Origin of the sequence: Veillonella parvula (assembly GCF_024461875.1) — a bacterium.
Taxonomy (GTDB): domain Bacteria; phylum Bacillota; class Negativicutes; order Veillonellales; family Veillonellaceae; genus Veillonella; species Veillonella parvula_I.
On record NZ_JANGAL010000003.1, the window covers coordinates 115,344 to 173,014 of the forward strand.

56 protein-coding genes and 2 pseudogenes (2 of these 58 cut by a window edge) are annotated in these 57,671 nt (G+C 39.8%); 51 read left to right on the forward strand and 7 right to left on the reverse strand.

Going from position 1 to position 57,671, the window contains the following annotated elements:
• The 4 genes in view from NE668_RS06370 to NE668_RS06385 are tightly spaced (at most 49 nt apart) and all read left to right on the forward strand, a layout consistent with a single transcriptional unit that may run on beyond the window.
• Window positions 1-736, forward strand: the 3' portion of a protein-coding gene (locus tag NE668_RS06370; RefSeq protein ID WP_227037251.1) for a hypothetical protein. The gene continues 71 nt to the left of window position 1, outside the view; only the last 736 of its 807 coding nucleotides appear in the window; the start codon falls outside the window, past its left edge; its stop codon occupies window positions 734-736.
• A gap of 30 nt (window positions 737-766) precedes the next feature.
• Window positions 767-1,360, forward strand: coding sequence for a hypothetical protein (locus tag NE668_RS06375; protein WP_227037252.1), 594 nt, complete (start codon window positions 767-769; stop codon window positions 1,358-1,360).
• A 49-nt stretch (window positions 1,361-1,409) separates the two neighbouring features.
• Window positions 1,410-1,916: a YfbM family protein gene (locus NE668_RS06380; RefSeq protein WP_004698303.1), complete on the forward strand. Its 507-nt coding sequence runs from the start codon at window positions 1,410-1,412 to the stop codon at window positions 1,914-1,916.
• A gap of 23 nt (window positions 1,917-1,939) precedes the next feature.
• Window positions 1,940-2,227 (forward strand): DUF2695 domain-containing protein, encoded by a 288-nt coding sequence (locus NE668_RS06385; protein ID WP_227037253.1) that lies wholly within the window; start codon window positions 1,940-1,942, stop codon window positions 2,225-2,227.
• 137 nt (window positions 2,228-2,364) lie between these two features.
• On the opposite strand, the gene NE668_RS06390 is transcribed toward NE668_RS06385, so the two are convergent.
• The gene (locus NE668_RS06390; RefSeq protein WP_227037254.1) at window positions 2,365-2,931 is read right to left on the reverse strand and encodes an NAD(P)H-dependent oxidoreductase; all 567 of its coding nucleotides are present in this window, start codon (window positions 2,929-2,931) and stop codon (window positions 2,365-2,367) included.
• 232 nt (window positions 2,932-3,163) lie between these two features.
• Between NE668_RS06390 and NE668_RS06395 the strand changes: the two genes are divergently transcribed.
• Both NE668_RS06395 and NE668_RS06400 read left to right on the forward strand, forming a co-directional pair.
• Window positions 3,164-3,661: an ECF transporter S component gene (locus tag NE668_RS06395; RefSeq protein WP_227037255.1), complete on the forward strand. Its 498-nt coding sequence runs from the start codon at window positions 3,164-3,166 to the stop codon at window positions 3,659-3,661.
• A 243-nt stretch (window positions 3,662-3,904) separates the two neighbouring features.
• Window positions 3,905-4,291: a succinylarginine dihydrolase gene (locus tag NE668_RS06400; protein ID WP_227037256.1), complete on the forward strand. Its 387-nt coding sequence runs from the start codon at window positions 3,905-3,907 to the stop codon at window positions 4,289-4,291.
• 167 nt (window positions 4,292-4,458) lie between these two features.
• Here NE668_RS06400 and NE668_RS10410 read toward each other — a convergent pair whose 3' ends face one another.
• Window positions 4,459-4,530, reverse strand: coding sequence for a putative holin-like toxin (locus tag NE668_RS10410; protein WP_219565824.1), 72 nt, complete (start codon window positions 4,528-4,530; stop codon window positions 4,459-4,461).
• Window positions 4,531-5,167: 637 nt separating this feature from the next.
• Between NE668_RS10410 and NE668_RS06405 the strand changes: the two genes are divergently transcribed.
• The 6 genes from NE668_RS06405 (at window position 5,168) to NE668_RS06430 (ending at window position 10,272) form a co-directional block, all read left to right on the forward strand.
• Window positions 5,168-5,512 (forward strand): zinc ribbon domain-containing protein YjdM, encoded by a 345-nt coding sequence (locus tag NE668_RS06405; RefSeq protein ID WP_004698208.1) that lies wholly within the window; start codon window positions 5,168-5,170, stop codon window positions 5,510-5,512.
• Window positions 5,513-5,612: 100 nt separating this feature from the next.
• Complete coding sequence (locus tag NE668_RS06410) at window positions 5,613-6,005, forward strand: hypothetical protein (protein WP_004698148.1); 393 nt, start codon at window positions 5,613-5,615, stop codon at window positions 6,003-6,005.
• A 13-nt stretch (window positions 6,006-6,018) separates the two neighbouring features.
• Window positions 6,019-6,531 carry a phosphatidylglycerophosphatase A family protein gene (locus tag NE668_RS06415; protein WP_120055037.1) on the forward strand — a complete coding sequence of 171 codons (513 nt, stop codon included), beginning with the start codon at window positions 6,019-6,021 and terminating at the stop codon, window positions 6,529-6,531.
• Between the two features lie 213 nt (window positions 6,532-6,744).
• Window positions 6,745-7,284: a cysteine hydrolase family protein gene (locus NE668_RS06420; RefSeq protein WP_227037257.1), complete on the forward strand. Its 540-nt coding sequence runs from the start codon at window positions 6,745-6,747 to the stop codon at window positions 7,282-7,284.
• 359 nt (window positions 7,285-7,643) lie between these two features.
• On the forward strand, window positions 7,644-8,273 hold the full coding sequence (locus NE668_RS06425) for a superoxide dismutase (protein ID WP_058948276.1): 630 nt from the start codon (window positions 7,644-7,646) through the stop codon (window positions 8,271-8,273).
• A 352-nt stretch (window positions 8,274-8,625) separates the two neighbouring features.
• On the forward strand, window positions 8,626-10,272 hold the full coding sequence (locus tag NE668_RS06430) for a DUF438 domain-containing protein (protein ID WP_227037258.1): 1,647 nt from the start codon (window positions 8,626-8,628) through the stop codon (window positions 10,270-10,272).
• Window positions 10,273-10,487: 215 nt separating this feature from the next.
• Here the strand turns inward: NE668_RS06430 and NE668_RS06435 are convergent, their stop codons facing one another.
• Complete coding sequence (locus NE668_RS06435) at window positions 10,488-11,675, reverse strand: MalY/PatB family protein (RefSeq protein ID WP_227037259.1); 1,188 nt, start codon at window positions 11,673-11,675, stop codon at window positions 10,488-10,490.
• A 433-nt stretch (window positions 11,676-12,108) separates the two neighbouring features.
• Here NE668_RS06435 and NE668_RS06440 point away from each other — a divergent pair, with 433 nt between their 5' ends.
• Window positions 12,109-13,461 carry an NAD(P)-dependent oxidoreductase gene (locus NE668_RS06440; protein ID WP_004694624.1) on the forward strand — a complete coding sequence of 451 codons (1,353 nt, stop codon included), beginning with the start codon at window positions 12,109-12,111 and terminating at the stop codon, window positions 13,459-13,461.
• Window positions 13,462-13,939: 478 nt separating this feature from the next.
• Complete coding sequence (locus NE668_RS06445; RefSeq protein ID WP_227037261.1) at window positions 13,940-14,215, forward strand: helix-turn-helix domain-containing protein; 276 nt, start codon at window positions 13,940-13,942, stop codon at window positions 14,213-14,215.
• On the opposite strand, the gene NE668_RS06450 is transcribed toward NE668_RS06445, so the two are convergent.
• Window positions 14,193-14,870, reverse strand: coding sequence for a lactate utilization protein (locus NE668_RS06450; RefSeq protein ID WP_227037262.1), 678 nt, complete (start codon window positions 14,868-14,870; stop codon window positions 14,193-14,195). The genes NE668_RS06445 and NE668_RS06450 overlap by 23 nt on opposite strands.
• Before the next feature lie 381 nt (window positions 14,871-15,251).
• On the opposite strand from NE668_RS06450, the gene pta reads away from it, so the two are divergent.
• The 4 genes from pta to NE668_RS06470 all read left to right on the forward strand — a co-directional run bounded on the left by pta (window position 15,252) and on the right by NE668_RS06470 (window position 18,817).
• Complete coding sequence (pta, locus tag NE668_RS06455) at window positions 15,252-16,250, forward strand: phosphate acetyltransferase (RefSeq protein ID WP_012864922.1); 999 nt, start codon at window positions 15,252-15,254, stop codon at window positions 16,248-16,250.
• A 263-nt stretch (window positions 16,251-16,513) separates the two neighbouring features.
• Window positions 16,514-17,173 (forward strand): DUF542 domain-containing protein, encoded by a 660-nt coding sequence (locus NE668_RS06460; protein WP_004694630.1) that lies wholly within the window; start codon window positions 16,514-16,516, stop codon window positions 17,171-17,173.
• A gap of 275 nt (window positions 17,174-17,448) precedes the next feature.
• Window positions 17,449-18,243: a hypothetical protein gene (locus NE668_RS06465; RefSeq protein WP_120055019.1), complete on the forward strand. Its 795-nt coding sequence runs from the start codon at window positions 17,449-17,451 to the stop codon at window positions 18,241-18,243.
• Between the two features lie 31 nt (window positions 18,244-18,274).
• Window positions 18,275-18,817, forward strand: a complete 543-nt coding sequence (locus tag NE668_RS06470; RefSeq protein ID WP_227037263.1) for a glutathione peroxidase — start codon at window positions 18,275-18,277, stop codon at window positions 18,815-18,817.
• A 184-nt stretch (window positions 18,818-19,001) separates the two neighbouring features.
• Here the strand turns inward: NE668_RS06470 and ygiD are convergent, their stop codons facing one another.
• A complete protein-coding gene (gene ygiD, locus NE668_RS06475; RefSeq protein ID WP_120055017.1) occupies window positions 19,002-19,796 on the reverse strand; it encodes a 4,5-DOPA-extradiol-dioxygenase in 795 nt (264 codons plus the stop codon).
• Window positions 19,797-20,236: 440 nt separating this feature from the next.
• Between ygiD and NE668_RS06480 the strand changes: the two genes are divergently transcribed.
• From NE668_RS06480 to NE668_RS06495, 4 genes are all read left to right on the forward strand, one after another.
• Window positions 20,237-20,593 (forward strand): winged helix-turn-helix transcriptional regulator, encoded by a 357-nt coding sequence (locus NE668_RS06480; protein ID WP_004694640.1) that lies wholly within the window; start codon window positions 20,237-20,239, stop codon window positions 20,591-20,593.
• A 188-nt stretch (window positions 20,594-20,781) separates the two neighbouring features.
• Window positions 20,782-21,483 (forward strand): MBL fold metallo-hydrolase, encoded by a 702-nt coding sequence (locus NE668_RS06485; protein ID WP_060918950.1) that lies wholly within the window; start codon window positions 20,782-20,784, stop codon window positions 21,481-21,483.
• 95 nt (window positions 21,484-21,578) lie between these two features.
• On the forward strand, window positions 21,579-22,814 hold the full coding sequence (locus NE668_RS06490; RefSeq protein WP_004694645.1) for a DUF445 family protein: 1,236 nt from the start codon (window positions 21,579-21,581) through the stop codon (window positions 22,812-22,814).
• Window positions 22,811-24,124 carry a DUF445 domain-containing protein gene (locus tag NE668_RS06495; protein WP_227037264.1) on the forward strand — a complete coding sequence of 438 codons (1,314 nt, stop codon included), beginning with the start codon at window positions 22,811-22,813 and terminating at the stop codon, window positions 24,122-24,124. Before NE668_RS06490 ends, NE668_RS06495 begins: the two co-directional genes overlap by 4 nt.
• 168 nt (window positions 24,125-24,292) lie before the next feature.
• Here the strand turns inward: NE668_RS06495 and NE668_RS06500 are convergent, their stop codons facing one another.
• Both NE668_RS06500 and NE668_RS06505 read right to left on the reverse strand, forming a co-directional pair.
• Complete coding sequence (locus NE668_RS06500; protein WP_038150483.1) at window positions 24,293-25,708, reverse strand: sensor histidine kinase; 1,416 nt, start codon at window positions 25,706-25,708, stop codon at window positions 24,293-24,295.
• Complete coding sequence (locus NE668_RS06505) at window positions 25,686-26,360, reverse strand: response regulator transcription factor (RefSeq protein ID WP_004698139.1); 675 nt, start codon at window positions 26,358-26,360, stop codon at window positions 25,686-25,688. Before NE668_RS06505 ends, NE668_RS06500 begins: the two co-directional genes overlap by 23 nt.
• An 884-nt stretch (window positions 26,361-27,244) precedes the next feature.
• Here NE668_RS06505 and NE668_RS06510 point away from each other — a divergent pair.
• The 29 genes and pseudogenes from NE668_RS06510 to NE668_RS06645 form a co-directional block, all read left to right on the forward strand.
• Window positions 27,245-28,963, forward strand: a complete 1,719-nt coding sequence (locus NE668_RS06510; protein WP_105087227.1) for an FAD-binding protein — start codon at window positions 27,245-27,247, stop codon at window positions 28,961-28,963.
• Between the two features lies 1 nt (window position 28,964).
• Complete coding sequence (locus tag NE668_RS06515; protein WP_004698188.1) at window positions 28,965-29,927, forward strand: succinate dehydrogenase/fumarate reductase iron-sulfur subunit; 963 nt, start codon at window positions 28,965-28,967, stop codon at window positions 29,925-29,927.
• Window positions 29,927-30,802 carry a CoB--CoM heterodisulfide reductase iron-sulfur subunit B family protein gene (locus NE668_RS06520; RefSeq protein ID WP_058948263.1) on the forward strand — a complete coding sequence of 292 codons (876 nt, stop codon included), beginning with the start codon at window positions 29,927-29,929 and terminating at the stop codon, window positions 30,800-30,802. Before NE668_RS06515 ends, NE668_RS06520 begins: the two co-directional genes overlap by 1 nt.
• A gap of 462 nt (window positions 30,803-31,264) precedes the next feature.
• Window positions 31,265-32,011: a BUD32 family EKC/KEOPS complex subunit gene (locus NE668_RS06525; RefSeq protein ID WP_021148714.1), complete on the forward strand. Its 747-nt coding sequence runs from the start codon at window positions 31,265-31,267 to the stop codon at window positions 32,009-32,011.
• 225 nt (window positions 32,012-32,236) lie between these two features.
• Window positions 32,237-32,443 (forward strand): DUF1659 domain-containing protein, encoded by a 207-nt coding sequence (locus NE668_RS06530; protein WP_009352393.1) that lies wholly within the window; start codon window positions 32,237-32,239, stop codon window positions 32,441-32,443.
• 221 nt (window positions 32,444-32,664) lie between these two features.
• Window positions 32,665-32,886 (forward strand): annotated as a pseudogene (locus tag NE668_RS10345) (DUF2922 domain-containing protein).
• Between the two features lie 313 nt (window positions 32,887-33,199).
• The gene (locus NE668_RS06540) at window positions 33,200-33,811 is read left to right on the forward strand and encodes a MotA/TolQ/ExbB proton channel family protein (protein WP_008602145.1); all 612 of its coding nucleotides are present in this window, start codon (window positions 33,200-33,202) and stop codon (window positions 33,809-33,811) included.
• A complete protein-coding gene (locus tag NE668_RS06545) occupies window positions 33,808-34,212 on the forward strand; it encodes an ExbD/TolR family protein (RefSeq protein WP_227037265.1) in 405 nt (134 codons plus the stop codon). The genes NE668_RS06540 and NE668_RS06545 overlap by 4 nt, the downstream gene beginning before the upstream one ends.
• An 8-nt stretch (window positions 34,213-34,220) precedes the next feature.
• Window positions 34,221-35,024, forward strand: a complete 804-nt coding sequence (tolA, locus tag NE668_RS06550; protein WP_008714762.1) for a cell envelope integrity protein TolA — start codon at window positions 34,221-34,223, stop codon at window positions 35,022-35,024.
• 166 nt (window positions 35,025-35,190) lie between these two features.
• Complete coding sequence (locus NE668_RS06555; RefSeq protein ID WP_227037266.1) at window positions 35,191-37,254, forward strand: TonB-dependent receptor plug domain-containing protein; 2,064 nt, start codon at window positions 35,191-35,193, stop codon at window positions 37,252-37,254.
• 123 nt (window positions 37,255-37,377) lie between these two features.
• Window positions 37,378-38,361 (forward strand): ABC transporter substrate-binding protein, encoded by a 984-nt coding sequence (locus tag NE668_RS06560; RefSeq protein WP_227037267.1) that lies wholly within the window; start codon window positions 37,378-37,380, stop codon window positions 38,359-38,361.
• Window positions 38,345-39,346 (forward strand): FecCD family ABC transporter permease, encoded by a 1,002-nt coding sequence (locus NE668_RS06565; RefSeq protein WP_105087221.1) that lies wholly within the window; start codon window positions 38,345-38,347, stop codon window positions 39,344-39,346. Before NE668_RS06560 ends, NE668_RS06565 begins: the two co-directional genes overlap by 17 nt.
• Complete coding sequence (locus tag NE668_RS06570) at window positions 39,343-40,131, forward strand: ABC transporter ATP-binding protein (RefSeq protein ID WP_227037268.1); 789 nt, start codon at window positions 39,343-39,345, stop codon at window positions 40,129-40,131. Before NE668_RS06565 ends, NE668_RS06570 begins: the two co-directional genes overlap by 4 nt.
• Window positions 40,132-40,383: 252 nt before the next feature.
• Complete coding sequence (locus tag NE668_RS06575) at window positions 40,384-40,971, forward strand: DedA family protein (RefSeq protein ID WP_008602158.1); 588 nt, start codon at window positions 40,384-40,386, stop codon at window positions 40,969-40,971.
• 10 nt (window positions 40,972-40,981) lie between these two features.
• A complete protein-coding gene (locus NE668_RS06580; protein ID WP_227037269.1) occupies window positions 40,982-42,613 on the forward strand; it encodes an ArnT family glycosyltransferase in 1,632 nt (543 codons plus the stop codon).
• Between the two features lie 437 nt (window positions 42,614-43,050).
• Window positions 43,051-44,004, forward strand: coding sequence for an ABC transporter substrate-binding protein (locus tag NE668_RS06585; protein ID WP_187002402.1), 954 nt, complete (start codon window positions 43,051-43,053; stop codon window positions 44,002-44,004).
• Window positions 44,005-44,014: 10 nt separating this feature from the next.
• Window positions 44,015-44,767 (forward strand): ABC transporter permease, encoded by a 753-nt coding sequence (locus tag NE668_RS06590; protein ID WP_008602165.1) that lies wholly within the window; start codon window positions 44,015-44,017, stop codon window positions 44,765-44,767.
• A gap of 11 nt (window positions 44,768-44,778) precedes the next feature.
• Entirely contained in the window at window positions 44,779-45,552 is a 774-nt protein-coding gene (locus NE668_RS06595) for an ABC transporter ATP-binding protein (RefSeq protein WP_227037270.1), read from the forward strand.
• 266 nt (window positions 45,553-45,818) lie between these two features.
• Window positions 45,819-46,616, forward strand: coding sequence for a uracil-DNA glycosylase (locus NE668_RS06600; RefSeq protein WP_227037271.1), 798 nt, complete (start codon window positions 45,819-45,821; stop codon window positions 46,614-46,616).
• Window positions 46,600-46,725: pseudogene (locus NE668_RS10350) on the forward strand (DUF805 domain-containing protein); the annotation flags it as partial. The gene NE668_RS06600 and the pseudogene NE668_RS10350, both read left to right, overlap by 17 nt.
• Before the next feature lie 435 nt (window positions 46,726-47,160).
• Complete coding sequence (locus tag NE668_RS06605; protein ID WP_264467100.1) at window positions 47,161-49,323, forward strand: ribonuclease J; 2,163 nt, start codon at window positions 47,161-47,163, stop codon at window positions 49,321-49,323.
• Window positions 49,324-49,516: 193 nt separating this feature from the next.
• The gene (locus tag NE668_RS06610) at window positions 49,517-50,476 is read left to right on the forward strand and encodes a DUF2232 domain-containing protein (protein WP_227037273.1); all 960 of its coding nucleotides are present in this window, start codon (window positions 49,517-49,519) and stop codon (window positions 50,474-50,476) included.
• A gap of 16 nt (window positions 50,477-50,492) precedes the next feature.
• Window positions 50,493-52,520, forward strand: a complete 2,028-nt coding sequence (locus NE668_RS06615) for a DHH family phosphoesterase (RefSeq protein ID WP_227037274.1) — start codon at window positions 50,493-50,495, stop codon at window positions 52,518-52,520.
• Window positions 52,517-52,963, forward strand: coding sequence for a 50S ribosomal protein L9 (rplI, locus tag NE668_RS06620; protein ID WP_004694699.1), 447 nt, complete (start codon window positions 52,517-52,519; stop codon window positions 52,961-52,963). The genes NE668_RS06615 and rplI overlap by 4 nt, the downstream gene beginning before the upstream one ends.
• A gap of 69 nt (window positions 52,964-53,032) precedes the next feature.
• Complete coding sequence (dnaB, locus tag NE668_RS06625) at window positions 53,033-54,391, forward strand: replicative DNA helicase (RefSeq protein ID WP_008714774.1); 1,359 nt, start codon at window positions 53,033-53,035, stop codon at window positions 54,389-54,391.
• A 208-nt stretch (window positions 54,392-54,599) separates the two neighbouring features.
• Window positions 54,600-55,019, forward strand: coding sequence for a hypothetical protein (locus NE668_RS06630; protein ID WP_227037275.1), 420 nt, complete (start codon window positions 54,600-54,602; stop codon window positions 55,017-55,019).
• A 223-nt stretch (window positions 55,020-55,242) separates the two neighbouring features.
• A complete protein-coding gene (locus tag NE668_RS06635; protein ID WP_227037276.1) occupies window positions 55,243-56,526 on the forward strand; it encodes a Y-family DNA polymerase in 1,284 nt (427 codons plus the stop codon).
• A gap of 56 nt (window positions 56,527-56,582) precedes the next feature.
• On the forward strand, window positions 56,583-56,909 hold the full coding sequence (locus NE668_RS06640) for a YolD-like family protein (protein ID WP_012864895.1): 327 nt from the start codon (window positions 56,583-56,585) through the stop codon (window positions 56,907-56,909).
• Between the two features lie 173 nt (window positions 56,910-57,082).
• Window positions 57,083-57,671 carry the 5' portion of an ABC transporter permease/substrate-binding protein gene (locus NE668_RS06645; RefSeq protein WP_227037277.1) on the forward strand. Its footprint extends 944 nt past the window's final position, so only the first 589 of its 1,533 coding nucleotides appear in the window; it begins with the start codon at window positions 57,083-57,085; the stop codon falls past the right edge of the window.

A 57,671-nucleotide genomic window follows, 5' to 3' on the forward strand; every position in this document is an offset into this window, starting at 1 on the left:
GTACAAGGATGGTATCAGTGTCGATACTATAATTTCTGAAATCTTAGGTGAGGAACAAAATTTTTGTACTGATGAGTTTTACACAGAAATTTATTGGACTGCTGTGGCCTATTCGCTGTGGAAGATAGGGCATCTGCCAGATGACGTTAAAGAGAAGGCATTAAACGTAATTGCTAAGGACCCTCATGAGTTTTGGCTAGACATCGATAGTAAGGCCCTTAAACAGCGCCAAAAGGTATTAGATAAGTTAGCCCTGCAGCTACAGAGCGAAAATCCAAAGCCGCTTAAGGTTCGTAAATCTAAAACAAAGAGAGAACCTTATTTTAAGGTGGGCGACGTATTAGCTGTTAAATTTGAAAACGAGTATGGTACTATTTTTGTTTCTGAGGTGGATCAATCACCGCGGAAAATTGAGTACCATTTAGCTTGTTCGCGGCTTTTACAAAAAGAAAAACCTACAATGGAACAGTTTCTAAACAGCAAAATTGCCTGCCGGAAAGATAATACAAATTTCGGTATCGATACAGATTGCTGGTTTAACCATAAGGATTTAGGTTTGTTACTGAATAATTTGGAAATTATTGGGACCGTTGAACTATATCCGTGTAAATTGTGGAAACTAGCACCAGCAGGCACGTTGGAAGATATCTATGAGGAGATTACAGATGAGCCAAGAATAGGTAGACTTCGCCTTATAGAAACGTATGAATTGGTGAAAGACATTGTTCATCAATAATTACTGTGTCAATAAGAGGGAGTAGATGTGATGGATGTAGCCACTCAAATATATATAGAAACTGTACAAGTCAGTGATATACCGTGGCACCGGTTAACCACAACCTATGGCCGTGCTACAGACTTTCCTACAGAGCTTGATGTATTGTGGAATATGGAAAGTATAGAAACTATTAATGCGGCTGGTGAAGAGCTAGCACAGAATATTGAGCATCAATCGACGTTGTGGCATGCTACACCATTTGCCATGATTTTCTTGTTTCGTATTTTTAAGAAAGCCCAGGAAGAGAGAACTCAGAATAAAGTAGCTCAGTATTTAGCAGAACAATTGGTAGACCTATTTTCTGTGATTGCTGAGTGTATCCGAGATGGTCTTCTACTGGAACATGCTGATCCTCTACCGTGTTTTGAGGATATGCTCAACGAAGAATATCTTTGGTCTGAAGAATACGATGAAGACGAAGATGTTCTTAGATATGAGGAAGAAGACGTATTCCCTGATGATTTATTCTTTAGCTTTTATTACTACTCACTGCAAGTGCTTTTACTAGGTAGGCTATTATTAGATAAAAATAACGAGCAAGAGGCTATTTTGCTAGAATTATTGACAGAGATAGAGTCATAAATATCTAAGGGAATTATAGATTGTTAAGTGTTTATGGAGATTTTAGATTATGGGACTAATTGCAAATTATAGCTGTTTAAGCGATGCGAATTTAAAAGAAATTAAAGCCATGGGCTCAGAAGAAGAGGAAATTCTTGAAAGCGTTGAAGAGTGGAATGACGATGATGAATTATTGCTTGATATCGATAAGATGTGGGATGTACTTCACTTTGTGCTAACTGGCGTAGGCACTGACCATAAGGACGATAAGAATCCTCTTAGCCAAGCTGTGCTTGGCATAACAGCTGTTGAAGAACTATCGGATTACTTAGCGTATACGGAACACGATAAGTTAGCAGATATCGTGGCGGCTCTAGAGCAGTTTGATATGGAAGAGGCTCTTGAATCTTTTGATATGGCAGCTTGCAAAGAGGCTGAGCTATATCCAGATATTTGGGATTACGATGAGGAAGAGGAGGAAATCAAAGACGAACTTCTTCATGATTTCGAGCAAATGAAACGTTTCTACAAACAAGTACTAGACGCTAATGGGAACGTGCTTGTATCGATTTGCTAAGTTCATAAAAGGAAATTATTATCATGGATAAAGCACGTAAAAAGGAATTGTTAAAATCATATGCAGATAAGCAGAGACAATCGTTTAAAGATAGTTTACCTATGGATGAAGAGTTGTTTTGGAATCTCTTTGATTATGTAGACGAGAAATTAGAGGAAAATGACGGTTGCGATCATAGTTTGACTTTCACTAGAGAATTCTTGGAAAAACAAAAGGTAGATGTAGAAATCGTATTAGACTGGATCGTCAACGAAGGTGGCGGTTGTGACTGCGAGGTTCTCTACAATGTAGAAGAGAGATTTGAAGAGTAATATCTATGTAATTGGGAAGGTTTTCGTATACAGCTTGTTTTTGACTTAGAGCAAACTGTAAGCAGTCTAATGTAAATTTATTTGTGGTTTTGGCAATCAAGTAATCTTTGGTAAAAAATCATAGTATACTAGAAATGTTAAATACTGCCGGCGATATTAGCGATTTTGTCTAAGAAACGCCGGCGTTTTTCGTCCGAGCTGTTTTCTGTGCCCGCCAACTGGGTATGTGTAACAGGTTTAATGCCGCAGGATTTCAGAACTTGATTTTTTAACACCTTGCCATAGTCCTGGATAAACGGCGTCAAAAAGGCGGGAGTGTTGTGGGTTGTGATAATCCAGGCCGATTTCCCCTGTAAATGACCTATAAGGCCTCTTTTACCGTATGAATAGGCAAAGCCCGCTGTAAATACGCGATCGATAAAGCCTTTGAGCATTGCGGGCATACCGCTCCACCAAATTGGGTAGATAAAGATGATATGGTCCGCCCAAGTAATCATATTGCGATACTTTTCCATGTCCGGCACAGTGCTTAAATCTCGACGTTTGTGCGTATCATCAAATCGCAATACAGGATCGAACTGCTCCTCATATAAATCCAAGGTGTTCACATTGTGATCCTTTGAAAGATTCTGTTGCACTACTTTCAGAATAGCGCTATTAAAACTTTGATGATTAGGATAGGTGTAAATGATTAAAATATTCATGGCTAGTTCCTTTCTATTTAATCATCGTCAGGTTGAAGCAATTTGTATAGTAAAATGGTATCTATATTAAGTTAAAGCCTAGTGAAGAGTATTTATTCTAAAAGTAAATGATGATAGAATTTGCTAAGGATATATTGTTAATTTCTTTTATTTGCAGGTGTTACTATAAAGGTATATAGTATAGACATGTGATGGATATAGTCACATGTCTATTTTTTATAAGGAGGACGCTATGCAACACGTTCAAACCCGCAGTACTACGTCCGCGTTAGTACTCACAGCCGTATTGATTGCCCTCGCAACATTGTTTACCATGTACACGAAAATCCCAGTACCTGGCATTCGCGGCTATTTCAATGTAGGAGATGTCGTTATTATGACGTCAGCTTTATTATTAGGTCGAAAATATGGCGCCTATATTGGTGCTATCGGCCCGGCGCTAGCTGATTTATTCCTCGGCTATGCAGTCTTTGTACCCATCACCTTCGTGGTGAAAGGCATTGAAGGCTATCTTGTCGGTACTGTCTATAACAATAAGACAACTACCTCTGCCTTGGTAGCAACTATCGTAGGCGGTATTGTTATCGTAGCTGGCTACTTTATCGCCGAATACTTTGTATTTGATCCAGGCGTAGCCATTGTAAGTATTTTAACTAATACTATTCAAGCTGTTATGAGCGTTATTATTAGTATGATTTTATATGCTATATTACGGAGACGACTTGCGTAATAGTATACTTATTGGTATACGATGTAGAAAAAGATGTTAGTATAGTTAATGATGACACTCAAGAAAGTACAGCGCTAGTAGCGCTGTGCTTTCTTTGTTTTTATTATAATTATCCATGAACTTTTAATTGTCATTATTTTCCTTAAAGTATTGATGCTTAGATAAATGGACATATTTTATTTGTTTTGTTAATATAAAACTCAATAATAATTTTATGTTGTGTGTTATGATTGGTGAAATTTTATGGTTAGAGTTTTATATTTATTTTTATTGCTAGTTGTTTTGAGTCCTATTAATGCTTTTGCTGATTATCAGAGGGACACGCTTGATATAGAACTCTCTCTTAATGAGCAGATACAGTCTCAGTTAAAGATTCCGGCTGAAGTCCTTAGAACGAAGAATGATAAAGATTATAGTTTTGCATTACAGGTAAGAACGGATTCTCAAGGACGTATTACTTCTGTTGAGTTAGATCCAAATGAGTATATATCTAATGATGAGATATATTCAAAATTAGTACAGTCTGCAAAAGATACAGTTTGGAATATAGGGGATATTGATGTTAAAGAAGAGCTTGTTATTTATATTCCATTTAATTTTATAATCTCCTCTAAGGATGATGTAAATTGACAGTCTTTAGAATTCAGACTATACTATAAGTACAAAAGAGCCAGTTAACGTGTTCTTGGCGTTAGGCTCATCAAACAAATTGGAATTTGATAAACCTAACGTGTCTAAGTATTGCCGTACTTAGTCTTAAACGTTAGGTTTATCTTATTTTATAATCAATATATTGATTATTTTTTAAGAATTAACACTACGAGGGTAGCGAATAAAATCATTAATGATAATGCTTCGTATACAGTCATAATGTCACCTCCCTCAAAAGACGGAGATGAACCCAACTCACGTTAATGGCTCTTTCGTTATTAGTATATAGCAGAAATTATTGATTGAAAAATATGGATTAATTTCGTACAACTTGTACACGAATAAAAGGGAGACTCTATGAAGAGTCTCCCTTTGTTAGTTATAAATAGACTAATATTTATTAATAGATTTTTTATTGCATAGAACATAAGTTCGGTTTATAATGAAGTAGATAGCCGACGAGGTTGGGCCTCTCTTCGTTTATAAAGGGAGGGATGCTTATGAGTGAATTTGAGATCTTTTCGACTGTTCTTGGCTTTTTGACAGTTGGTATTTCCTTCGGGACACTTATTGTTCGTATTTGCTCCAGAAAAAGCAAATAGCCCTTCGTTACCGCTGGGTAGCTAGGTAAAACAAAAGGCCATTTCCTGAGTTTTCAGTTTTTGAGATGAGCCTGACGTGACTACTCGCTCGGCTATCATTTATATTATAGGTTGTATCTCATATATCGTCAAATTAGAATAGATATCCCTGAACAGTTCGAACAATATCCAATAGAACGGGCATCATTGTAGAGCTTTTGCTTTTAATAATATGGTATAATACTTTCATTATGTAGTGAAAAAGGAGATTTAAATGGCAAATTTACCTAATTGCCCTAAGTGTGGCGATGAGTACACATACGAAGACGGTCATATGTTTATCTGCCCTATGTGTGGCAACGAATGGACGGCGGCTGACGCACAAGCTGCAGCTGAAGCGGGTATCATTCGCGATGCTAACGGCAACGAGCTTGCTGATGGCGATACAGTCGTTGTTGTAAAAGACCTCAAAGTAAAAGGTGCGGGCGTATTAAAACAAGGTACGCGTGTAAAAAATATTCGCCTTATCACCGATGCAAGCGATGGTCACGATATCGATTGTAAAATTGATGGCTTCGGTGCGATGGCATTGAAATCTGAAATGGTTAAGAAAATCTAATCTAAGGAATCCCTACCGATAAAAATTCGGTAGGGATTTTTTCGTGGTATAATCAACTTATAATGCATATAGTAAGAGAGTTTTTAGATGAGAGGAAACTATGTTTAACCGTGTTATTTTATTGGCCTTATTAGTATCTATGATGAGTCCTATTAGTTCTCTAGCTGCAGATGTAAAGCCTGCGGACAAGCGTAATTATGAATTGCAACAACAGATTTCTTATAACGTAATCATTCCACCAGAGGCTTTTGAAACGAGTGCAGACGGAACATTAATTGTTCCTATAGAGATAAAGACGGACGATAAGGGCAATATTGTAGCTGTTGAAGCGGGTCCTAATAATTGGAAGCTAGATCGTGAAGCGTATCCAATTTTTGAGGAGGCTGCTAAAGAGGCGGCTTGGAATACTAAGCATGTTGATACTGATGAAGCGCTCGTTGTAACGATTCCCGTTAGTATTGTCATGTTATCTGATAACAATCTAAAGAAATGATAAAGGAGGACTTATGGAGGCTACAAAAGATTTAGAGAGATATACTTACGAGCTTCTCGCTGAACGGGGTGTCACAATAGAGGACATTGCAGAGCTTGTTTTTTATGTACAAAAACCATATATGCCGAATTTAAAACTTGAAGAGTGTAGAGATAGCGTGGCGTCTGTACTATCTAAACGGGAGGTACATAATGCAATTATTACGGGCATAGAGCTTGATAAGTTGACAGAGCAGAATAAATTATCTCAGCCATTGCAACGCATTGTTGCTAATGATGAAAGCCTATATGGTATTGATGAAATTTTGGCTTTTTCCATCGTTAATTTGTATGGATCCATTGGTTTTACAAATTATGGATATTTAGATAAGGTGAAGCCAGGTATTATCAGAAAATTAGATAGTGAAGAGGGCGGGCATTGTAATACATTTCTCGATGATTTGGTAGGTGCCGTAGCGGCAGCAGCGGCAGGGAAACTAGCACATAATGAACCAAATCGCGTGCAACATGCTATAGTAGAAGAATAGAAGTCCGTCATATATCTACTTGTCGATAAAGTATGAGGTGGGCTTCGATGACTAATTGATAACACTTTCACAACAATTTGATGACACTTTCACAACAACTTGATAACAATTTATAGAGTTGGTAGATACTATTGATGTTATAAAGAATAAAGAGTATAAATAATATTGATTGGAAATAAGTACTTGGTTTTGTAGCTATATACAGGAGGAGCTATGCAAAAGGTTCTGGTAGTAATCGATATGCAAAATGATTTTGTAGATGGTGCACTTGGCTCATCGCAAGCACAGTTAATCGTAGATAATGTGCGTAAGAAAATTGAAAGCTTTGATGGTCCTATTATTTTTACTCGCGATACGCATGATAGGGATTACTTGGAACGTCAAGAAGGAAAGCTTTTACCAGTGTCTCACTGCGTGAAAAATACCGAGGGCTGGCATATTGTGGAGGGATTGATCGAGGCTGCAGAAGGTCGTTCAATCATGAGCCCCGTATCCTTTGTAGATAAGCCAAACTTTGCCTCTTTTGAGCTAGTAAGTCGCTTAGAGGGCATGGATAGGGTAAATCCTATTGAGTCTATTACGCTCATCGGCTTATGCACAGATATTTGCGTTGTGTCCAATGCGATCCTGTTGAAAGCAGGCTTGCCAGAGATTCCTATTCACATTGATTCGAGCTGTTGTGCTGGCGTAACAGAGGAGTCTCATCAAGCGGCATTAACAACGATGAAAATGTGTCAGTGCATCATTGACTAACTTGTGGATCAAATTTATATAAAGTTATGTGATATTGTTGATCAAAAGTCACATAATAATTAACTAATTAAAGGCTGTAGGAGTTCCTATGGCCTTTTATGTTCGTCTTTTATATTGACGTTTTTCTATATAATGTGTACAATTAGATAAAGAATGATAATTCATATCAATTTGTTAGCTAAAAGATTATATCCTAACTTCTGGTTACGTTAGGATAATCAGTCTCTTCTTAAAGTATATATGCTATGCTAGTAGATTGATTCTATATTACCGATGCAGGTGCATCGAATCGCTTTCACAAGAACGATGATACGAAACAGTTAGAATTGTTCTATGCCCTAAATTTAAGGAGGACTACTATGAAACCTTTCGAACTCGCACCATTACCGTATGCGTATGATTACCTTGAACCTGTTATCGATGCTGAAACAATGAAATTGCATCATGACAAGCATCATCAAGCCTATGTTAATAATTTGAACGCTGCTATCGCGAAATATCCTGATCTTCCGTATGGTTGTGTAGACTGTATTCTCGGCGATATTGCTAATGTGCCTGAAGATATCCGTCAAGCAGTTATCAACAATGGTGGCGGTCACAAGAACCATACCATGTTCTGGGACATCATGACAAAACCAGATACTTCTAAATTGCAAGGTTCTTTGAAAGAGGCTATCGATGCTGAACTTGGTGGATACGATGCTTTTGTTGAAAGCTTCTCTACTGCGGCAGCTACACGTTTTGGCTCCGGTTGGGCTTGGCTTGTAGTTAACAAAGATGGCAAGCTAGAAGTGACATCCTCTGCGAACCAAGACAACCCTCTATTGGAAGGTAAAAAAGCAATTTTATGTTTGGACGTTTGGGAACATGCATACTATTTGCACTACCAAAACCGTCGCCCAGACTATATCAAGGAATTCTTCCGCGTTATTAACTGGGACAAAGTTTCTGAAAACTACGAAAAAGCATTGAAACCACATCATGATTAAGTGGTATACTTGTTAGAAACAGAAACAGAAACAGAAACAGAAACAGAAACAGAAACAGAAACAGAAACAGAAACGAGAATAATAATATAATGTAACGTAAATACCGGATAGTTGGTCTACATGATCGATTATCCGGTGTTTTATTACTGTTATTTCATCTTATAAATAACTTTCAAAAGTATAGCCACGGATACAGATTTTCTAATCGATATCGTTTATCATAGAACCATAGGTCATTACATATAGACCTTTTACCGTAAATAAATAGCTTCATATGTGTAATATACGCATATAGAGGAATGATACTATTTTATAAGTATAGTATAGAAATTTTTGACACGAGGGGAACAAAATGGAAAAGAAATTAGATTTATCCAAATCTGTATATGATTTGGTAAAAGAATATCCTGAAGTAACAGATATTATGAAGGAATTAGGATTCAGCGAAATCACAAATAAGGTGATGTTGAATTCTGTTGGCAAAATCATGACTATCCCAAAAGGGGCTAAGATGAAAGGTGTATCCATGATTGATATCGTGGGTGCTTTTATGAAAGCTGGTTTTACCTTAGAAGGTGACATGCCAAACCTATCGGGTGATGATGCGGAATCTGCGGGTCATTCTGGCGTGGAACCTACTGAAGTGGCTACAAAGTCTAATGTTACGGATGTATCTGCTAAGGTAGCTTCTAGTACAGTTGCAGCAAATGCAGTAGAAACAAATGCAGCAGCATCTACTACAGCGAAAGCTAACACGGAAGAAAATTCCGAAGCTAAGGCTGAAGATGCTGTTCAAGATAGCGAACGTGTAGAGCAACTTAAAGGATTCCTGAAACGGTTAGGTACAGGCGAAGAGCTTGGTGCCGTTCGTGAAGATTTTGCTAGTCAATTTGCCCATGTTGAGGCTAGTGAAATTATGAAAGCTGAGCAAGGTCTTATGCGTGAAGGTACACCATTAGCTGAGGTGCAACAATTATGTGACCTTCACTCTGCCTTGTTCCACGGTTCTACTATTCATGAACAAATGGAGTCGGAACATGCTAAGGTTGAGGCTGTGTTAGAGGCTCAAGAGAAGAGCAAAAGTGTGGTGTCCTTGATTGAAACTGTAGGACATCCACTCCATCAATTAACAGAAGAAAACAAGGCTCTTGATGCGTTAATTGAATCCATTCGACCTAAGGTGGCAGATAAAACGGCAACCGTTGATGATGTAAATGCAGTGCGTCAAGTATCTGTTCACTATGCTAAGAAGGGTGACCTTTTGTATCCGCATTTGAAAGTAGCCTATGATATTTCTGGTCCATCTATGGTTATGTGGACTGTTGATGGTGATATTCGGGACCAACTAGGTGATTTAGCTAAGTCTAGCCAAAGCGTAGATGATTGGTATAGACGTTTTGATGAGCTTCTTACACGTGCACAAGAAATGATCTATAAAGAACAAAATATTTTGTTCCCAATCTGTGCAGAAAACTTCAGCACTGAAGAGTGGTACCAAATCTACAAAGATACAGCACAGTATGAAGAAATCTTTGGGGTAAAACGCACTGCTTGGACAGAGGCTGAAACCGCATTAGCAACACAAACAACAAAAGCAAGTGGCGATGATAATACCATTGCTCTAATTGGTGGTAGCTTGACTGTGGATCAATTAAATGCCATGCTTAATACAATGCCAATGGAAGTCACCTTCGTTGATCACGAAGACATTAACCGTTACTTCAACGATGGTGAAAAGGTCTTTAAACGCCCTACTACAGCTATCGGTCGCGATGTGTATTCCTGCCATCCACCAAAGGTAGAACCAATCGTACGTGGTATTATTGATTCCTTCCGTAAAGGTGATCGCGATAATGTAGCAGTATGGCTTGAAAAACAAGGTCGTCCGTTCTATGTCAATTACATGGCTGTTCGTGACCAAAACAATAATTATATTGGTACATTGGAACTCGTACAAGACATGCAATTTGCAAAAGATCATTTTGCTAGAACTAAATAAGACCCTATATATGTGGTAACCTGAATAGGTAACATATATGAGACATATATAGAAAAGTAAGACATATATAAAAGAGGCTGCTCTACACGATTTGATGGTAGAGCAGTCTTTTTGTATGCCTTATAGTTTACCGCACATACATCGCTGTATGTACTAAGGTTGTGTAGGGGATAGTATGATTGGATACAATTACTATGCTTAATATGACTGATATGTTAAATATTTCTAATAATGCTGTGGGTAGCGGTTTTTATGTTTTCTAGGCTTGTAGCCAAGTTCAGACGTACAAAGGTTGCGTAGTTCTCGCCTCCGAACCATTCGCCAAAGCTTGGTGCGAGGTGGCATTTGTTTTCAAATAGGTCGTGCATATCTTCGGGCTTTACATAGGCACTAAAGTCAATCCACGCTAAATAGGTGCCATCCATAGGGCTGATGCGGATTTTTGGTAATGCCGTACAAAGCTCTCGGCATAGATATTCATAGTTTTCACGAATCATGGCCAGTACATCTGTTAACCATGCTTCGGCCTCTGGGTGAGTGTAGGCTGCTGTGATGGCAGTTTCGGCAATAACGTCTGAGTCCGTATGGTATACATGAGCTTTATAGGCGTTGAATTGGCTTCGTAGCTTTTCGTTAGGAATGATAACCTCTGCGTGGTGCAAGCTAGCCATATTGAACGACTTGGACAAGGAGGACATGGCAATCATGTTATCTGTATAGGCTCCGCTCTTTACGGTTAAGGATGATGTAAAGGCTGTTGGGCCTGTAATAAGGTCTTGATGGATTTCGTCGCTTATGATGAGCACATGGTGGCGCTTACAGATGCCAAATAATCGGCCCATCTCCTCTTCCGTCCACACATGGCCCACAGGGTTGTGTGGGTTGCAGTGAATGAACAGCTTCACATCGTGCTCGATAATTGCTATTTCAAAGGTCTCATAATCGACAGTATAGCGATTATCTTCGTTCCGTTTCATCGGAACTGCGATGATGTGACGGTGTGCATCGCTAGCGCTCGTATCAAAGGCGCCGTATACAGGACTTAGAACGGCGATGGAATCGTTTGGTTTTGTGAAAGCCCCAATACACCACATAATACCGGTAATGACATTGGGGGCGCTAGCGAGGCAGTCCTGTTCAATACCGCAGTTGTGACGTCGTTTGTACCAATTTATGACGGCCTCTATATAATTTGGATTTGTCATAGTATAACCTAGAGGATTGGCTTTCACATAGTTACAGATGGCCTCTTGAATACACTGCGGTGGCATAAAGTCCATATCTGCAACCCATAATGGTAATAGGTCGGTGCGACTGAATTTTAAATGCTGACCGTCCCATTTTCGGGAATGAGAACCGCGGCGGTCTATATAGTATTTGCTAGTGAATTCTGCTGTGTTCATAAGAAACCTCATATAAGGATATACCTTGAGTTGTATGTCTTTAATTCTTATATGTATATATTCAATTACAAAATAGATATTTCTATTCCGTAAGGTGTATCTCTAATTCTTATTACTGTATCTATTATCAGTATACATGCATCCTATTATATGTAAATGGACTTGTATAAAATCTATGCAATCCTTGCATGAATAGGGGCTATATTCGTATACAAAAGGTGTTATATTTGCTTGACTGTTGGGACTTTCACAATTTAGAATATACTATAGAATAGTGTGAGTCTGACCAGTGACCACACGTCTATCGAATGGTTACAAAAGATAAATGTTAGCAGCATGTGGCGGCGTCCCTATGTGAGAGGGCTCATCGGAATGCTTGGGTGCATGCAACGCTGTAAGTATAGTACTGGATCCTTGTTAGGAGGCATGTGCCATGAGTAACGAATTAAAACCACTACATTTTGATGCGGATTATACGATGGAGGAAGCGCTCGCAGAGGCGAAACGTTGTTTAAATTGTCCAAAGCCATTGTGCCGTATGGGCTGTCCTATTGAAAACGAAATACCTCGTTTCATCCAAGCTATCGCACGTGGTAATTTTGGTGAAGCTAATGATATCTTGGCGGAACGAACAAATTTACCGTCTATCTGCGGTCGCGTGTGCCCACGAGAAAATCAATGCGAAGGCAACTGTATCATGAATAAGGCGAAAAAACCGCCTATTAACATTGGTAAATTGGAACGCTTCGCTGCTGACTTTGAAAGCATCAATGAACTTCGCAAACCTAAGAAGATTAAACAAGATCTTGGTAAGGTAGCGGTAGTAGGGTCTGGTCCTGCAGGTTTGTCCGTAGCAGGTGATGTGGCTAAACTCGGTTATGAAGTAACCGTATTTGAAGGTCAATCTGAACCAGGGGGCGTACTCTTATTTGGTATTCCGGAATTCCGCTTGTCTAAAGCCGTTGTACGTCGTGAGATCGCTCGTCTTGAAGGGTTAGGCGTTAAGTTCGTATGCAATACATTTATCGGCCAAGATAAAACTTTGGACGATCTCTTTGCTGAAGGATATGATTCTATCTTCATCGGTACTGGTACGCATATTCCTCAAGACGTGCGCATGGAAAACGATGAAGTACCTGGTGTATTCCAAGCAATGTACTTGTTGACGAATGTACAATTGGTAGAAAATGGGGAACTTGATGAAAATCAAATTCCTGTTAAAAAAGGAGACCGTGTTATCATCATCGGCGGTGGTAACGTAGCGATGGATGCGGCTCGTACATGCGTACGTTTAGGCTGCGAAGCGGTAACAGTAGCATATCGTCGTAGCCAAGAACAAATGCCAGCCTTGTTGTCTGAATACGAAGAAGCCCGTGCTGAAGGCGTTCAATTCCAATGGTTCGCTTCTCCAGTAGGCGTAGAAGGTACAGATAAGGTTGAAGGCTTCAAATATGAAGTGATGGCGCTTAACGAAGATGGTGCAGGTATCCACGGTACTGGTAACTTCCAAGTCATGCCTGTTGATAAAATCATTATCGCTGCAGGTCATAAACCAAATGCTCGTCTTGTAGGTGAAGGTAATAACTTAAAAGTAGATGAAAAAGGTTATATTATTACATCTGAAGATCCATATGGTATGACTAGTCGTGAAGGCGTATTTGCAGGTGGTGACGTTGTTCACAAACCTGCTACCGTAGTATTGGCTATGCGTGAAGCTAAAAAAGCTGTTGATGGCATGGTAAAATACATGGAAATCAAAAAAGCACAAGAAAGTGCAAATCAATAATGTTATATGAATACATAGAAAGGACTATACAGTTGAACTGTATAGTCCTTTTGTATTATGAATAGACTTATTATTCCTAAATGTATTTTAACAATATTGCGTATTTACTATATATCGTATAGTCTTCTTGTAGTATTAATAGTGCTAAATAGCGCCAGGTAATTTTATAAATCAAGTGTATGCATAATGTATGAATACTGTATAAAAATTGCAATATATAGATAATACCTGTATTTCTGATTTACTATCTGTATTTTTAATGATAATAAGTTTTATATATACTGAAATTTCACGAAATGATGAAATATTACGCTACATATAATACATATAAAAAAACCTTAACTAAACTAATTGGTGCATTAGTTTTTGTTAAGGCTTTTGTGTTATCGCTTTTCAACCATTACTAGGAAATGATTGAGCCTAGATTTATAGTAAAGGCATAAATATGTGTTGAGGGAGAAAGTAGATAGAGGCTGCCATGAATCCTATCGTATGTTGTCAAGATCTACAAGTTCGAGAAGAAGTTCACAAGCTTGGTGTATTGATTTTACTTTGGCGTAGACAATTGGGAATGACTCAATATCAATTGGCAGATAAATCGGGTTTAGCCCAATCTTATATTAGTGACCTTGAAAGTGGTGCCGTAGATCCTCGGTGGTCTACAATTTATAGAGTCATATATGGACTTGGAGAAATGAACATACAAGATTTTTTGAATGGGCCGCAAACAATTAGAAGCCTAAAGATTCATTAATGATGATGACTTCCATGGTTTGCATATTGCGCATCTTTTTATAGTAAATCGTTAATGCATTGCATATACGATCCGGAGAACCACAGTCATAGCATTTTTCTTCTAATGTAGCACATGGATTGAGAGAACTCTTTTTATTCTTTTTACTGTTGAGCGGAGCGGCTACATTTCGTGCGCGATAGATGGCGGAAGCTAAATCTGGCGTGATTTTGTTGAGGCCTAGCACAAAAAATACCTCCTGAGAGCCGAATAAAGAGGCTGCAACACGATTACCCGTACCATCGATATTCACCATCTCTCCCGTCTGAGCAAGAGCGTTGACTGAGGTGAGGAATACATCACGGCCCATGGTGCGTAATGCGGTGTCGCGGAAGCTTTCACCGGGAAGCGGACGTTGAATATCTGTTATGTCATCGTTGACCTGGGCTAAGACATCATGAACCTTGAGCTCCAATAAGGTGTGAGAATCACCGATGGCTACACGTTTATTTTGAATACGGCCTTTTAAATAGGAAATAGCTTCTGCGCCTGTTTCAAAATAATGAACTACAAATTTATTTCGCTCCAAGGCTTTAATCGTTTTCTCTATGTCTATAGGCGTTTCGTTATTTTCTGGATTTATAACGGCGTTGATTGTTGTCTCAGTATTTGCCATAAGCCCTCCTAAATGAGTGTATAAGGAATATAAATTGGCATTTTGCTATCCGTATTTTATTTCTATTATTGTAGCGTGTATGTGTAAAGAGTTCAATTATTGGTATGTAGTTCGTAGATAAAACTTATTTGAGGCGTTAGGTTTTAAATTAAAAAATTAGGAATCTAATCCAATCTTATATTTAAAATGATAAAAAGTTGGAATGAAATCCAAGTTGATAGTTAAAATTGAGAAAAGTTGGAATGAGTTCCAACTTTCACAAAAGAGTATAATACTAGGAATGATATGTTAAGAAATAATTTTTACTTTTACCAATAGGTTGAATTTGCTATAATAATAGTATTGATATGGCGTAAAGCCAATGTTAAGGAGGCAAAAATCGTGGATTTAATTCAAAAATTAAAAGACCAAGTAAAACCATTAGGTAAAAAAATCGTGTTGCCAGAATACAAAGATGAACGCGTATTGAAAGCAACTGAAATTATTTTGAAAGAAGGTTTCGTAACACCTGTACTCGTTGGTAGCCCTGCTGAAATCGCTGAAGCTGCTAAAGCTGTTGGTGTATCCATTGAAGGTGCTGAAATCATCGATCCTGCTAACTACGATCGTTACCAAGAAATGGTTGATACATTCGTAGAATTGCGCGCTAAAAAAGGTATGACTCCTGAAAAAGCTGACGCAACTATGAAAGGCGATTGCTTGTTCTTCGGCGCTATGCTTGTTCGCCTTGGCGCAGTAGATGGCATGGTTGCTGGTTCCGCTTGCCCAACAGCAAACGTATTGCGCGCTGCATTGCAAGTTGTAGGTACTAAACCAGGTCTTAAAACTGTATCTTCTTCCATGTTCATGTTCACAAGCAAAAAAGAATATGGCGACGACGGTATGCTAGTATTCTCTGACTGCGGCGTATTGCCTAATCCAACTAGCGAACAATTGGCTGATATTGCAGAATCCACTGTAGAAAAAGCTCGCAAAGTTGTTGGTATGGCTGACCCTCGCGTATCCATGTTGTCCTTCTCCACAAAAGGTTCCGCTTCCACTCCAGAAGTAGATAAAGTGGTTGAAGCTGTTAACATCTTGAAAGAACGCAACGTTGATTTCAAATTTGACGGCGAATTACAATTGGACGCTTCCATCGTTCCTTCCGTAGCAGAAAAGAAAGCTCCTGGCTCCAACGTAGCTGGTAAAGCTAACATCTTGATCTTCCCTGATCTTCAAGCTGCTAACATTGGTTACAAATTGGTACAACGCTTCTCCGGCGCTGATGCTCTTGGCCCATTGATTCAAGGCTTGGCTAAACCAGTTCATGACCTTTCTCGTGGCTGCTCTGCTCAAGACGTTGTAGACGTTGCTGCTATCGCTGCTGTTGAAAGCATTTAATAGCTGCCTAAACAATTATATATACACATATGTTATATATGTTTTGATATGCTGAAAGCTGGCTCTATAAGGCCAGCTTTTTGTATGTTCAACATATATCCATATATTTTTATATTCATCACGCTATGTTATTTCTTACAGCGTTACCATTATTGTCATGTTACTTTCAAATTCGTAGCCACTGCGACAGACAGAATCCATGGTTGGCCGTATAGTATAACTATAAGAAAATAGATCGGCGTAAACCATTGGAGGTGTATCTTATGAGTTTTGGGACTATTAATAAATCCATGACCGTAGCTGATGCGGTTAAAGTAAATCCAGAGTTAATGGATGTATTAGCAAAAGATGGAATTGATTTTTGCTGTGGTGGTGGACATCCTTTAGCGGAGGCTATTGCAGAAAAAGGTAAAGATGTGGATGCATACATTGCTATGCTAAATGATGTACAAGTTGCTCAGAAATCTTCTCGTGCAGAGGTGCTTAGCTATTCTAAAGACCAATTGATTGATTACATTGTTCATACCTATCATAGAGAACAATTAAATATGATTGATGAAATTGACCAAGGGTTGGCAAAACTGCTAAATGTACATTATGACCATCATGGTGAGGAATTGACAAAGATTTATCAAACCTTTTTGCAACTCAAATCCGCTCTTGTACCTCATTTCCGGCATGAAGAGCATGTAGACTTCCCTGAGTTTAAAGCGGGTAAACCCGTAGACTTTGAAGAACTTCGGGCTGAACACGAAGCTGCAGGTGTACTTTTGGAATCCTTAAGTGCATTGACCAACCAGTACACAGCACCAGCAGATGGCTGTGCTACTTATGTGTATGTATTTAAGACCATGAAAGCCTTAGAAGAAGGCCTGCATGAACATATTTTCTTAGAAAACTCTGTTTTGTTTGACATGAAATAGATTATAATATCATCTGTATAATGACAAGGAGCTATTACAAAATGGCTCCTTGTATGTAGTAAAGACACCAATCGAATGGTTGGTGTCTTTTGTTATCTTAAAAATTATGAGTTTGTAACTATATATAGTGAAAATATCTCATTTGCGTAAATACATATAGAAGGTGTATGATTAAATTAACTATATTTGATTAATATATTTAATCAATATATTGAGTAAATGCACTTGATATATACAGGTGTAGTTATGTTTGAAGTCGTGAAAAGGAGAGGGCTATGATTTCTGTATTCGACACAAATCCTGTTGTTTTTGAAAGTACGGATCGTATATTGACGGTTAGTTACAATGGTGTACTCTGCAAAGATGCAAATGGTCAGGTGATAACTGACATTGATTTTGATGATGTAAATGAGCTTCATCTTACAAGATATTTAAATTCAAATAGTAATTATTCGATTATATTTAGAGACCATAATTGGAAAAATATAGAAGGTCAAGATTTAGATACGGACCGTACAGAATCTAATGCTGGTCATAATATTCGTGAAACTAAAGCAATCATTGCTGCCTTTGCTCGCCATAAATTGACAGCGGACTTCCCTGCAAATTTAGACACTCTTCAATTACCACTAGATTACTCCTACATGGGTAAACGAGAAATTACCATTAAAAACGGTGTTATCTCGAATGGTAAGGTAGATATTCCTATTAATGAAATTCGTCGCGTAGTGTGTGCATCTAATGGTACAATTAGTAAACTATTAGTATATAAAGAAGAAAAACCTAGTTCTTTCTTTAAAAAGATTTTCGACAAATGTGATATGAAAATTACGTTGAATGCCATTACGTTGCCTTTGTTGGAAGCTATCGTAACGCGCAATACAGGTCATGGTATCGATTTCACTCGTGGTAATGGCTTTGATCAAAAAGATTCCAATTATATTATCATTCGCTATCTTGATTCTGGATTCTTCCTTGAAAAAGATGGTACAGCAACAACAGAATGGCAAAAAACTGCGGCGGAAACAACGGCAAAATTTAATTATGATGTGAAAACATTATTAGTGTAATAAAGATTTTTAATTTAAATTAGGAGATTCCATGTCTGTATATCAATTTTCCCTGCCTACTAAGTCTGGTGAATTACAATCCTTACAAACTTATGAAGGTAAGGTTCTTATCATTGTTAACACGGCGAGCAAATGTGGATTTACTCACCAATATGAGGGTCTAGAGGCTCTTTATAAGCAATATAAAGAGCAAGGATTAGAAATTATTGCTGTTCCTTCCAATCAATTTGGAGAGGAAGAACCTGGTTCTAATAACGAAATCCAATCTTTCTGCAAATTGAATTACGGTGTTACTTTTACCGTTATGGGGAAAGCAGATGTACGCGATGAAAGTGCATTAGACCTTTTCAAATACATGATACGGGAACAACCATTCCAAGGCTTCCCACCTAGTGATAAAACTGAAATGCTTATAGATTATCTCAATGGTATCGATCCTAATTATTTAAAGGACGATGAGGTAAAGTGGAACTTCACTAAGTTTGTTATAGATCGTAAAGGTAATGTGGTAGGGCGCTTCGAGCCTGTTGTAAAACCGATGGAAATGGAAGCTTTCATTAAAAAACTCATTTAGTAGAGTCATTAGTATGGTAAAGAAAAGAACCGCTAGTTTTTGTAACTAGCGGTTCTTTTGCATAAATAAATATAAATAAATATATATATATATATTTATTTATTTTTGTTTATACATACTAATGTAAAGTTTTATGTGAATAGGAAACAAAATTTCCTAGGAGATTTTTTGTATCATTATGGGCTTAAAGTATGTTTTGAGGCTCATCTTCAAATATAAAACCTGTCATCGATAGGGAACCTGAATTATAGGTTTGATTAAATACAGTCGGTTTTGCACTTTCACTAGCACCCATAATATAGAGTAATGGCAGATAGTGATCTGGTGTAGGTGCAGCATAGCTAGCCTGAGGATGTTGGGTGTAATTAACAACAGTATCTACATCATTTTCTAAGATTGCTTTAGAAATATATTGGTCAAACTCAATTGTGGCGGAGGTGCCAGATGGATTATCCCATTCTATGCGTCTTAGATTATGAACGATGTTGCCGCTGCCCATGATAAGATAGCCTTCATCGCGTAATGACTGAAGCTTTGTTCCTAGTTGATAGGCTTCTTTTGGGCTTAGGTATTTGTTGATAGATAGTTGGACAACTGGAATTGATGCATCAGGGAACATGTGAACTAACACGGTCCACAAGCCGTGATCGATACCCCAAGTGTCATTTATAGAAACGGAATTACCCAGTAATTTTTGTACTTTTTTTGTTAAATTGCTGTCACCCTTTGCAGGATACACAACTTTGTAAAGTTCTTGAGGGAATCCATACATATCGTAAATTTGTTTTGGCTTCTCTGCACTTTGAATGTATGTGCCATCTGCATACCAATGGGCGGAGATGGCGAGTATGGCTTTTGGTTTGCCATAGTTGTTAATTATATTTTGTCCTATACTTTTGAAAGTATTTGTTGTTTCTGTATGTTCTAAGGCCATCATAGGACTGCCGTGACCGACGAATAGTGTAGGCATGCGTTTCATAATATCACCTAATCCTTGAATTGATAATGTGTAATCTGTTTAATGCTGTAAAATTGATACAATTGTTTAGCTATAAATGTTGATGACTAAATTTAATAGTTATTGATTCACCAACCGATAATTGTATTTAGTTAGTAAGTTTATTATATATTGGTGCAAATATTTTGAATAGTAGAATTATTTGAGATAGGTACTATCAAATATGATAGAATTGTGATATTTACTGATTAAAAATTTTTCAAAAATTTTTGTACCCTAAAAAATGATACTATAAAATACTTGCAATTCTAAAAAATTGTGATATGATTTGAACTACATTAAGTGGAAATATTTCTAATACCGAAATAGAAATTGTAGTGTAGCTATAAAGAGTAGCTTAGTTATAGATGTTAATTTTGTTATAACAAGCTACTTAAGCTAGATATATAAGGAGAATGACAATGGCAGAGCAACTCGTAAATGTTCATGATCTAGTTGGCAGATGTCCTTTTGCAACGAGTCAAAAGTTATTGGCTGGCAAATGGTCTTTGTTGATTATGCATGAATTATCTGAAGGTCCTGTGCGCTTCCGTGAACTAGAACGGAGATTACATCCAATTACACAAGCTACACTTACAAGAGCGTTGCGCCAAATGGAAGATGATGGCCTTGTACATCGTGAAGTATATGGAACCATTCCACCTAAGGTTGAATATAGCCTTACCGAAGTGGGAGCTGGTTTTAAAACTGTATTAGCTTCCCTTGAAAACTGGGGTAACCAATATATCGACTATATGAAAGCCGCTGGCCGTATCTAAGAAATGCCAGCGGCATTTCTGCCCTTATTATGATACATATGGGGCACTATATATTTGATAAGACTTTAAAAAAGTCCTTTATATGTGTCATGAATAGCCATTTGTTTATGCCATGTATTTAGAAAAATATGGTATAATAAAAAATACGAATGATATAAATTCTCAATAAATTAGAGGTATTGATAATAATGTTACATGTTACTTTTTTAGCGCATAGCGGATTTCTCGTAGAGGATGGTAAGCGTTGCTATGTGTTTGATTATTATAAGGATCCTAATAATATTGTTTGGCAGTTGGCTAAACGAGGTCGTGAACTTTGGTTCTTCGTAAGTCACACTCATGGAGATCACTTTAACCCATCCATTACGGAGTTTGATGGTCCTCAAACGCGCTATATTTGTCATCAAGATGTGCCGTTAGAGGGCAAGGTAAAAAAATGTATTACCATGCGCCCTGGCCAAGATGCACTATTAGATGATGTAGGCATCCATATGTATGGCAGCACCGATGAAGGTGGTTCTTTTTACGTAAAGACAAATACGGCGAATATCGACTCTGACTCTATCTTCCATGCAGGAGACCTTAACTGGTGGCATTGGCTTGGTGATACGCCAGAAAACAATGCGGATGCAAAGCGTATGGCTTGGCGTGAGTTCAAGGAATTAGAGGGCTTGTCCGTAGATGTAGCGATGTTCCCTGTAGATAATCGTTTGGAAGACGCTATGGAGTGGGGCAGTATTGAATTTTTGCGCCGTGTACAGGTGAATAAAGCCTTTATTCCAATGCATTTGAATGGTCCATTATGGACACCGTCTGTGTACTTTAAAGCTCTCTTTGGGGAGGTGCCGATTTGGGAACCTCAAAAAGATGGCGATGAGGCTACATTTTAGATTGTAGATATAAGTGTGAAAGTCCGTAGACCTCGAGGTCACTACGTTATATAGGAACAGTCTATATGCGTAATTGAGTAAGTTAGGATCAAGTGATGATGAAAACTAAACCAGTGGCAACCACCCTGTTGGTTGTCATGGCTATTATATTTTTAATTTCATATCCACAGCGACATGATACATTTTGGGCCTTTATCATGCATATCTCTGGGGCAGCTATGATAGGCGGCCTCGCGGACTGGTATGCAGTAACGGCTCTCTTTACGAAGCCTTTAGGCATTCCTTTCAAAACGGCAATCTTGCCGCGCAGTAAGGAACGATTAATTCAAATCGGCCGCACTATGCTCAGCGAAGAGCTATTGCGCGTGCCACAGATGTATTATGCTATCAAAAAAGAACGCGTTATGGTCCGTATCGTTGAATACGGCATGAGCGATGTCGGACAAGTTCAAATTCGAAATCTCTTGTACGGTGTGGGCAATCAAGTTTTATCTCATATGGATATTGAACCGATGCGTCAAGAGATTAATAAGGCCATTTATAAGGGGGTTACAAACTGGAAAGCAACACCCCTTGTTATTCTCTTTGGCCGTTGTATGTTAGAACGTCACACAGCAAGCGTGTTTTGGCTTTATTTTAACCGCACATGTCAGCGTGTTATCGCATCAAATCAGGTATATCCGTATTTGTATCGCGTCATGCTAGACATTATGAAAACTTATACAAAGGATTCTTTCTTTCGTGAATTGGCCATCGCCTTTGGCGGAGATGGACTTTCACCAGAACGATTGGTAGAAACGGTACAGAAAAAAGCCGTTCAATTCTTGAAGGAAAATGAATCTATTGACTCTGCATTGGGGCGCTATGTATGGGGCCAAGCTATTCGCTTTTTCAATAATTTGGAAACTAATACAGAGTGGCAAGCTTTCATTGAAGAACATAAAAATCAGTGGATTAGAATGGTTCTTGAAGAATGGGAAGGCAAACTTATCGATGGGGATACATTGGATTGGAAACGCCTCATGGACATCGTTATGGAGCGCTTTAATGTGCTCGGCACCGAAATTTTGTTGAATCCAGACAAACAGGCTCCGTTTGAGCGGTTCTTCTTGTTGCGTAGTATTCCGTGGTTGCAGAAATTGAACCCCCTCATCGACAGTGTGGTAGGTCAGGAATTATCTCGTTACTCGCCTGATGAAATCACTCAAATTGTTCGTGGCAAAATGTACTATGACCTTCAAATGGTGCGTATTAATGGTTCACTCATAGGGGCTGTCCTTGGCGGCATCTTATACGGTTTGACCATCATTGTAGAGGGGGTGCTTAAATGATTAGTTATTTGAAATCCCTTACTTTGAAACAGCGTGCTAATGGCATTCTAGGCTTGACTGCCGTATTGTATTGTTTTGCTTTTGTAGGACAATTTTTCTTTGGCTATGAAAGTTGGTATCAACCGTTGTACTGGGCTGTTCAATCTGCCCTCATCGGTAGTGTGGCCGACTGGTTTGCTGTAACAGCATTATTCCGTAAGCCACTAGGTTTCCCATATCATACAGCGCTAATTCCTCGAAATAAAGATCGCCTCATTAATGGCGTTATTAAACTTGTAGAGACGAAGATGCTTACCAAGGAGCGTTGTAAAGTATTATTGAAAAATGTGCAATTTGTGCCATTGTTTGAGAAGTTCTTGTTGTCTCCTGAGGGGCAGCGAGCAGCACGTCTTGTGATTCATCAAGGACTACACCTTTTATGGAAATCTCAAACTAATGAAGAATGGGCACAATGGGGGGCAAAACGCATTCGTGGATTGCTTCAACAACATTCTCTCGTGCCCGTTTTGAAACACGTATTACTCGATTTATGTGAGCATAATCGCTATGAAAGTATGGTTGTGCAAGTTCTAAACGTGATTCAAGAACGGATTAATCATCCCGCTATGGTTACCTGGCTTACTGCTGTCGTAGCAGAAGAGGCACATAAGAAAAAGCGAAAAGGCTTCTGGTCTGATTTCCTTATTTCTATGTCCGAAGCTACCGATGTAGTAAACTATCAAGAAATGGCAGAGGCTATTGTTCAAGAGGCCTATGCGATGCTGGAAAGCTGGAAGCGGCCAAACAGTCCCGAACGAACTGCTTGGTTGCGACAATGGGTAGAACCTATTCGTAATATTGAAGAGAATCATGAAGTCTGCGATGCTCTTAATGAAGCGTGGGAACGCTGGATTCGCGAACAAGATTGGGAATCTGTTATCGAAAACCATTTATGCCCTTATATAGAAGAACTATTGCTCGTAGGGGATGAAAACGGAGAGACTCCGGCTCAGGTTTTAGTTAATATTGCTCTTGAATTATGGAATGTATACGGTCAATCGGACGATCTTAGAAATCGTATTGAAAAAACCTTACACGATATTGGCGACTACGTACTTGAACAAGGGTATGACCTCATTGAAACTATCATACGTCAAGTATTAGGTGGCCTCAGTACAGATAAATTTATTTACTTTATTGAATCTAAGGTGGAGGATGATCTCAGCTGGATTCGTATTAATGGCGCTATCGTTGGTGCTGTAGCGGGTCTGATTGTATGGACCTTCTTAGAATATGTATATATGCCGTTTTGGCAACAATTTGTAGGCTAAAGTTAATTATCTATAATAAGTTGTTTTAAAATTAAATACACAAAAACTAGCATATAGAAGGAGCTTCTATATGCTAGTTTTTTATGGTTTAATTAATTCTACATTATGGGCTTTTTGAATTAAAATAGATATAGAAACGGGACTGACCAATGGTCAGTCCCTTTTGTGTTATTCTTCAGTTGTATTGTACGGCAATCGCACGGTAAATGTAGTTTTTACTTGTGGTTCACTCGTGGCCGTTACTGTGCCATGGTGTAAGTTAATAACTTTATTTACAAAGTATAGGCCTAGGCCGATGCCGTGATTAGACTTTTTATTTCGCGATTGTTCTGTCTGATACATCCGATCCCAAATATGATCCAGAGCTTCAGGTTCGATGCCAATACCATTATCTGTTACGGTAATGACTAAGTCTCTGCCTACGAGTTTAGCCGAAATATCAATAGTAGAGTTTGTAAACTTAATGGCATTGTCCACTAGGTTTGTGATAGCTCGACGTAATGATACTTCGTGAGCATTCATATGTAAATTAGGCTCAATATGAGATGTAATCGTAATCTGTTTATCTGTATTTTCTGTACAGAGTCTTGTATAGTCGTGGACCATATTGGATAACATCAATGATACATTGACAGGTGCAAAGCTTAGACCTTGTGCATTTTCAAGGCGGGCTACATCAAGCAGTTGGCTTACGAGGTTAGTCATGAACTTAGCTTGCTCTAAGATATGTGTTAAACCTTCCCGTAGATCTGCTTCTGTACGACCGTATTTTAAAGCAAATTCACTTTCTGCTTTAATAACGGCAATTGGTGTACGTAGCTCATGAGATACGTCAGAACTAAATTGTCTTTCACGATTGGAAGAATCCTCAAGACCTGAAATCATACGGTTAAATGTTGTAGTTAGTTCGTAGATTTCATCTCTCGCTGTGCGAGCTGGAATGTCGATACGACGGCTCAAGTCGTTGTTCTTACCGATGACTTTAGCTGTTTTTGTTAAAGTTCGGACCGGTTTAAGTCCTTTTTTGATGAAAAGATAACCGCCTAGGGAGGAAATTAGTAAGAAAATGATATTCCCTAATAGTAAGCTGTATAAAAGGTTTTCCGTCTTTTTAGAGGCTGTTTTTACTTTTGTAACAGCACGCAAAATACCACGATAGTTCGGTTCGTTGACCGGAGTATCGTAGTAGTAGAAGGTATCATCACCAGCAGCAATTTCACCAACTTGGCCTAAGGAAAGGATTGTTTGGTTTGGAAACCCATCTGGCAAGGCGCCTTTAATAATATAGCCGTCTTGAGTTGATACAAAGAAGAATGTATTATCTTGGTACGGTTTAAACTTGCGAATATCCGTAGCCATAATCATCGCTTGTTGTTGTAAGCGTTCGCGCACTTCTTTGTTATCGGATTCATGTGTATATGCGTAAATCCATGCGGATGCAACCATCAAAATGATAAGCAAAAAGATGGTATACCAAGACATAATTTTAAAGGTTAGGGGCAGCCGATTAAATAAATCGGTGGCTGCCCCAGACATGGTATCTAGATCTCGGTGAGGATCATTAGTTTTCTGTTTTGAGGACATACCCTACTCCACGAACCGTTTGAATGAGTTTTACATTCTCATCAGTATCAATTTTCTTGCGCAAATCTTTAATGTATACGTCGATAAGGTTAGAGTAGCTTTCATAATCGTATTCCCAAACATGGTCAAGGATTTGTTGACGAGATAATACGATATTTTCGTTACTTGCTAAATAGAATAATAGGTCGAATTCTTTTGCAGTCAATGTAATTGTTTCGCCGTCGCGTTTAACAGTACGTTGAGGAACATTGATGGTAAGTGGACCTACATGGATATCGTTTTGTGCATGACGCGCATTACGACGAGCTAATGCATAAATACGAGCGGTTAACTCTTCAAGATCGAAAGGCTTTACAAGATAATCATCTGCACCAGTGTTAAGGCCTGTAACTTTATCTTGTAAGGAATCCTTTGCTGTTAAAAGCAATACAGGTGTTGTATTACCGTCGTTACGCATTTGTGCAAGAGCACTGATACCATCGAGGATTGGCATCATAATATCCATTACGATAACGTCATAGCTAGATGTGTTAACGTAATCGATCGCTTGTTGCCCGTTAAAGCATGTATCAACTGTCATATTTTCTGCGCGTAAATATTTAGCCGTGATACCATTCAGCATTTCTTCGTCTTCTACAAGTAAAATTTTCATTCTCTGTTCTCCTTATGTATGATTTAAAAATATAGCTCTCCAACTACATTAATTATAGTCATTATATATATAAACTTTCTTTTTTTTGAAAGCCACAACACCATATAAGGTGACTATATATATAATATTATATAACTTATTTATCTATTATCATACCTTATACAATAGTAATGAGCAAAAGATGAATGTACATGCGAGTTTACAAGACGTTTCTTCATTTTTGAAAGCCTTAAAAATGGTGAAAGACTGAAACTTAATGAATTCTGCTAATGAATAAAATCTAACTATATCGAAGATTGCCGTATGCGCATAGATGAGGGTGATTTTATCGATTTTAGATGATGTGCGATAAATCACTAAAAAAACTTATGATAATTATTATCACAGAAATAAATGCTTGTTATGAACGGAGAAATACGATAATTTTCGATGATTAAATTCGAGGTAAATTTAGTAGGAATTTAATGGATATTAATTATTAGGAATGGTTAGCAATAATTAAAAAGCTAGTGTTTATGCGAATTCTATAGATACCAAAGGAAATAAAAATATAGAAAAATTTCGGAACCGAACTACTTTCGTAAAATCCTTAACTTCTTGTAAAAATTATTCATATAGGTAATTTTTTGACTCCTCTTTTTACCTTAAAAATGCTAAGTGAAATAAATTATCAATTAGATTAATCAAAATTAATTATGCATAATAGGGTTTAGACATGACCTGAAATGCTCTCTATAATTATAGGTAAAGAAATAAGAAAAATCGCATAAGTATGGGGTTTTTCTTGAAAGAAAAATGATTAGGTTATCAAAAATTTTTATAAGTTTTTGAAATGAGATAGTCTAACAGGTTTCTTATTAATAGGTAGTTATGAGGAGGTCATTATGGAACAGTTTGATGTTCTAGTAGTAGGTAGCGGTGGCGCCGGCATGCGTGCGGCTCTTGAAGTAGGTCGTCGCAAAGGCTTAAAAGTAGCTCTTATTACTAAAATTTTCCCAACTCGCTCTGCAACAGCAATGGCGCAAGGCGGTGTAAATGCATGTTTGAACAACGTTGCAGCTGAAGATACAGTTGAAACTCATACTTTCGATACTGTAAAAGGTTCTGACTATCTTGGCGACCAAGATGCAATCGAATTCTTCTGCTCTCGTTGTCCAGAAGGCGTACTTGAAATGGACCACATGGGTGCTCCATTCTCCCGTACTGAAGAGAATAAAATTGCGCAACGTAACTTCGGTGGTCAATCCTATCCACGTACTTGCTACTCTGCGGATAAAACTGGTCACGTTATTTTGCACACAACTTACGAACAATGCTTGAAAGAAGGCGTACACTTCTTACAAGAATGGTATCTTTTAGATCTTGTTAAATCTGCAGAAGGTCACGTTGGTGGCGCTGTTGTGTGGAACATGAAAGAAGGTAAAGTAGAACAAATTAAAGCGAAAGCTATTATCTTGTCTACTGGTGGTGCAGGCCGTATCTTCTGGACTCGTACTACAAACCCATTCCTTTCCACAGGCGATGGTATGGCAGCAGCATTCCGCGCTGGTAACGGCTTGAAAGATATGGAAATGATCCAATTCCATCCAACTGGTCTTGGTCGTACTGGTATCTTGATGTCCGAAGCGGTTCGTGGTGAAGGTGGTTACCTTCTTAACGCTGAAGGCGAACGTTTCATGAAAAAATATGCGCCTAACAAAATGGAATTGGCATCTCGTGACGTTGTAGCGAAAGCGATCGAAGATGAAATCGCTGCAGGTCGTGGTTTCGGTTCTGGCCTTAACGCATATGTAGTAGCTGACCTTCGTCACTTGGGCCCTGAAGTTATTATCGAAAAACTTCATGGTATCCGCGACTTAGCTATGTGCTTCGAACATTGCGATCCATTGACTCAACCGGTACCTATTCGTCCTACATGTCACTATACAATGGGCGGTATCGACGTAGTGGATTACAAAACTTGTGCATGTGAATTGCCTGGTTTGTTCGCTTCTGGCGAAGCATCTTGTATCTCCATCCACGGTGCGAACCGCTTGGGTGGTAACTCCTTGGCAGACGGTGTAGTATTCGGTAAGGTATCCGGTGCTGGCGCAGCTGATTATGCTGAAACACATGAACAACCTAACGTAGATGCGGAACTTGCTGCAGCTGCAAAAGCTTGGGAAGCTCGTTTCACAGAAGTAACATCCCGTGAAGGCGGTCGTCCGGTTGTAGAAATCCGCGATGCATTGGCTGATGCAATGTGGAATAAAGTAGGTATCTTCCGTAATGAAGAAGGTATTACTGAAGCCTTAAAAGAAATCGAACAATTGATTGAAGATTATAAAACTTGCTATGTAGGTGACCCTGAACGTACTTACAATATGGCATTCGTAAACTATTGTGAAATCGGCTCCATGTTAACAGTAGCAAAAGCTATTGCTATGGGCGCTTTACACCGCCGTGAATCTCGTGGTGCTCATATTCGTGAAGACCATCCTAAACGTAATGATGAAAAATACTTAAAACATTCTTTGATCAAATTAGGTGCTGACGGTCAATACGAATTAACAGAACGCGACGTAGTGTTCACTAAATACGAACCACAAGAAAGGAAGTACTAAGATGAGACAAATCACCTACCATATTCACCGTTACCAACAAGGTCGCGCGTTTGTACAGACTTTCAAATTTGATTACGAACCTGACCGTACAATCCTCTGGGGCCTTCAAAAAATTAAAGATACACAGGATCCAACATTGACATTCTTGGCAGCTTGCCGTTCCGCAGTTTGCGGCGCTTGCTCCATTCGTGTAAACGGCGAAGCGATGCTCGGCTGTGAATCTAAAATCGATGAATTAACAGAACGTTATGGCACAGACGAATTGACAATCGCTCCGATCGGCAACTTCCGTGTTATCCGTGACTTAGTTGTTGACTGGGAATCCAAAGTTGATCGCTTGAAAACAGTTGCTCCTTGGATTTTCCTTAAAGCTGAATTCAACGAAGGGGACAAAATCGTTCGCCAAACTCCAGCTGACTTCAAAAAATTCGTTGCTGGTACAGAATGTATTCTTTGCGGTTGTTGCGCATCTGAATGTAACAAATTGACTGCACGTCAAGATGACTTCTTAGAACCATATGTATTCACAAAAGCTAACCGTTTCGTATTGGATAGCCGTGATGATGCACCTATGGCTCACATTCAACCTGCATTCGACAATGGCCTTTGGAAATGCGTTCATTGCATGAACTGTATCTCCCGTTGCCCTAAACACTTAAAACCTGCTCAAGATATTTCCAACTTGCGTAAAGAAGCTACAAAAGCTGGTCTTACTAACAGCAAAGGCGTTCGCCATGCAGTTGCTTTCAAAGAGGACCTTTACAAAACTGGTCGCTTGAAAGAAGTTTCTATGAGCTTGAAATCTGATGGTGTTGTTGATTCCGCTAAACAAGCATTCTATGCTTTACGTTTGTGGAAACACAGCAAAATCAATCCATTCGAACTTGTAGTACCTCAAAAACCTGTAAATGGTATTGATGGTGTTCGCAGACTTATGAAAGCAGCTGAGGAGGTAAGCAAATAATGAAATACGCATTTTTCCCAGGTTGCGTTCTTGAAAGCGCTGCCAAAGAAGACTACTTAGCAACAGTTGCTGTAGCTAAAAAATTAGGCATCGAGTTGGAAGAACTTGACGGTTGGACTTGCTGTGGCGCGTCCCACGTTCAAGACATCGCTCCAGAAATTACACTTGCTACAAATGCTCGTAACATTGCATTGGCAGAAGAAAAAGGTTTGAACCTTTTAACTGTATGTAACACTTGTACTTTGATGCTTCGTGAAGCTAAAAATGAACTTGATGCAAACGAAAAAGAAAAGAACGAAGTTAATAAAAAATTAGCTCAAATCGGTAAACAATACCGCGGTACAACTGATATTACTCATTTCTTATGGGTATTGATCCGCGATTACGGTTTGGATAAATTGAAAGCTAAAGTTGTTAAACCGTTAACTGGTTTACGTGTAGCTGAATACTATGGTTGCCATATTCTTCGTCCTCAAACTGAAATGGGCTTCGAAGATTATCAAATGCCTACATCCTTAGCAGATTTAATCTCCGCTATCGGTGCTACACCAATCGACTTCTCCCGTAAACTTGATTGCTGCGGTTTCCATGCTGTATACCCTGCACATGATTCCGTAATGCAAATGACTGGCTCCATCAATAAAGATGCGGCTACAGAAGGCGCAGATTGCGTAGTTACTCCTTGCCCACTTTGCCAAATGCAACTTGATATGTTCCAAAAAGAAGCTAAAGAAGTTGTAGGCGGCGGCAAAGATATGCCAATCTTGCACATGTCCCAATTAGTAGGTCTTGCTCTTGGCATTTCTCCTGCTGAAATGGGTATGCCTAAACGTCATTTAACTGATACTGCAGCAGTGACAAAATTTGTAGGTTAATTCGTTTGATTTAGACATGATCAGAGTTGGTCTATATAGTAGTCTGAATCTAAACCTATTATCATAATTACCAGAAAAACCCCCTAGCTTAGGCTAGGGGGTTTTTCTTTTCTAAAAATGGAATTTCAGTAATGTTAATAGTAATAGGTTTGGATTTAATTGTACTGAATTATAAATCGTGAAATGTATATAAATCGATAAATGTAAAATAAATACAGTAAAATACTAACTTTATAAATAAATTTGATTTTGATATCGATTGATAATTGTAGTATAATAAGTACACAAATTGTATACACTTATATGAGTAATAGCTAATATGTTGTAATTCATAAATTATTATAATGCTATATATATACTAGACTATACAATATAATTTTGGGAGATATTATATTGGACATGCTAGTCATTATGCTTTGAGAGGGCGATTAGCATTATAGAGTGTATATACGGGGGGAAATAATGAATGATATGCTATTAGAATATATTGATCGAATGATTGATCAAGAGACAGAACATCGTGTTTTTTCTGTGGATTTTAACAACAAACAGTACTTTGTAAAACAGGATATAAGTAACCATCGCTCTAGTTGGATTAAGCCCGCACCTAGAGCTTCTTTTGATTATGAGTTTTACAAGATTTCTTTTGTGAATACGCAATTGCCAGTAGCTCCTGTTATTGTTGGTTTTAGAGAACATTATTTTGTTACAGAAGCTTGTGGTAAAACGTTAACATATTATAGCCAATTGCCCGCTCAACATCCAGAGGATGATAGTTTGCAGGATATGTTAAGTCATATTTTTTATATGTTTGGCAAGACATTAGGTCAGTTGCATGATTATGGCTTGAGTCATGGCCGTCCTGCTATGCGCGACATTACCTATGAGCCTGAACTAGATAAGATCACATTGCTCGATTGGGAGAATAGCCGTCGTTGGCCTGAGTTAACACCGCAAGGCTGGGATTTACTCGTCTTCGTTCACAGCTTCCTTCGGGAGGATAATTTACCTATTTCTTACCTATATGCTATGATGAATGGCTATAGCTCAGCCTGTACAGCCCGTGAGACAGTGCTACATATAAAAGACATTTTGCGTAAACATGAATATCTTTTTAAATTCTGTCGTATGTTAAATCCTCTACATTTTGTGGACACTGAAGCTGCTGTTAAAGCATATGACTTTATATTGGCGTTGAAAACCGAATAATATGTATTTGAATAGTACTCGTAATAAGAGCACTTTATAGACCTTTACTGGTGATATCTAGAATATTAATCTTCTAGATATCATTAGGTAGAGGTCTTTTTCTATTTCAATTTATAGTATTACAGTCAGAGTTCAGCTACTTTCACCATAAGTACCTTAAATAACGGCAAGGGGGTTGTCGAACAAGGCCCTCAGGAATATAAGAGGGTGAAAGGAGGTGATACGATGGCTAACATTAAACGCACTAAATTGGTGTTGCGTTTTAACATCGGTACCGAAGATGCGCCGAAGTACAAAGACGTAACTTATACTCGTGTTGCAGAAGAAGCGTCTGACGATAATGTGAAAACCGTTGGTAATGCGCTGGCAGCCTTGTATGACCACAGCTTGTCCGACGTGGTCCGCGTCAATGAAGTATCCTTAGGGCATTAAGGGTAGAGTTTCTACTCATTCTTGTTTTAGGTGCTCCAAACACATTTTATTGCTAGATTCGTACATTCTCAGATAGTCGTAAAGAGGTGTAGAAATAGCAAGTCCACACATTCCCATCCTTATTGATATGAATCGAAGATACGTATACTTGTAATCTAACATGTTTACAGCCTATCTAGATTCGATGAACTTGTTTATGAAACGTGAAAGGAGGCGCCCACATGGCGGAAAAACGCGTTGTATAGCTTACATTTTCTACGGTCGGTGGTAAAAGCACATCAGTCACAATTAGTGCTCCTCGTGCTGGAATTACTTTACAAGATGCTAAAACAGCGGCTAATGCGTTAGTGGCTAATAAAGTAATTCTTGGTTCTGGTGATGCAGAATTAGCAGCATTTACTACAGCTCGTGAAGTAAAGACACAAACTACTGAATTGCAATAGTACTGCTTCTATGCTGTAGTCTAGAAAGGTACAAATATAATCTAAAGGTAGTATAAAAGCGATCATGGAGAAATCCTGGTCGCTTTTTTTGCGCATTAATTGAGATATAAATTCAAAATTATTTCAGATTCATAGATTATAATGTTCTCTAAAGTGCTTGTTATACATATAAGATTGGAAAATGTAGTATGATATGATAGACTTATTAAGTGATTTTATTTATCAATTTATAATAGGATAGTCTATTTATAATCAGTTTGTTAGTGTAGGAAATTAGTATATAGAATTAAGCTACTTATAAAGGAGGTTTACGATGAAAGAGGCGTGGGAATTATTCTTACATGGTGGATTTGTTATGTGGCCGCTACTAGTGGCACTTATCATAACCGTAGCTATAGCGATAGAACGTATAGCTTATTATCGACAATTGAAGCGGGAAATGTTTGCTTTGAATGATGCATTAGAAGAGAGCGAAATAAATTGGCAATCCTTATTAACTAGCTTAGAATCTAAATATACAGCTAATATTTCGTATAATCTGACTCGCGTGCTTGGACAGTGTCATGATCGCAATGTATTGCAATCCAAAATGGAGGATATGGTGGCCCATGTTTATACGCACGCTTCCCGTGGTCTTGATTGGCTCTCTACCATTGTTACGATAGCACCATTATTAGGATTGCTTGGTACTGTAACGGGGATGATCGGTGCCTTTCAGGTGTTCGGTGCTGACGGTGCGGTACCTACTGCTATTACCGGTGGTGTGGGGGAAGCCCTTGTCGCAACTGCTTCTGGTCTTTGCGTGGCTATTGTGGCATTGTGTTTTCATGCCGGATTTACTCATCATGTACGTATGACAATATCTCGTTTAGAAGATTCATTTTCTCGTGTCTTAGATTCTTATGATCGGGGGCATGCTGCATGAAACGAATGAGCCGTATGGAGGGAGAAAAGCCTACTTTGATGGTTATCCCTATGATTGATATCATCTTTTTCTTGCTCGTATTTTTTATGATTAGCACCATATATACGATTCCGCAACAATCCTTGTCTATTATGCTACCAAAAACAAAAACACAACAGTCCGCAGAGTTGCGCCCGGTTTTAATTGATTTTGAAAAATCTGGGCAGCTGATGATTGATGATGGATATGTGACGAAAGAACAGCTTATTAGCTCTGTGAAAGCCAAAATTGGAGAGAATAAAAATCAAAACTTCCTTATTCGTGCTGACAAGGATTTGAGTTATGGCAAGGTTGTGGAATTAATGGATGAGATGAAATTAGCCGGCGCTGCAAGTATTAGTATTGCCACTGTTAATAAATAGGTGATGCTATGGCGAAAAAATATGTAGATGTGTGGAAATATCCACATATGACCTATAAAAAAGCCTTTGTTATTGCTACAGTTATAAGTATTATTACGGTTGGTGTTGCCTTTGTTTCTTTTTCTGATTATATCGAATCTCAAATGACTGGATCGTTACAAATTAATTTTCTAACGGAACAGGAAGCAGAGAAACAAGTAGAGGAAATTAAAGAGCAAATTAAAGAAGAAAAAGCTCATGAGATCCAACACTCAAAAGAATTGGAAAATAATAATGTTCAACTTGATAACGGAGGAGCCGGTCATGGAGGACAAAATGGCAACTCTGCTGTTCCTACAAAAAGTGATGTAAGTCCGTCTAGTCAACAAGCGAGTGCTGGTGAAATAGGAACGGTTAAACAATCTTCTGTTGGTAGCAATACGGGGAGTGGACTTGTCGGAGCTGAAGGTTCTGGGATCGGGTATGCATCAACAGGTAGCGGAGAAGGGCTTAGCGATCGTGAAGGTACCGGAGGTACTGAAGTTGATGTCGGTGGTGGCGGCACATTCAGTTATGATGGGTATTGGAGTAATTTACAAAGTGCAATTAATAGTAATTACCCTACAGATGCATACACTATGGGAATTCAAGGTGATGTAACACTAAGAATTTATTTTGCCCCAGGTGGCAGTGTTGCCAGTGTGGAAGTTCTTAACTCTGATGACCCTATGTTATCAGAACATGCTAGGGAATATGCTTATAGTGTGGGTGGCGCTGAAAATTCTACAGGTACACAGCAATATGCAGATATCACAATTCACTATAATTTATAAGTATAATGAAAAACTAGTATCTTTATAGATACTAGTTTTTTTATATGTATATATATTACTTTGATAACATAAAATAATATTGATAGTTATTCTTAATGAATATATAATTGAGATTAGATATCGTTTTATGCTATTAGAGCCCTAATATATTTTCTGGAGGTGTGTGATGAAAAAATCATGGGCAGCACTATTGTGTGTTGTGTATCTAACATCTGCTGCAGGTGTGGTAGGTGCAGAAAATAATAGTTCTACAAGTGTAGTTAGTATGAATGAATCTCAAAATAATGCGAGTGATGAGCAGTCGAGACGCATGAAAGATATTACGGTTACTGCTACTCGTACGGAGGCTTTAGTTCGGGATGTGCCAATTGCGACAACGATTATTTCACAAGAAGAAATTAAAGATCGTCAATATCGTAATTTAGAGCAAGCCTTACAAAGTGTGCCAGGCGTTGCTTTCAGCACTGATGCTCACGGTGGACAAAATATTACAATGCGTGGTGCCGAATCTCGTCATACATTAATTCTTATTGATGGACGACGTGTTACTGGAGAGTTGACGAAAACGAGAGCTAATGCCATGGGTTGGCTTCGTCAAGGCATGGATAATGTGGAGCGCATCGAAATAACGCGTGGTCCGTCGAGTGCCCTTTATGGTTCCGAAGCGAACGGTGGGGTTATTAATATTATTACAAAACAATCCAGAAAGCCAAGTGTAGAGGTTAATACTGAAATTTCCCGGCGTGATGCATCGAGTGCAACAGGATATAACTTCAATGTATTGGCTCGTAGTGGACAACAAGGAAAGTGGAACGGATCGATTGGTGCCGGTATTCGCAGGAATATAGCGGGAAATAATGACTCTGGATCGGATAATAACTATCATGGTGACCGAATACCGCTTCATTTTGACGTATCTTATCAAGCGGGAAAAAGGGATAAATTTTCCTTCTTTATAGATCGAGAAACTGAAGATTTGGACATGAATACGAAAAAGGGTAGCGCATTGACTCAATCGGTTGATAAAAATACGACTACTACAAGCACAGGTCTTCGTTGGAATGGCCGTCGCGGCCGGTCATCGCTTATGGTGCAGTCTTACTACAATCATTACAAAGACACTTATGATCAATATAAGCGCACGGGTGGCATAAAAAAACTATCCATTTGGGATGAATATTATAATAAAGAATGGATTACAGAGGCACAGGTTAACACGGCAATTGATAAGAAGAATCTCTTGACGTATGGCGTTCAATTCCGCCGTCAAGAAGCGATTAGTACACGTATTAATAATGGCTCCATAGCATGGTCAAGAACTCGAGAAGGCATTACAGATACCGCGGGTAAGGCAACCATTAATTACGGTAGTTACTTTGTGCAACATCAATGGAAACCTAGTCGTAAATGGGTAATTATTCCTGCTGTTCGCTATGATACGTCAAATGCATTTGATAGCCATTGGTCGCCTAAGATTGGTGTTACCTATAAAGCAAATGATAGTCTTCGCTTTAAAATGAACTATGGTGCAGGCTACTCCACACCTGGTATGACGGAAATGTATCATCATTGGCTTATGGCATCTAATGTGCCAAGAGGGCGATTAGGGGCTTTCGATATATATTTGCAAGGTAATCCTAATTTGAAACCTGAAAGCTCATATAACTTTGATTTCTCCGTAGAAAAAGATTGGAAACGGACAAATGTTAAGGCGTCCTATTTCCACAATGTTATTAAAAATTATATTGAAAGTGGTGCTAATCGTATTGATATGGCAAATCGCCGAATTTATGTTTCGTATTCCAATTTACCTCGTGCTGTATTGCAAGGTGTGGAATTATCTGTAAATCATAGACTCAATGATAAATGGGATGTATTCGGCAACTATACATATTTGGATGCGAAAAATGACGTAACCCACGACCGTCTGTTAAACCGTGGTCGCCATGTATTCAGTGGTGGTGTTAATTATCATCAAGGTCGTTGGACTGGTGCGTTCTGGGGTAATTATTATATTAACTACCTTGATGGCATCGATGCTATCGTTGTTAACCCACGTCTCAGCATTCCGAAGAAGAAAAATATTCAAACTTGGAATATTATGGTGACTCGTCAGTTGAATGATAATGCATCCATGTATGTAGGGGTTGAAAATATATTTGGCGAAAAACAAGACTTACGGGATATTCATGGCGCTACATATCGCATGGGCCTTAACCTGCGTATGTAATAGTGAGATATTAATGTATGTATGAAATGCTGAGGCTTTAATGCATGTATTTCATACATAATATAGTGGCATTAATTTGAAATTATAATCTATGAGGTTTAGCTTGCATAAGTTATCTGCGAGGTGATCATTATCAATAAGCCATTATTATGTTTATTGGGTATTGTTGCCGTTGTGGGAGCTTTCACTACGGTTATAAGTTTTGAAGGTAAGCGAGAGGTATTCAGCGAGGTAGGTGCTATTCAGATTGAAGATGATACAAAGCAAATTGTGTCGTTGCCGAGTGTAGCAAGTCGAGTAGTATCTATTTCTTCGGCAGATAGCGAATTACTCATCGCTTTAGGTGTTAGCCCCGTAGGCGTAGTAAATTCAAGGGAGTTACCGGCAGATGTGCAGGCTAAAATTGCACAGTATCCAAATATGAATAGTGCTGTATCTCCAAGTATTGAACGAATTATTATGTCCGACCCAAATCTCGTTATCGGCATCGCCATGCCGTTTCAAACGGCGTTGCGCAAAGCATTTAATGCGAATCATATTCCTAGCTTTTACCATCTATCCTCCAATTATGATGACATCATGGACCATATTCGGCATGTGGGCACCATGACTGGTCATGATAGGGAGGCGGTTGCGTTGGTCCAGAAATATAATGATATCCTATCAGAAATCATACAGCGGCATAAAGATGAATCTGCGCCGCGTGTCCTCATCGTTTTTGGGACGCCTACGAGTTATCAACTAGCCTCCAGTAAAACATATGTGGGAGATATTTTCCAAAGATTAGGAGCAAAAAATGTTGCTGATGTATATTTGCCGCAGGATGTATCGGAGAATGCTTTGGATGGATATATTCCGCTTAATCTGGAGACGATGGCCATTCTTGATTGCGACAAGGTTATCTTGATTAATCATGGCAGTAGCGGTGAGAAAGATATAGCAGCTTTTAAAAAGGCTTTTAAAACGCCGGCATGGCAGAATGTACCTGCTATTGCTAATGGGAATATAGAGGTCTTGCCGGGTCCGTTGTTTGCGTCGGTGCCGACCGCCCGAATGGATCAAGTGTTATTATATGCGGAAAAGGTGTTATATGGACAATCTCATTAATGTGCAGGAACGTCGTGGCTTACGCGTTTTTGTGGCTGCACTGATTCTGTTAATAGCAGGTGTGTTGCTGAGTATGAAATTGGGCGCCGTTCCATTAACTTGGAGCGAATTATACCAAATCATAACGGGTGGCGATACATCAAAAATTGGTCAAATTATCATGACTATACGCTTACCACGTGTTGTAGTGGGCTTTTTAGCGGGCATGAATCTTGCCTTAGCTGGCGTGATTTTACAAGGTATCTTGCGAAATCCTTTGGCGGATCCTGGCATTATTGGCATTACCTCTGGCGGTGCTTTGGCGGCTATGATTATTATGATTCTCATGCCTACTTACGTTATGCTTGTTCCTATTGGTGCTTTTGTTGGTGCGTTAGTGGCATCGTTTTTGGTTTACGGTATTTCTTGGCAAGGTGGACTTAATCCGTTGCGCCTTATCTTAGCCGGTGTGGCTGTAGCGGCTTTCTTCGGCGGGTTTAATACGATTTTGTCCGTTTTTTATCCAGATCGTGTTCAAGGAACGGTGAGCTGGATGGCAGGTGGTTTTGTAGGGCGCAGCTGGGACGATGTGATGATGATCTGGCCTTATACGGCTATAGGCATTATTGGATCTATGATATCTATCAGATGGCTTACATTGCTTAGTTTAGGCGATGATACGGCACGTACCTTGGGGGTACATGTTGAAAGATGTCGATTGTCCTTACTCGTATTAGCCTCTTTGCTAGCCGCATCAGCGGTGAGCGTGTCGGGGATGTTGGGATTTGTAGGCCTTATAGTGCCTCATGTGGCGCGCCTCATCGTAGGTGTGGATTATCGTTACTTGATTCCTACGTCTATGGTCTTTGGTGGCATATTAATTGTTTATGCAGATACATTGGCGCGTATGATGATTGCGCCCGGTGAAATTCCTGTAGGTGTACTGATGAGCTTTTTGGGTGCTCCATTCTTCTTGTATCTATTGAAAGGGGTGGGGCGAAGATGAGTGTGTTAACCGTGGATAATATAACGGTAGGCTATGGAAAACGATTAATACTGGAGAATCAATCCATCGTCTTTGATAAACCGGAAATAATATCTATCATCGGTCCAAATGGTTCAGGAAAATCGACGTTTTTGAAAGCTTTGGCGCGGCTTATCAAGATAAAACAAGGCACCATATCGCTGGATGAAAAATCTTTACATTCGTGGAATACGAAGGAATTAGCGCGCCATATAGCTTTGTTACCGCAAATTACGACCGCCCCTGAAGGAATGTTAGTTGAGCAGTTGGTTCGATCCGGACGAAATCCGTATGTATCGATTTTTAAGGAACTATCTGATGCGGATTTAGCTACTGTGGAGAAGGCGATGAAATGCACAGATGTATGGAAATATCGGTATCGGCAAATAGGGGAACTATCCGGCGGTGAACGGCAGCGCGTATGGCTTTCATTAAGTTTGGCGCAAGAACCGAATATTTTACTCCTCGATGAACCGACTACCTATCTCGATAGTCGCCATCAAATTGAGTTGATGGAGCTAGTTAAACGCACACAGCGGGAACGAAATATTATGGTCGTTATGGTGCTCCATGATTTGAATCTAGCTTTGCGCTATAGTGACCGCATTATTGCTATTAAAGAGGGAGCTATTGTAGGTGATGGAACTCCGCATATGATGATGACCCCAGAGAATTTAGCAGAGTGGTTCGGTATTAAAGCGGATATTTTACAAAGCCCTCGCAGTGAAGAAACATGTCCTATATGTGTACCATATGGTCTTGCTTAAACAGAGTAGGTTAGATGCCGTATAGCTAGTTAATTGTTAGTTGTTTTTAATGAGCTGTGCACAATAGCAAAAAAAGCTATTGCGAAAATCGCATACTGTTTATACCTTAAAGAGGCCCCACTTGTGGTGAGGGTCTCTTTATTATGGTAAAATATATGGTGTACCAAATGGTTGGGTGAGATTTTCACGAAATGATGTACAAGCATAAGTACATTATAGAACCCGGATGGGGATTTTTAATGAGGTAAAATAGTGGAATATATTATTTCGTTTATGGAAACATATGGCTATACGGCCATGTTTATTGCAATGGTTCTAGAAAATGCTAATGTGCCTATTCCAAGTGAAATCGTACTTGGTTTTGCGGGGTATTTAATAGCTCAAGGCATATTTGATATGCATACAACAATGGTGGTAGGTATCTTAGCAGGTATTGTTGGTTCTATAGTATCCTACTGGATGGGTGAGCATGGTGGGCGCCCTTTATTATTGAAATATGGTAAATATATATTCTTTAATGAACATAAATTTGAACTGGCAGAAAAGATGTTTAATAAATATGGCGGTGTAGCTGTATTTTTTGGTCGACTTTTACCTGGTGTTCGTACCTTTATCTCCTTCCCGGCAGGAATGGCACGCTATCCCATGTGGCATTTCATCATCTGGACGGTACTCGGTACGATTCCTTGGACGATTTTGCTCGTTTACTTAGGCAAGGTACTTGGTGAAAATTGGCAAGACCTTATCGAGTACAATCATGAGTTCTTGATTGTTATGATCGTTGTATTTGTCATTATAGCTGTAGTACTGGGCTTTAGATACTATCGTAATCGTCGATAAGGAGGCCCTTATGAAACTCTCTCGATTAACACCAGTCGTATTTATTGTGTGGCTAGTGTTTTATATGTTTGGCAATAATATGTTGCCTGTTACAGATCCCGTTGAATCTAATTATGCGTTAACGGCAAAGGAAATGGTTCTTTCAGGTGATTGGCTATCTCCGCAGATTTATGGTACTTATTGGTACGATAAACCCATCATGATTTATTGGCTCATTGCTCTTGGCTTTAAAATTTTTGGAATTGCTGATTGGGTGGTGCGCCTACCGAGTGCTATTTTCGGTGCTTTGTCGGTGGCGACCATGTATCAATCTACGCGTACCATGAGCGGTAAGTGGGCGCTTGGTCTCATTGGGGCATCCGTTCTGGGCACATCTCTCATGTTCTGGACCGTAGCTCATGGCGTTATTACGGATATGGTGCTCCTTTATACGACATTGATGGTCATGATTTACTCCTACAAGGGACTGGTGGAACAGAAACCGTATGCCATGATTGTAGCCTATGTATTTGCTGCGTTAGGCGTACTCACTAAAGGTCCGGTAGCCATTGTGTTGCCTGGTATGATTCTGCTTGTTTTTGCAGGTATTAATCGTTCTTGGTCTATGGTGAAAGCCATCTTCAATTGGCGTGGCATTTTAGCTTTTTGTGTAGTTTGTTTGCCGTGGTATGTGTACATGTATAGCGTTCATGGTCAAGACTTTATCAATGGCTTCTTAGGACTTCACAATGTAACGCGTGCTACTCAATCGGAACATCCAGAAGATAATGTGTGGTGGTATTATCTCGCTATCTTCCTTGGTGCTTCTATGCCGTGGACGGGTGCTGTTATTTACGGTATAATCGATGGCTTTAAACAACGTCATACAGGGTTTATCTATAATATGACTTGGGGTGTTGGAATTGTGCTATTCTACACCTTGATGGCAACAAAATACCCTCTATATACCTTTGTTAGCTTAGTCCCATTTAGTGCTATCGGTGCTTTGGGCGTTATGAAGCTTATTCGCAAAGGCAAATCTAGAGCCTTAAAATGGATTATTATGGGGCCGACGTTGCTTTTGTGGATTGCTTATGTAGCAGGTTCTTTCTTCGCACCATGGGGTTTTTATTGTTTGCTCTATGTCGTGGTTGCTATGGCAATATTGGCTATGTTCTATACATGGTATACGAAACGAGGATATCGTTTAGTTACAATTATTGTCCTTGGTACGATGGTTATATCTTCTATAGTTGTTATGGAAGGTTTAGAGCCATTCGTTAAGCAACGTAGTAATATTGATGTTGTTCCAGTAGTGGATTCCTATGAAGGGGATGTCTATTACTATAACGGCTATAGTACGGCTGTTGTGTATTATACGGGCCATAAGGTTATCAAGATTAATGGTGATGAAAGCCGCTGGGATGATCGAGATAAATTAAAAAAACGTAGCGCTGAATGGCAGAAGAAATATCTTATGGAACAAGTAAGTGAAGAGGAATTTAACAAGATTATCGAATCTGGTAAGCCACTTATGTTAATCGTTCCAAAAGGGGAAATTAAGCATTTCCGTCAGTCCTCCATTTATCCACATGTATCTGAGTCTAGTGAAGCGGGTACATCAGAAGTTTACGTATTAAATAAAAAGACTCTATTCAAATAATTGTGAAAACTTAATAAACATTAAAAACAGGTAGTATCCAATAGATGCTACCTGTTTTTTGTTAATTAGCGCCTTACCACTTTTTGTTAATTAGTTGTTTGCTGTTTTTGGTTAATTAAAATCTTGCAGCTTTATGTTATCTGAACGTTTACTGGTGTTGATCCTCTACATACTATCTATTTATTTGCCTTTTATATTAAAATGCTTATTTAAATGAATAGGCTCTTGTCTATATTGACATTTTTCGTACATAAATAATAATACCTACAATATTAATATGATTTATTGACATAATTAATACATATTGTTATAGTAGGTTATATTAAGTTTAGAAGACGAGGTGTTCTAAAGCCTGATTTCATCTAAGGTTTAGAAAAATGCGGAAATTGATATGAGTCATAAACGCCCCTTGTTGTGAGGTAGAAAGAGGGGACATTATGAAGAAAATTTGGTATCTAATCATTGCTGTTGTGCTTCTCGTTATCGGAGGTGCGGCGTATGCATATTATCAGCATACGGTACCGAAGTCAGCACAGGAGCTGAAGACCGTGCGCGTTGCGTATTTACCGATTACTCATGCGCTGCCGGTATTTGCTACGAAGGAATTGGAGACAGCAGATGGTCCTGTCCATGTAGAGCTTGTTAAATACGGTTCCTGGCCGGAACTCATGGATGCGCTCAACACCGGTAAAGTAGACGCTGCAGCCGTTCTCGTTGAGCTCGGCGTAAAGGCTCGTGAACAGGGCATAGATGTGCGCGCGGCGGCATTAGGTCATACGGAAGGCAACATTATCGTTGTAAATAACGATATTAACTCTGTACAGGATTTGAAAGGTAAATCCTTTGCTATCCCTCATAAGCAATCAACTCAAAAAATCCTCGTAGACCTCATGCTTGAACGGGCAGGTCTTAGCGAGAAGGACGTACAGATAGTGGAGATGAGCCCTCCTGAAATGCCGTCCGCATTGTCGGTCGGTCAAATCGCTGGCTATAGCGTGGCGGAGCCATTTGGTTCTCTTGCTATAGAAATGGGAGCTGGGAAGGTCTTTGAAGACCCTGATCACTTATGGCATGACAATATCTGTTGCGCCCTCGTGTTCAACGGTCAATTCGTCGATGAACACCACGATTTGGCGAAGGCTTTCACAAAAGCTTATCTCGATGCAGGTACATATTTAGACGAGCATCCGGAGGCGCAAAAGGAGATTTCCTTAAAATACATGAAGTTTAAGGATCCTGTTATTGAACATTCCCTCAAAGTGATTGGGTTTAAAGATTTAGCCCTTACAGAGGAGCGTTACAATGCGCTCGTGCATCACATGACACATATTGATTTAATCAAAAACGTGCCGAGCTATTCAGAGTTTGTAGATCAAACATTGTTACCATAGGAGGGGGACCATGAAGAAATATACATATGTGCCAGGCTCATTTATCGCAGCGTGGCTAATTTGGGAATTAATCGTTCGCCTTGGCGGATTTAACGAAGCCTTGCTGCCGACGCCATACAAAGTGTTGCTCGGCTTTGGGGAGCTCATCGGAGACGGCGTGTTATTCAAGGATGTTGCGGACAGTTTGGTGCGCTTTTTCATAGGCTATATCATTTCCGTCGTAGCCGGCGTATTCCTGGGACTCATTTTAGGCTGGTATAAGGGTATTTGGAACTATATTAACCCTATCGTTCAGGTGATTCGTCCCATTTCACCGGTGGCATGGTTGCCGTTTATCGTACTGTTCTTCGGTATCGGACAGGCGCCGGCTATCGTCATCATCTTTATTGCGGCGTTTTTCCCGGTTCTCTTATCCACGGTGTCCGCGATTCAGAATATCGATCCCGTATACATCAAGGTGGCCCGAAATTTTGGTATCAAGCAGCCGGAACTGTTATTTAAAATCGTATTGCCCGCCGTGTTTCCCGGCATCGCATCAGGACTTCACATCGCGCTCGGAACGGCGTGGATTTTCCTGGTGACGGGGGAAATGGTAGGCTCTCAGACGGGTCTTGGATTCCTCATCATCGATATGCGGAACAATTTGCGTAACGATCTTCTGATGGTGGCGATTTTGACGATTGGCTTTGTAGGACTTTTGCTCGATTGGGGCGTGTCCCTCATCGAAAAATGGATTTATAGACGTTGGGGCATTGAGAAATAGGAGGTGGACGCATGGGTTACATTTCGGTGCGCAATGCACACAAGGAATTTATGAAAGATGGAGAACCGCTCACCATCCTTGAAAATATTAATCTGGACATTGAACGAGGTGAATTTATTTGCCTTTTAGGTCCTTCCGGGTCCGGTAAAAGCACGCTTTTAAATGCTATGGCCGGCTTTGAGCTCGTTACTTCGGGCTCTATTACCATCGACGGCGCGGAGGTGAAAGCACCTCAACTGCGGTATGTAACGGTCTTTCAAAATTACGGACTGTTGCCGTGGCGAACGGTGGAAAGCAATATTGAACTGGGCTTTGAAAGCAAGAATGTACCTAAGGAAGAGCGACCTGCTATCATCGACAAATACGTGAAAATGGTGGGGCTCGACCATGCGCGCAATCGCTATCCGGCGGAGTTGTCCGGTGGGATGCAGCAACGTGTATCCATTGCGCGGGCGTTGGCGGTCGATCCGGACATTATCTTCATGGATGAACCGCTAGGGGCCCTCGATGCGTTGACACGCATCAATTTACAGGATGAAATCTCCCGTATCTGCCGTGAAGAGGGTAAAACGGTCGTATTCGTTACGCATGATATCGAAGAGGCGGTGGTTCTTGCGGATCGCGTCGTAGTGCTCGCTGCTAATCCGGGACGGGTGCAAACCATTATCCCCGTCAATCTCATCGATAGGACGGACCGGACCTCGGCGTCCTTCGTCAATATTCGAAACCACATATTTGAACAATTCCAACTCGCCAAAGAAGACAAAATCGAGTTTTATATATAATTGTGATGTTGCATGTAGATATATTTGAGTATTAATTTTGCATCAAACTTTCAGAAATAGGTGCTATTATGAATACAGTAACAGTATACATTTTATGTAGTGCGTGATTATCGGATATAGTATCACATATCATGATTGGGCATCGTAATATATGGATTGTATTACTATAGGTTTTAGTGTATAAATACAGTATATAAAAGCTTGATAATCATGATATACAGCATTATTAATTATATGGTTCGGTAGTATAAATTGGGGGAAATCCTATGTCCTTATTTGCACCAGAGGAAGAAAAAACGCTGTCTTTTGATGAATATATGGCCTCGTTTGATGCGGATCGGGTAGCAAAAGTACAGCAGTTTGTAGACTGGCTCGGTCAATATAGAGGCGAGCTTGTTCACAATCCGTGGGGTGAGGTGAATTCCGACCTCGAAATTGTTCGGTCTGACTTTGATGCGGCGCAGGTGCGTCGTAACAATTTGACGGCGTATTTGTTGCCGCGGTTGGGACGCTCCAAAATCTTTGTAGTGGCAGAGGCTGTCGGATATCAAGGCGGGCGTTTTTCGGGCATTGCCATTACCTGTGAGCGCATGTTGTTGGATAAGCATAAAACAATTCGGGCGCATCAGATAACGCCTGTTACATTACAAAGAACTAGCTCCCCTGTGAGTCCTATGCTGAAACGGACTCAACAGGAACAAGGGTTTAACGAACCTACGGATACGGTAGTATGGAGTGCCATCATTGAACAGGGAATCGATCCGTACGATGCACTGTTGTGGAATATATTTCCATTTCATCCTCATAAGGCGGACGAATCGCTCACTAATCGGACACCGACCGAGTCGGAGCAGCAGCTAGGTTGGGAATATACGAAAAGACTGCTGGCATTGCATACCGAATTAGGTGGACCGAAGCCGCTCGTGCTCGCTGTCGGTCAAAAATCGGCGGACACGATGGGGCGATTCGGCCTTTCAGCCATCGGTCTTAGACATCCGGCTAACGGTGGGGCTAATTTATACCGTGAAGGTTTTGCTAAAGCTATAGGCCAATCAATATGGTGAGGCGTTGAGGAACATCGCTATTGACAAACGGTTGGCATCTATTATGAAGATATCGCCTACGAGTAGCGCTTTCACTACTCGAATTCTCGTTGCATTGCTGGTGAGTGCATATTGAAGGATTTTATAAAAGTATGCCAGATGATAAATAATGAAATGCTTTGGGGCGGTTCGGTTTGAGCCGCCCTTTTAAGTAGCAGTAAAATTTTATATTACTTTTAATGAATCAAGCGTAGAACTCTTTTGTTTATGTTATTTTTATGTTATAATGAGCACAACGTATGAAAGTGAGGCTTTCATCAAAACAGATCGGACTATATTGCACTGCGTATCGGATTGAGATAAAAACAGAGGTCTCTTGCGGTTGAAGCATCTGATAGTGCACTATACTCATTTGCTGCGGCAAATGGCACACAAACTAGGAACGGCAAAATTTGATAGCGCATTTTTGCGCCCATTTGACGAGACGCTAGTATAATAGCGCCTTTTTCTTTGTGTGACATTTCCTCGTGGCATAGATCAATTCAAGTGATAGGTGAGAAAAACTATGTTAAATAAATTAATGAACAAAATTTTAGGAGGAACTGTGAATACAACAGATAATCAGGTTACTGCGCAAGTGAAAGCAGAACCGACAGTAGCAAAAGACGCTACTCTTACAGCTGCGACTGAAGGCGAGCAAAAACAAACGCGTCGCCGTACAAATACACGCCGCCCTGCTGGCGAAGGTCGTACGCGCCAACAAACAGCTGGTGAAGGTGCAACACGCCAACGCCGTTCTACAAATACTCGTACAAGTGGGAATAGTGGCCGTACTAATACGACTCGCCGTACAAATACACGCCGCAATGCGGAACAAGGTGAAGGTCAAGAACGCAAAACTCGCCAAACTCGTGCACCGCGTGGTGAAAATACACGTAATGCGCGTACTAATAATGGTCGCAATGGCCAAAATGGTCAAAACCGCAATAATAACCGCCCAAATAACCGTTCTACAGGTTGGAATAACCAAGAGGAACAAGTGGAATTAGTTGGTCGTACGCCAAATGGCGCCAACAAGGGCAAATTCCAAATTATTCCACTAGGTGGTCTTGGTGAAATCGGTAAAAATATGACCATCTTCCAATACGAGGACGAAATTATCGTTCTTGACTCTGGTCTTGCGTTCCCTAGTGAAGATATGCTTGGCGTAGACATCGTTATTCCTGATATGAGCTATATCATCGAGAATAAGGATCGCGTGAAAGCTGTCGTAATTACTCATGGTCACGAGGACCATATCGGCTCCTTGGCGTACCTAATGAAAGAAATTAGCTGCCCAGTATACGCAACAAATCTCGTTTGTGGCTTAATTGAAGGCAAGTTTAAAGAACATAAGGTATCTCCAAAATGTCTTCGTACGATTGCTGCCGGCGATGAAGTTCAAATTGGTCAAGTGACTGTTGGTTTCATCCAAACAAATCACTCCATTCCTGACTCCTGCGCTGTATACTTTAATACACCAATCGGAACAATTCTTCATACAGGGGACTTTAAAATTGACCAAACTCCTGTTGATGGCCGTTTGATGGATATGCACAAATTTGCTGAGCTAGGTAACAAAGGCGTATTAGCGCTCTTGTCGGACTCTACAAATGTAGAAAAACCAGGTACTACCGGTTCTGAAAGTTCCGTAGGCCCTGCGATTAAACAAGCTGTTGGAGAAGCAAAAGGCCGCGTTGTTTTGGCGACATTTGCATCCAACGTATCCCGTATTCAACAAGCTATTGATGCGGCGGTTATGTTCAACCGTAAGGTTGTAGTTATGGGCCGTAGCATGGTCAATGTTACAGAAATTGCCCAAGAACGCGGATACTTGAATATTCCACCAAATACAATCATCGACGTAGATGTAATGCACAACTACACAGATGACCAAATCATGATCTTAACGACTGGTTCTCAAGGTGAACCGATGGCAGGCTTGTCCCGTATGGCAACAAGCAACCATCGCACTGTAGAATTGGCACCGAATGATACTGTTATCATTTCTGCAACACCAATTCCAGGCAACGAAGGTGCTGTAGGTAGAACTATCGATAACTTGCTTCGTTTAGGTTGTAATGTGGTATACGGTAAAGACCGTGGTATTCACGTATCTGGTCATGCGAGTCAAGAAGAGCTTAAAACAATGCTTAACCTTGTTCGTCCAGAATACTTTATCCCAGTTCATGGTGAGTATCGCATGTTGCGCCGTCATGGTGAACTTGGTGTGGCCATGGGCGTAGATCCTAAGAAAGTCCTTATCGGTGATAATGGTCAAATCTTTGAATTCGATAAAGATGGTGGTCGCAAAGGTGGCCGCGTACAAGCTGGCGCTATCTTCGTTGATGGCCTTGGTGTTGGTGACGTAGGTAATATCGTTATCCGTGACCGTCAACAATTGGCACAAGAAGGTATGGTTATCGTCGTTATGGCGATGGACAAAGCTTCCGGTACTATCGTAGCTGGTCCAGACCTCGTATCTCGTGGTTTCGTATACGTTCGTGACGCTGAAGAACTCATGCTTGCTGCGGAGCGCCGTGTAGAACAAGTCCTTGAAGATTGCGAAATGCAACGCATCAAAGACTGGACAACCATTAAGCAAAACGTACGTGACGCATTGGGTAAATTCTTCTATGATAAAACCCGTCGTCGTCCTATGATCTTGCCGATTATTCAAGATGTATAATCTTATATAATACAGAAAAGTACCGCACCTCATGGTGTGGTACTTTTGACATTTTAAAAGAGCAATAAAAACTACCATTAATAGCATTGCTATCGCATTTGTCTACTATATGGGGTATTTGAAGTTACCCTTTTAAACTGTTATAATTAAAAGATACCAATTAATATATCTTCTTATGTAAGAATGGTGATTTATGAATAAAACAAATACAAGAGCGATGGTAGAAACTGCATTTGTATCGACCATTGTTGTTATGTTAACTATAGTAGGATCGACAGTGCCCTTCCTTAGTTTGCTTGCCACCTTGGTTGCACCTTCTGGGATTGCACTGATTGGCATTCGCTGGGGTAGCCGATATAGTTGTGCCGCGTCAGTGGTAGCTTTTGCCCTCGTTTCGCTTTTAGTAGGACCATTAATGGCAATGGCTACTATTTTGGCATATTCTTTGCCGAGTATTTTCCTTGGAGAAGCTTTTAGAGCGAATTGGTCTTTTGGTAAACTTATCGTTATACCTGCTATTGCACTTACTTTAACGAGCCTTATAGGAATTTTAATTTCTGCAGGCCTCACATCTTTTGACTTATCTCAGATTAGTCGAATGATTGATGTAGATCTTAAGAATGCTATAATTGAGTCTGTAAAGCAGCAACCTATGACACAAGAACAGATGAATGCATATATTAACCGTTTAGATTTTGCATTTCAGCAAGTGAAACGAATGCTTCTAGCCTATTGGTTTGCAGCGAATGCAATAGTGATTTATATCTTGGCTAAGCTTGTATCGTATATCGGTCGCCGCACAAATAGTGTGATGCGTACGTTGCCAACAATGGATACGTGGCGCATGCCACTTTGGGGGGCTGGTGTACTAGCGGTTGGTATAATCCTTGCTTATGCTGGGCCATATCTTGGCTATACTGAAAGTATTCTTGCTGATGTAGGCCTTAACCTAGCTTTATTTGGTGCTATGATTTGTGGACTTAATGGCATTACATGTTTATTGTCCATCATGAAATCCTATAATTTAGCGGGTATTTTTAAGTTTGCTATTATAGCTTTTTTATATATAATGAGTCCATTGGCACTCGTTATATATGGTGTTTTTGATATGTTTTTAGATATGAGAGCACGTTTCGAAAAACGTAGCTCATAATAGAAAGGAGGCCGTTATGAAATCCTTTCAACGGAGATGGAAAGGTTTAGAAATTACCATTGTTGCCGTTCTCGTATTATTGCTATTATTGTTGGCCTATTTAAATTGGGCTATTGCAATTTTAGCATTAATCATTGTAGTAGCGGCGTATTTGGTTAATTATAATACCCTTCATAACCGGCGTCGTTTAGCAAGAGAACAGTTTAGTGCGATGATGAAAAACGTCACACAAGCTTCTAACTTTGCTTTACAAAATTTGCCAATGGGGATTGTTCTTGTTAATAAGCAAGGCACCTTGGTGTGGAATAATAGTGTTTTCGCTGACTGGGTTAAGGTGGACTGGAATAAGCTCCAAAAAATGTCTGCGTTGTTACCTGGTTTCCGTATCGATAAAATTTGGGGTAAGTCCGGATATATGACGGAAAAATATGAAAATCGATACTTCCAAATTATTTATAAATTTATCGATCCTCGGGATACCCGATCAGATATTGATAGTGAAGATGAACTGGCAGAACATGCAGTGATGGCATTGTACTTCAAGGACATTACAGACCTAGAAAAAGCCCGTATTAAAGCCGAAGAGGGGCAACCTGTATGGGGTATGATTCAAATCGATAATCTCGAAGAATTGACAAAAGGCCTTAGTGATCGTGAGTATACTAGTATTTGGACAGATATAAATAATATCATTATGGATGAAATCGATCGCTACGAAGGTTTTATTCGTAACTTCCAAGATGATATGTATACCTTTGCCATTTCTCGTGGTGCGCTTCATGAGATGGAGGAAGATGGTTTTAAAGTGCTCGAACGAATCCGTAAAGTACCATCTCCACGTCAAGTACCAGCTACGATTTCCATTGGTATTAGTGAAAATGTAGGCTCTGTGAAAGATGTATCTGGTCGTGCTCGTGCAGCCTTAGATATCGCCTTAGGTCGCGGTGGTGACCAAGTCTGTATTATGGATGGTGAAAGTACACGTTTCTTTGGTGGTAATACGGCAGGCGTTGAAAAGAATACGCGCGTTCGTGCTCGTGTTGTATCTCAAGCAATACATGAGCTTATGATTGATTCTGATAAGATTCTTATCATGGGGCATCAACGTGAAGACTACGATGCATTAGGTGGTATTATCGGTGTAGCCGCCATTGCTCGAGCACTTGGTAAAGACGTGCGCATTGCACTTTCAAAAGAAACTAGCGCCATTGATAAAATGGTGAATGTTCTTAACGAGTCAGAGTTCTGGAAAGAGAATATTATCACTGCAGAAGCTGCAAGAGTATGGGTAGATGCGAATACGCTCACTGTCGTGTGTGATACGCATCGTCAGGAAATGGTGGCAGCTCAAGAGGCGCTTGAAATTTCTGAGCGACGCATCGTTATCGACCATCACCGTCGCGCAGCGGACTTTGTAGAAAATCCATTGCTTACCTATTTGGAACCAACTGCATCGTCCACATCTGAGCTCGTAACAGAGCTTGTACAATATGCAGGGGTTCCTGTGAAGCTTTCAAAAGCGGAAGCTACAGGTATTTATGCAGGTATCGTATTAGATACGAAGAACTTTGTTCAACAAACTGGGGCACGAACCTTTGAGGCTGCAGCATTTTTGCGTCGTGCAGGGGCGGATATCGACAGAGTCAAACAATTGTTTATTGAAACTTTCGATTCTATCCAATTGCGTGCTAAAATGGTATTTGAAGCAAGTCGTACTGAAGGGATTGCTATTTCCGTAGCGCCTGAAGGTTTGAAGGATATGATGGCGTTGGCTGCACAAAGTGCGGACATGCTCATTAGTAATGAAGATATTGAAGCAGCTTTTGTACTATATTCCCTAAATGATGGCGGTATCGGCGTCAGCGCTCGATCCAAAGGCAAGGTGAACGTACAAGTTGTAATGGAAGCCTTGGGTGGTGGCGGTCATAGAACTGTGGCTGGTGCTCAATTACAAGGTATGACCATAGAGGAAGCGAAGCAGGCCATTTTGGAGCATGCTCTTGATGCGCTTCATTCCGTAGAACAAGAGGAGGAACAACAATGAAAGTAGTATTGTTAGAAGACGTTAAAAAAGTTGGTAAAAAGGGCGAAATCGTTGAAGTTAGCGACGCATATGGTCGTAATGTATTGATCAAAAAAGGCCTCGGCCTTGAAGGTACAGCAACTAACGTAAATAATGCGAAACAAAAACAAGAATCCATTGCTCATAATAAAGCCGTTGCAAATGACGAAGCTAAGATCTTGGCAGCTCAATTGACTAAGGTTGAAGTAACTGTAAAAGTTCGTATGGGCGAAGAAGGCCGTGTATTCGGATCCGTTACTGCTAAAGATATTTCCGATGCTGCTAAAGCTCAATACAAAGTAGATATCGATAAAAAGAAAATCGAAATTAAAGAACCATTGAAAACATTGGGCGTACATGACGTATTAGTTCGTGTTCATCCTGAAATTACAAGTACTATCAAGGTTAATGTAGTAGCCGAATAATAGTATTCACCATGCTCTTTGAGTATGGTGAATTCTTTTATCCATAGTGGTTGTGTGAAGGGGATTATCATGGATGTACGCATTCCACCGCATAATCTAGATGCGGAAAAGGCCGTTTTGGGGGCTTTATTAACTAATGGATCCAATATGGGTGCCGTTGTAGATACGGTGACGAGTATTCTTAAATCTGAAGATTTTTACCGAGATGCACATCGTATTATTTACGATGCTATTCTAGAAATCGTGCATGCCAATAAGACGGCTGATTTTATCACCGTTGGTGAAGAGCTAGACCGTCGTAAGCGCCTTGATGCGGTAGGTGGTCTTGCTTATATTACATCTCTTGCGAATGAATCGGTTTCCTACAATGTTGAGGAACATGCGAAAATCATCAGCGAGAAAGCTCAGTTGCGCCGCCTCATCGATGCAGGGAATAAAATCGTAGGCATGACGTATGCTGGCGAAGATGAGCCGACGGCAATCCTCAATAAGGCAGAGCAAATGGTGCTAGACGTAAGCGGTCAAACTCAGTCTGAATCATCCTTTGCAGCCATTGGTGAAGTGGTTTTATCTAATCTAGATAAACTCAATGCACTGCAACAGCATGATGGTGCTATTACAGGTGTTCCAACAGGCTTTAAAGATGTGGACCACATTTTCAACGGCTTACAAAAATCTGATCTCATCCTCGTAGCAGCTCGTCCTGCGATGGGGAAAACAGCTTTCACCTTGAATATCGCTCAAAACGTAACGATGTTGTATGATAAGACGGTGGCGTTCTTTTCCCTGGAAATGGGCAAGGAACAGCTCGTTGGTCGTATTTTGTCCTCCGTGGCAGGTGTGAGCTCTGAAAAATTGCGCCGTGCGAACATGGATCCTGCTGACTGGGAAAAGGTTATTGCCGCAGCGGACCGCATGAGTAAATCGAAGCTCTTTATCGATGATACGCCGGGTCTTACTGTACAAGATATGCGCTCTAAATTGCGCCGTCTCAAGGTAGAACATGGCCTCGATCTCGTTATCGTCGATTATATTCAGTTGATGCAAGGTCGAAATGCTGGTAAGGGCAGTGAAAATCGTCAACAAGAGGTGTCCGAAATCTCTCGTAATCTTAAACTGATTGCTCGTGAATTTAACGTGCCGGTTATCGCTTTATCCCAGTTATCTCGTAGTGTTGAAAGCAGACCAGATAAACGGCCTGTGCTTTCGGACCTTCGTGAATCTGGTTCCCTCGAGCAGGATGCAGATATCGTTATTTTCTTGTACCGCGATAAATATTACGATGAAAACTCTGAAAAAGGGGACAATGCAGAAGTCCTCATTCGTAAACACCGTAATGGATCCATCGGTACCGTAGAACTCCAATTCGTTGGAGAATTAACACAATTTAGAGACGTAGAATTCCGAGACCTAGGGCCGGAACAATAATGAATGCTATCGGGGCGTGCCTATATTGATGGGGCCCCGTGACATAGCTACATTTTAATTAAAAAGAAAGGACTATACTTCTTTGCTCCTCGTGACCTGATGTCGCTGCATAAGTATAGTCCTTTCTTTTTATCACTGTAGATATGAAGGTGTCCCATCAATATAGTGGCACTCGATAGTTTTCGTTGTATTGTTGGGAGAGGAGCGTATGATGGTTAGAGGTACTGAGTTTTTTGTGTTTTACTTCTTTTGTGTGGCTCTTGGGTTAATAATTAGTGGGTTGTATTTAATTATCAAACGATTTTTATTACGTCACAATGGAACTCCAGTAACGATTGTGTCTATACTTCCACGAGTTACAAAGGAAATACCATTTAGAGTGATTGGTGCGGATAGATATATTTATGGTTATGATATTAAGTATATTTTGAATGGTGAAACTCATACTGCTGAGAGTGTAGAGTTTTATATTCCTTTTGCACCAACCAGTGGACCTATGGTTCAATTTAGTCCGACAGGTGTGCTTGCAAAAAATGGAGAAGTAAGTATAGATAATGTGACGATAACTATTGAGTATGGCGCTGTTTCAATTGTATTAGGGGGATTAGTGTTATTAAGTTTGTTTTGATAGAAATAAATTAGCTATCTTTAATAGTTTGTTAAACATATGGCATCTAACATTAGATTATATATCTAGTGTTAGGTGTTTTTTATTTTTCTATAAAATTACCTTTATAAAAACAAACATATGTTTGAAAATACTTTGTTTTTTTGTTATACTAATCATACAAATTCTTGCGTTCTTAATTTTTGTAAAAGCCAGTTTTTTAGCGCTTTAGGGAGGTGTTTGTATGGGTTCAGCTGATACGAATCGGCTGTATATGTGTATTGATTTGAAGTGTTTTTACGCGTCTGTAGAATGTGCCGATTTAGGACTGGATCCGTTTATGACGCCTCTGGTGGTGGCCGATGGTTCTCGTGGCAAGGGGGCTATTACGTTGGCTATTTCTCCAGCCTTAAAAAATTTAGGTGTGAAAAATCGCAGCCGATTATTTCAGATTCCACCGCATATTGAGTATTTGACGGTGAAGCCACATATGAAGCGGTATATGCAGGTGTCTGCTGAGATTTATGGAACCTTGCTCAAGTATGTGGCGCCCGAAGATGTACATGTGTACTCTATCGACGAGTATTTCATCGATATCACGCCCTATTTACCACTATATAAAAAGACGCCTCGTCAGTTGGCGCAGATGTTACTCGATGCTGTGCTAGAGGCAACGAAGATTTATGCCACCGTTGGGATTGGTACGAATCTGTTTCTCGCCAAGATTGCCCTCGATATTTTGGCGAAACATGCGCCTGATTTTATAGGTTATCTTGATGTAAGCCTCTTTAAAGAGAAAATTTGGTATCATCAGCCCTTGACTGATATATGGCAGATTGGTAAGGGCATAGCTAATCGCTTGCATAAGTACGGTGCTTATGATTTACATGGTATTACCATGATTCCAGAAGCGAAGTTGTACAAGGAGTTTGGCATTAATGCAGAGCTCATCATTGACCATGCTTGGGGCCGTGAGCCTTGTACGATTGCGGATATCCATGCGTATCGCCCCATTAAGCACTCTATCTCGCACAGTCAGATTTTGTTGCGCAATTATACCTATGAAGAGGCATGCGTGCCTATGCGTGAAATGGTAGAGTCCTTGGTGTTAGAGCTTTTACAAATTAAAGGGGTTACAAATCATATCTATGTTCATATCGGCTATGCTAATGAAATGATGCGCTCTACAGGAGGTTCTAAAAAGCTTAAGCAGTATACAGATTCTCTACAGACCTTGACGACGGCGGTTATTAAATTATACGAGCAGTATTGCCATAAGAATGAGCTCATACGGCGTATAGGGGTCAGCTTTGAGGATTTAGTCAATCGTTCCGCCATACCGCAAGAGGAGGACTTATTTAATATTCTTGCTACCGATACAGAGGAAAAGGAACGCCAAGTACAAGAAGCTATGCTATCCATTAAGGAACAGTTTGGTAAGAATTCTATATTGCGTGCCTCTAGCTTGCAAGAGGAAGGAACCATGCGCTTTAGAAACACCTTGGTAGGCGGTCATAATGGGGAATAGATATTATAATGGATACATTGGAAATACATTAGTCGCGTAAAGGGAGGTATACATTAATGAAACATCGTATGTCTCGTTTACAACGGGCAAAACAATTTATGCCCTTTGCGGCATTGAGGGGCTTTGAAGCATTATTAACTGCTGTAGCAAGGCCAAAAGAAGATCGGGCAGAGTTGTCAGAGGATCAAATAGATGAGTTAAATACAGTTTTACAATCTGTACGTTGTGGGGAATGGGTACGAATTGTTTATTACAACAAACAAAAATATACGGAGCTTATAGGCGTTGTTGATATGATTAGTGAGCAATTACAAATTCTCTCTGTACAAGGGACTGTTATTCCTTTCAGATATATTAAAGAGCTGAACTTGTATGATATATAAATATAAATGATGGCTTTTACTGTGTATGGTAAATAGACTAGAGTTAAGAAATAATTAGGTATACAATAGTATCATGGGTAAATATAGCTTGATAAAGATTTCTTGCATTTTATTGACTCTAATATGCCTATATAATTTTTCGTGTTTCTTGACTTAGAAAGGCGGTGTATGTAATGCATGATGTCATATCATTACTTATAAATCGCTATGATTTTTTCCTCCAGCTATTATGGGAGCATATAGAAATTTCAGTATTAGCTTCTGTTATTGCTACCATCATCGGTGGATTATTGGGTGTGTTTATATATGAATATAAACGGCTAGCTGCGCCAGTTATGGTAATGGTCAATTTCCTATATACAATTCCATCTATATCGATGTTAGGTCTCTTATTATATGTATCCGGCGTCGGTAATACGACAGCTATCATTGCATTGGTTATATATGCTTTATTACCGATGGTACGGAATACATTTACTGGTCTTAACCAGATTGATAAAGCCATGTGTGAAGCGGGAACTGCGTTAGGGCTCACACGGATTCAACGTTTGTGGAATATAGAGATTCCCTTGGCTATGCCGACGATTATGGCTGGTATACGGACTATGCTCGTTATGACCATTGCCTTGACAGGTATTGCATCCTTTATTGGTGCTGGTGGCTTAGGTGTGGCGATTTATAGGGGCATTACAACGAATCAAAGTGCTTTGACGATTGCCGGTAGTCTACTGATTGCACTATTAGCTATTACTGTTGATGCGC

Bases quoted from the DNA above. Each gene is read 5' to 3' on its own strand.
- NE668_RS06375 (WP_227037252.1), top strand. From the start codon at position 767: ATGGATGTAGCCACTCAAATATATATAGAAACTGTACAAGTCAGTGAT.
- NE668_RS06380 (WP_004698303.1), top strand. From the start codon at position 1,410: ATGGGACTAATTGCAAATTATAGCTGTTTAAGCGATGCGAATTTAAAA.
- NE668_RS06385 (WP_227037253.1), top strand. From the start codon at position 1,940: ATGGATAAAGCACGTAAAAAGGAATTGTTAAAATCATATGCAGATAAG.
- NE668_RS06390 (WP_227037254.1), bottom strand. From the start codon at position 2,931: ATGAATATTTTAATCATTTACACCTATCCTAATCATCAAAGTTTTAAT.
- NE668_RS06395 (WP_227037255.1), top strand. From the start codon at position 3,164: ATGCAACACGTTCAAACCCGCAGTACTACGTCCGCGTTAGTACTCACA.
- NE668_RS06400 (WP_227037256.1), top strand. From the start codon at position 3,905: ATGGTTAGAGTTTTATATTTATTTTTATTGCTAGTTGTTTTGAGTCCT.
- NE668_RS06405 (WP_004698208.1), top strand. From the start codon at position 5,168: ATGGCAAATTTACCTAATTGCCCTAAGTGTGGCGATGAGTACACATAC.
- NE668_RS06410 (WP_004698148.1), top strand. From the start codon at position 5,613: ATGTTTAACCGTGTTATTTTATTGGCCTTATTAGTATCTATGATGAGT.
- NE668_RS06415 (WP_120055037.1), top strand. From the start codon at position 6,019: ATGGAGGCTACAAAAGATTTAGAGAGATATACTTACGAGCTTCTCGCT.
- NE668_RS06420 (WP_227037257.1), top strand. From the start codon at position 6,745: ATGCAAAAGGTTCTGGTAGTAATCGATATGCAAAATGATTTTGTAGAT.
- NE668_RS06425 (WP_058948276.1), top strand. From the start codon at position 7,644: ATGAAACCTTTCGAACTCGCACCATTACCGTATGCGTATGATTACCTT.
- NE668_RS06430 (WP_227037258.1), top strand. From the start codon at position 8,626: ATGGAAAAGAAATTAGATTTATCCAAATCTGTATATGATTTGGTAAAA.
- NE668_RS06435 (WP_227037259.1), bottom strand. From the start codon at position 11,675: ATGAACACAGCAGAATTCACTAGCAAATACTATATAGACCGCCGCGGT.
- NE668_RS06440 (WP_004694624.1), top strand. From the start codon at position 12,109: ATGAGTAACGAATTAAAACCACTACATTTTGATGCGGATTATACGATG.
- NE668_RS06445 (WP_227037261.1), top strand. From the start codon at position 13,940: ATGAATCCTATCGTATGTTGTCAAGATCTACAAGTTCGAGAAGAAGTT.
- NE668_RS06450 (WP_227037262.1), bottom strand. From the start codon at position 14,870: ATGGCAAATACTGAGACAACAATCAACGCCGTTATAAATCCAGAAAAT.
- NE668_RS06460 (WP_004694630.1), top strand. From the start codon at position 16,514: ATGAGTTTTGGGACTATTAATAAATCCATGACCGTAGCTGATGCGGTT.
- NE668_RS06465 (WP_120055019.1), top strand. From the start codon at position 17,449: ATGATTTCTGTATTCGACACAAATCCTGTTGTTTTTGAAAGTACGGAT.
- NE668_RS06470 (WP_227037263.1), top strand. From the start codon at position 18,275: ATGTCTGTATATCAATTTTCCCTGCCTACTAAGTCTGGTGAATTACAA.
- ygiD (WP_120055017.1), bottom strand. From the start codon at position 19,796: ATGAAACGCATGCCTACACTATTCGTCGGTCACGGCAGTCCTATGATG.
- NE668_RS06480 (WP_004694640.1), top strand. From the start codon at position 20,237: ATGGCAGAGCAACTCGTAAATGTTCATGATCTAGTTGGCAGATGTCCT.
- NE668_RS06485 (WP_060918950.1), top strand. From the start codon at position 20,782: ATGTTACATGTTACTTTTTTAGCGCATAGCGGATTTCTCGTAGAGGAT.
- NE668_RS06490 (WP_004694645.1), top strand. From the start codon at position 21,579: ATGATGAAAACTAAACCAGTGGCAACCACCCTGTTGGTTGTCATGGCT.
- NE668_RS06495 (WP_227037264.1), top strand. From the start codon at position 22,811: ATGATTAGTTATTTGAAATCCCTTACTTTGAAACAGCGTGCTAATGGC.
- NE668_RS06500 (WP_038150483.1), bottom strand. From the start codon at position 25,708: ATGTCCTCAAAACAGAAAACTAATGATCCTCACCGAGATCTAGATACC.
- NE668_RS06505 (WP_004698139.1), bottom strand. From the start codon at position 26,360: ATGAAAATTTTACTTGTAGAAGACGAAGAAATGCTGAATGGTATCACG.
- NE668_RS06510 (WP_105087227.1), top strand. From the start codon at position 27,245: ATGGAACAGTTTGATGTTCTAGTAGTAGGTAGCGGTGGCGCCGGCATG.
- NE668_RS06515 (WP_004698188.1), top strand. From the start codon at position 28,965: ATGAGACAAATCACCTACCATATTCACCGTTACCAACAAGGTCGCGCG.
- NE668_RS06520 (WP_058948263.1), top strand. From the start codon at position 29,927: ATGAAATACGCATTTTTCCCAGGTTGCGTTCTTGAAAGCGCTGCCAAA.
- NE668_RS06525 (WP_021148714.1), top strand. From the start codon at position 31,265: ATGAATGATATGCTATTAGAATATATTGATCGAATGATTGATCAAGAG.
- NE668_RS06530 (WP_009352393.1), top strand. From the start codon at position 32,237: ATGGCTAACATTAAACGCACTAAATTGGTGTTGCGTTTTAACATCGGT.
- NE668_RS06540 (WP_008602145.1), top strand. From the start codon at position 33,200: ATGAAAGAGGCGTGGGAATTATTCTTACATGGTGGATTTGTTATGTGG.
- NE668_RS06545 (WP_227037265.1), top strand. From the start codon at position 33,808: ATGAAACGAATGAGCCGTATGGAGGGAGAAAAGCCTACTTTGATGGTT.
- tolA (WP_008714762.1), top strand. From the start codon at position 34,221: ATGGCGAAAAAATATGTAGATGTGTGGAAATATCCACATATGACCTAT.
- NE668_RS06555 (WP_227037266.1), top strand. From the start codon at position 35,191: ATGAAAAAATCATGGGCAGCACTATTGTGTGTTGTGTATCTAACATCT.
- NE668_RS06565 (WP_105087221.1), top strand. From the start codon at position 38,345: ATGGACAATCTCATTAATGTGCAGGAACGTCGTGGCTTACGCGTTTTT.
- NE668_RS06570 (WP_227037268.1), top strand. From the start codon at position 39,343: ATGAGTGTGTTAACCGTGGATAATATAACGGTAGGCTATGGAAAACGA.
- NE668_RS06580 (WP_227037269.1), top strand. From the start codon at position 40,982: ATGAAACTCTCTCGATTAACACCAGTCGTATTTATTGTGTGGCTAGTG.
- NE668_RS06585 (WP_187002402.1), top strand. From the start codon at position 43,051: ATGAAGAAAATTTGGTATCTAATCATTGCTGTTGTGCTTCTCGTTATC.
- NE668_RS06590 (WP_008602165.1), top strand. From the start codon at position 44,015: ATGAAGAAATATACATATGTGCCAGGCTCATTTATCGCAGCGTGGCTA.
- NE668_RS06595 (WP_227037270.1), top strand. From the start codon at position 44,779: ATGGGTTACATTTCGGTGCGCAATGCACACAAGGAATTTATGAAAGAT.
- NE668_RS06600 (WP_227037271.1), top strand. From the start codon at position 45,819: ATGTCCTTATTTGCACCAGAGGAAGAAAAAACGCTGTCTTTTGATGAA.
- NE668_RS06605 (WP_264467100.1), top strand. From the start codon at position 47,161: ATGTTAAATAAATTAATGAACAAAATTTTAGGAGGAACTGTGAATACA.
- NE668_RS06610 (WP_227037273.1), top strand. From the start codon at position 49,517: ATGAATAAAACAAATACAAGAGCGATGGTAGAAACTGCATTTGTATCG.
- NE668_RS06615 (WP_227037274.1), top strand. From the start codon at position 50,493: ATGAAATCCTTTCAACGGAGATGGAAAGGTTTAGAAATTACCATTGTT.
- rplI (WP_004694699.1), top strand. From the start codon at position 52,517: ATGAAAGTAGTATTGTTAGAAGACGTTAAAAAAGTTGGTAAAAAGGGC.
- dnaB (WP_008714774.1), top strand. From the start codon at position 53,033: ATGGATGTACGCATTCCACCGCATAATCTAGATGCGGAAAAGGCCGTT.
- NE668_RS06630 (WP_227037275.1), top strand. From the start codon at position 54,600: ATGATGGTTAGAGGTACTGAGTTTTTTGTGTTTTACTTCTTTTGTGTG.
- NE668_RS06635 (WP_227037276.1), top strand. From the start codon at position 55,243: ATGGGTTCAGCTGATACGAATCGGCTGTATATGTGTATTGATTTGAAG.
- NE668_RS06640 (WP_012864895.1), top strand. From the start codon at position 56,583: ATGAAACATCGTATGTCTCGTTTACAACGGGCAAAACAATTTATGCCC.